Origin of the sequence: Streptomyces sp. NPDC127197, assembly GCF_042672405.1 — a bacterium.
GTDB classification, from domain to species: Bacteria; Actinomycetota; Actinomycetes; order Streptomycetales; family Streptomycetaceae; genus Streptomyces; species Streptomyces flavusporus.
The window spans coordinates 171,766-229,436 of sequence record NZ_JBHXVG010000013.1 but is presented as its reverse complement, the minus strand read 5'-3'; the positions used below and the strand labels follow the sequence as shown (position 1 = coordinate 229,436).

The window sequence follows — 57,671 nt, the reverse complement described above, 5'->3', positions numbered from 1 at the left end:
CTGGACGAGCTGGCGGCGCGGGCCGGGCTGCCGACGGGACGGCCACCGACACCGGGCTGGTGGCCGGTGGCCGTACTGGCGCAGGCGTCCATGACGCTCCTGCAAGTCGTCGGCGGGCTGTGGCTGGTGGGGCAGATCGTCGGGGTCATGTCGCCGAATCTCGGGGTGCCGGTGCTGCTGATGGTGGCCGGGATCATCGGCGGCCCGCTCGTCGAGTGGAGCTGCAAGATGGCGGCCCGGGGACCGGCCCGGCGGTACGGACTGGAGGCGGAACGGCGGCTGCGGGAGGCCGCGGCCGGGTGCGGTCGGGCCCGGGTACTCGATCCGGTGGCGTCGGAGCTGCTGCGGTACCAGGAGATTCGTGACCAGTACGGGCGGGTCATCGGGGCGAGGGCCGGGGTGAGGTAGCCGCTCGGAAGGCCGGCCACACCGGTGGGGCGTGCGGGAGGGGATCCCTCGAACGAGTGGTGGAGTTATCCACAGGCTGGGGATGATCCACAGCCCTCTGCGGGCTCGGCTCGGCGGAGGCAGTCTGGCTTCGCGGCGATCGCGACGGACGCGGTCGCCACGACAGCGGCGGTGTGCGCAGGGATGGCGGCCGCCGCGGCAGACGCAGCCGTACGGGACGGGCCCGTACGCATGCCTGCCCGGCGCGAGCGGCTGGGCGGGGGAGGGGAGCCAGAAGATGAACGAGACGATGGTCTGCGCGGTGGGCAACGTGGCGACGCAGCCGGTCTACCGGGAGCTGGCGGCGGGACCGTCGGCGCGGTTCCGGCTGGCGGTGACCGCCCGGTACTGGGACCGCGAGAAGAGCACATGGACGGACGGGCACACCAACTTCTTCACGGTGTGGGCCAATCGGCAGCTGGCCACCAACGCGGCGGCGTCCCTGTCGGTGGGCGATCCCGTCATCGTGCAGGGCAGGCTGAAGGTACGGACGGACGTGCGCGAAGGGCAGAGCTGGACCTCGGCCGACATCGACGCCGTGGCGATCGGCCATGATCTGGCGCGCGGCACCTCGGCCTTCCGGCGCGCGAACCCCAAGAGCGAGACGGAGACGACCGGTTCGCCGGCACAGCCCGAGCCCGCCTGGGAGACGCCCGTCGCCGACAGCGCAGGCACGGAGCTCCAACAGCGGCCGGAACCCGCGGCGGTGACGTGACGTCGGCTACGGGCCGGTTCCGCCCCGGAGCCGTACGAGAGTGACCGAACTGCGGCTTATCGGCGAATGCACCCCGGACGGCCATGGTGGATTTGTCGATAAGCCCTGTTCGTGGGCCTCCTGGCGATAACGATTCCGAGTCGGATTGTCGGCCCGGCGGGATCACTGGGAAAGGTGGTGCGCCCGCATCCCTAGGATGCCGGGCATGGCTCTCGGGGTCTGAGATTCTGCTGGTGGGACCGTACCCCCCACGTCAACGGGTCCTGCTCGAAGGGGAATTCTGTGTTTTCTTCGTTCTCCGCACTGTCCGTGTGCGGGCGACGGGCGGCCCGTCTCGCCGCCGTGACGCTGGTGTCGGGACTGACCGTCGCCGCCGGGCCGGCCATGGCGGCGCCTGCCGCGGCCGACTCAGGGGCGGCGCAGACCCATGGCGGGGCGGCGGCCACCATGAGCGGCCTGAAGACCTACGGCGCGGCGGTGGTCCACGCCGCTGAGGGCGACCTGGAGATATCCGCGGGCCTGTTTGAGATGTCCGTCGAGGGCGGCGGCACGCTGCAGACGTACTGCGTCGACCTGCACAACCCCACCCAGAAGGACGCCAAGTACCACGAGACGCCGTGGAGCGGCACCTCGCTGGGCGCCAACGACGACGCGGGCCGGATCCGCTGGATTCTGCAGAACTCCTACCCGCAGGTGAACGACCTCGCGGCGCTCGCGAAGAAGGCAGGCATCCGCGGCGGCCTCACCGAGCAGGACGCCGCGGCCGGCACCCAGGTGGCCATCTGGCGCTACTCGGACGGGGTGGACGTCGACGCCGTCGACCCGGAGGCCGAGAAGCTCGCGGACCACCTGGAGAAGAGCGCCCGTGACGCGGCGGAACCCGAGGCGTCACTGACCCTCGACCCGCCCGCGCTCTCCGGCCACCCCGGTGAGCTGCTCGGCCCGGTGACGGTGCGCACCGACGCGGACAGTGTGACGGTGACCCCGCCGCCGGACGCCGCCGCCGACGGAGTGCGGATCGTCGGCAAGGACGGCAAGGACGTCACCACCGCGACGGACGGCAGCCAGCTGTTCTTCGAGGTGCCGGCGGACGCGGCGGCCGGTTCGGCCGAGCTGACCGTCCAGGCCTCGACGACCGTGCCCGTGGGCCGGGCCTTCGCCTCCGAGAGCAGAAGCCAGACGCAGATCCTGGCCGGCTCCAGCGAGTCCACGGTCTCGGCGACGGTGAGCGCGACGTGGGCGGAGAAGGGCCCGATACCCGCGCTGTCCGCGCAGGAGAACTGCGCCGAGGGCGGCGTGGACATCACGGCCGTCAACCAGGGCGACGAGGCCTTCACCTTCGAGCTGATGGGCGCCGAGCACACCATCGGCGCCGGTGAGTCGCGCACCGTGACCATCCCGCTCCAGGAGGACCAGGCCTACGACTTCACGATCACCGGACCCGGCGGCTACGAGAAGCGCTTCGCCGGCGTGCTCGACTGCCGCACCCAGGCCGGCGAGGCTGATGACGCCGGTGAGTCGACGCAGATCCTCAGCGAGCCGAGCCCGGCCACGGCAGGCGGCACCGCCTCCGACGTGAACCTCGCCGCCACCGGCAGTTCCGACGCGACCCCGTTGATCGCGGGCGTGGCCATCGGGTTGGTCGTGATCGGCGGCGCGGCCCTGGTCGTGGTCCGCAGGAAGAAGTCGTAACCGTCGGCGAACCCGCAGTCAGGAGCCTCGGACTTTCTCTGTGATCGCGCTGCGGCGCGCCTCGTGACACGTCTGTGACAGTCGGCGGACACCGTCGTGAAGTCGCCCGGGCAGGCTTTTCAAAAGAGGGCAAATAGCACTATTCGGGCATACATCTCCTGCTTCCGCGGGTGTGAGCAGTGATGACCGAGCCGATCCGTCGGAGGAAATCCCATGAGCCTCACAGTCACCATGCCGCACGTCGAAGCCCCCGCACCTGCGCTGGCTCCGCGTGAGCGGGAGACACTGCGGCATATCGCCGAAGGGCGCACCTACCTGCAAACGGCCCGCCACATGGGACTCTCCAAGCACACGGTCGACGCCTACCTCCGCCGTATCCGGGCCAAGCTCAACATCAACAGCACGGCCGAACTCACCCGACTGGCCATCTCCCTGGGGCTGTGACGCCGGCCGTCCGAGCCCGACGGGGGCACCAGCCAAAAGGCCCCGGACCGATCATGGTCCGGGGCCTTTGACGGCACCAACCGTCCACTCGCTGCACCCGCCCCGCAGCCCGTCAGTGGGCTTCGTGACGGAAGTCGCATCAGTCGCGGCTGCGGCGTTGTCACAGAACAGAGCATCTCCTTGTCAATCACCCGGAAATGAGCAAATCGACTCCTACACTCCACACTGCCCATCTCCCGGCGATCGGAGGACGACAGCTCGATGACCATGACCAGCACTGACAGGGTGGCATTCGGTAAGCAGACAAACACGTCCGAGGTGTCCGACATGGCGTTCGCGCTGCTCGACGAGCAGGGGACGGTGGTCGCCTGGACGCAGGCCGCCGAGCGGCTTGTCGGATACTCCGCCGGGGACATGGCGGGCCGGTCCGCCGCACTCGTAGTGCCGTCCTTCGGTGAAGCGCCGACGATGTCGGTGTTCGTCGAGCAGTGCCGTACCCGGAACGGCTGGTCGGGCGCTTCGGCGGTGCGCCACCGTGACGGCCGCGTGCTCGACATCAACCTGCGGATCTCCATGGTGCAGGGGCGGGACGGAGCAGTGCGGTGGCTTGCGTCCGTGACCGACATCGGCGTGCCGTCGGGGGAAGCGGGGAGCGGATCGGTGCGGGGGTCGCTGCTCGACTGCGCGCCGATCGGCGTCGTCGTTCGTGATCTGGAGTTGCGTTGCACCTGGGTGAACGACGCGATGGAGGGCCACGACGGCATTTCCCCTGGCCGGCGGCTCGGAAGCCGACTCACCGATGCGTGGTCCGGGGTCGAGGCCGAAACGGTCGAGGCGGTGATGCGGCAGGTGCTCCGGAGCGGTAGCACCAAGGTCCACGAGTACCGGACGTGGCTGCCGACGAGTCTGGGCCAGGAGCACCCGTTCGCGGCTTCGTTCTCCCGTCTCCAAGGCGCCGACGGCCAGGCGCTGGCGGTGTGCACCATCAGCGTCGACGTCACCGAGAGCCGGCGGGCGCGCGAGCGGCTCGCCATCCTCAGCGAGGTCGGCACGCGCCTTGGCAGGACCCTGGATGTGATGCAGACCGGTCAGGAGCTGGCCGATCTTGCCGTGCCCCTGTTCGCCGACTTCGTCGCCGTGGACCTGGAGCAGTCGGTCCCGTTCTGCGAGGGCCCCCCGGTCCGCATCGGCTCGATGACCGAGCGCCTCCCCGTGTTCCGACGCGCCGGCCTGGCCTCGATCCGCCAAGGGGTCCCGGAATCCCCGTGGGTGCGCGGTGAGCCGGTCCCCATGGGACCCGCCTCACCCGTCGCCGACATCCTGCGCACCGGCAGGTCCCGCCTGGAGCCGTTCCTGGACACCGCTCCGGGCGCATGGATCGACCAGGATCCGGTACGGGCGCAGAAGATCCGTGAGAGCGGCGTGCACTCCCTGATGGTCGTGCCCATCTGCGCGCGGCGCGCCCTGCTGGGCGTGGCCGTGTTCATGCGCACCGAGGATCCGGTGCCGTTCCAGGAGGTCGATCTGCTCCTGGCCGAAGAGTTCGTCAGCCGCGCTGCGGTGTCGTTGGAAAACGCACGCCAGTACACGCGCGAGCAGACCACAGCACTCGCGCTGCAACGCAATCTGCTCCCGCACCGTTTGAGGGGCGGTACGGCGGTCGAGGTGGCCTCGCGCTACCTGCCCGCCGACATCGACCGCGGCGTCGGAGGCGACTGGTTCGATGTGATTCCGCTGTCCGGCGCCCGGGTGGCGCTCGTCGTCGGCGATGTGGTCGGACACGGCCTCAACGCCGCCGCGACCATGGGCAGGCTCCGCACCGCCGTCCGCACGCTCGCCGACATGGAGCTGCCCCCCTACGAACTGCTGGCCCGCCTCGATGACACGGTTCAGCGACTGGCGGAACCGGACGCCGACGCCCCGGACCAGGCTCCCGCGGCGGTGGGCGCCACCTGTCTGTATGCCGTCTACGACCCGGTCACCCGGAAGTGCACCATGGCAGCCGCCGGGCACCCCCCGCCCGCGATCATCGACCCGAAGGGCCAGGTCACCTTCCCCGACCTTCCCACCGGAGCCCCGCTCGGCATCGGGCTGGTGATCCCTTTCGAGGCCGTGGAGCTGGAACTGCCCGAGGGAAGCCTCCTCGCCCTCTACACCGACGGACTGATCGAGTCCCGCGACCACGACATCGAGGAGGGAATGCACCGCCTGGGCACCGCCCTCGCGCAACCGGGTCGCTCCCTGGAAGACCTCTGCACCCGCGCGATAGAGCCCTTTCAGGGTCAGGCGGAGTGCGACGACGTCACCCTGCTCCTGGTCCGCACCCGCTCGCTCAGCCCGACCCAGGTCGCCTCCTGGACGCTGCCCAGTGACCGGACCACTGTCCGCCGCGCCCGGAACCTGGCAGCCCGTCAGCTGGCCGAATGGGACCTGGAAGGTCTCGAGGACGCCACGAAGCTGATCGTCAGCGAACTGGTCACCAACGCCGTCCGCCACAGCACCGGCCCGATCGGTCTGCGTCTGATCCAGCACCAGGTCCTGACCGTCGAAGTGTCCGACACCGACGTCTGCTCCCCGCGTATGCGTAGCGCACGCACCATGGACGAGAACGGCCGCGGCCTCTACCTGGTCGCCCAGCTGTCCCGCAGATGGGGCTGCCGCCCGGTGCCGGGCGGCAAGGTTGTCTGGGCCGAAGCGGACCTCGCCCACACATCCGGCCCCCGATCGTCCGTGCTGCCCGTCCACGCGCCAACGTCAAGCACGTGAGGGAGGTGAGCGACCCCCCGGGGAACCACGGGGAACCACGGCGACACGCGGGCGCCACGCAGCGCGACGGCCCTTGACCGTTTCGCCAGGTCAGGGGCCGTTTTCGCTGCTCCCAGCGCCGAGGCGGTGGGATGTGAACCCACGGTGACATCGCTGCCGCGCGTCACATGCGGGCGAGGATCTCCGCCTTCTTGGCCGCGAACTCTTCCTCCGAGAGGATGCCCGCATCTCGCAGTTCCGCGAGCTGCCGCAACTGCTCGACAGGCGTACTCGCCTGCGCCGCGGGAGCCGCGTCCTGAACAGGGTGAGCAGCGGCGGGAGGGGTCTGCCCAGGGTCAGGGATCTTTCCGAGCACCAAGTCGGTGAGCAGAGCCTTGATGCCGGGGGCCGAGGCGTGTGGCACTCGGAACTCGATCGTGTTACCCGAGGCGATCACCACCACCTTGGTGTACATCAGGCCGTCCCGCTTGGTCACCACACTGGAGATGTTCTTGACCGGGATCATCTCGGTACCCGCATTGGAGCTACGGACCCCCGTGGCCAGGAGCGACGCGCCGCCAGTCAGGAAGCCCGCCGTAAGCTTGCCGGCGCTCACACCACGGGCTCGGGCCCACTCGACCCGATCGTGATAGATGGCCACGTCCGCGTTCTTGCCATCGATGTGGCTCTTGAAGGTCATCAGCGCATTGCTGGACATGAGGTGCTCCTGACTCCAATGCGGCGTTTATACGTGCCGCCCGCAATGAGACACACACCGGGAGGCAAAGGTTGTGTGAACGCAGCGGCACGATCCACGGCCGCCCGACGGCGATGACGGCAACGCTGACGGCAACGAGCGCGGACGACGACGGCACCCGGCAGCTTGCCGCGGAAGCGGCGCGGACCCGATGGGTCAGGCCGCCGGGGTGTGCCCGCATCTTCTAAGCACTTGGCCACGGCTTCGAGTCAGCAGCCGGGCCAGGACGGGCGTGCCAGGTGCGTGCCAGAGCGGCTGCGCGGCCTCATCCGGGTGCAGGCACTCGTCCTCGATCTGCCGCGCCGTCCGGATCCGTGTGGTGCTCCCTTTCAGCGCTCGGAACGGACAAATGCCGTCCCGAACGCGTAGCGGGCAGGGCTCAGGGGTGGGTGAGCGCCCAGTCAAGGGCGTAGTCGGCGACCTCCTGCCAGCCGTCCTGGACGGGCATCAGGTGGGAGCGGCCGGGAAACACCTTGACCTCGGTGGTGGTGCCCTCCGCCTTGTAGTGCTTGGCGTTGGACATCTGGACCTTCGGGGGCATGAGGTGGTCGTACTCGCCGGAGAGGAACAGCAGGGGTGCCCGGTCGGCGTTGTGGAAGTCCACGTACGTATCGGTGTGGCCGGGGCGGAGGTTGGCCAGCGAACTGCTCCAAACGATGCTGCCTGGCGAGGGGATGTGGTAGCGCTCATACGTGGTGCGGGCCTGGTCCTCGGGAAACGTGTTCGCAAAGGCGTAGCACCATTGGTCGAAGTCCAGTCCGACGGCGCGGTGCCGGTTGGCGGGGTTCTTCAGGACGGGGAAGAGGGACCGGATCTGGGACAGCGGTACGACGGGCACGCCCTCGGCGGGTGCGGAGTTGATCACCACTCCGGCGGCGCCGAGGCCGCGGTCCAGGAGGATCTGGGTGAAAGCGCCGCCGGCGGAGTGACCCATCACTATGGGCGGCCGGTCCAGCCCCGTGATCAGCCTCTCGAGGCTGGAGATGATTGCCGGAACGGTCACAGTCTCGATCGGGGTCGGGTCGGCGTTGAGGGCCTCGACCTCCACCTCGAATCCCGGGTACGGCGGCGCGATGACACGGAAGCCCTTGTTCTCGTAGTGGGCGATCCAGCTCTCCCAGGCCCGCGGCGTCACCCAGAAGCCGTGGACGAGGACGATGGTGTCGGGTTGCATCAGTGTGCTCCTGGGCGGATGGGCCGATGGCCGGTCATGATCTGTCGAAGGACGACGCGAGGCGCTTCACTACCGGATGCGACGGGGTGCGACGGCCGGGATGTCGCTGTCCACGGTCGCCAATGACGCACCAGGACGGCGGCTCTTACGCACTGCCCCACCGCTGAGGCCGGTCACCCCGTCGACTCTGTCGAGGCGTTGGGCGGCGGTCATCGGCCGAAGCCCAGAAGTAGGGAAGGCCGACGACGGACACATTGCTGGCTTTTGCGGGACAGATGCATTCGTCGGTTCCCGTGCGGCCGAGACCTGTCCGACTCGCCTGTAGCCGGCGCAAAAGGGGTCCAGGTCTGATTTCGTTGCCGCGTTCGCCACGAGTCTCCGCCACCTCTCTGTCCTGGTGGTCAATCTCGAATCTCGAATCTCTAAGACCGAAAGGCTCCGGCAACTGTGACGGCAGGGCCCCAAATTTGCCTTTGGGGCAAGTAAGTTGATCCCCGGTTTCGTGGGAGATCCTCAAGACCGCCGGCGTGTTTGTCGTCCAGGAGTAGCGACTGTCCCCGAACGAGGTCGATCAGGTGATCGACCAGCTGCGCGAGAAGGCCTCCGGGATCGATACCGTCTGCCGGTAGTCGAGCCGCCTACGGGGGCCGCTGGATCACCTGCGCCCTACGGCGCAAGGGCGGGGTCCGCCCAGACTGCCTTGGCGGTCCGCGCATGCCGTCCACTTGCTCCGCCTGCCTCACAGCCCGACAGTGGCCTCATGGCCGGACTGGAACCGTCACGGTTGCGACGTTGTCACAGATCAGACCCTCATCCGGTCAATCGACCGAAAGGGAAATCACGGCGGCCCAGCCAGGCAGTAATCGCACGATCGGCATGACTGTGCGTGCACGGGTTCAAGCCCTCCAGCATCTCTCGCCCCTCGGGCGCGCCGTGCTGCTGGGTGTCTCGTCCGAGGCGGATAGTTACCGTTGGGCCGGCTGATGGTCCATTACCGCGTGCGAGGAATGAGGAACGGAGTTCTTCGATGGTCGACGAGCCGATCTTGGTGCTTGCGGCAACCGGCGGACAGGGCAGGGCTGTGACCGACGCGCTGCTGGACCGCCGGGCCCGGGTCCGGGCACTGGTTCGTGACCCGGACCGGAGAGCCGCGCGGGAACTGGCCGAGCAGGGCGCCGAAGTGGTGGCGGGATCGCTGAGCGATCGTGGGTCGCTCGCCGCGGCGATGAGTGGGGTGGCGGGTGTCTTCGCGTTCACCACACCCTTCGAGGCCGGCGTGGAGGCGGAGGTGGGCCAGGGGCGGGCCATCCTCTCCGCAGCGACGCAGGAGCGCGTCCCGCATCTCGTGTTCAGTTCTGTGGCCGGGGCCGACCAGGAGAGCGGGGTACCGCATTTCGACAGCAAGGCGCGCATCGAAGCGGAGCTGGCCTCCGGTGATGTGCCGTACACGATTCTGGGGCCGACGTACTTCTTCGACAACGCCCTGGGGGGAGCGGAGCGTATCCTCGGCGGCGTTCTTGATCTGCCGTTGCCGCCCGATCGGCCGTTGCAGCAGCTTGCCCGTCCCGACCTGGGCGCGTTCGCGGCGGAAGTGCTGCTCAACCCCGCTCCCTACGCCGGGCGGCGTATTGAGCTGGCCGGCGATGCACCCACTCCCAGGCAGATGGCGGCCGCGCTCAGCGCGGCGATCGGACGGGAAGTCCGGCATGAACAGGTACCGCTGGCGGCAGTCGGCGATCCGGACATGCATGCGATGTGGACGTTTCTGAACGGTCCCGGCTATCGCGTCGACATCCCCGCACTCCACGATGCTCACCCGGAGATTCGCTGGACCCTCTTCGCGGACTGGGCGCACGACACGTGGGCGACCGCCCGCTGAACCGTCCGTCGCCTGGAGGACGCCCCGCAGAACCCCCCGTCTCGCGCCGGCCCCGCACCGCTGATCTTACGGATTCACGCGATGCGGCGCGTCGGCGTTGCCGACGAGTGCGGACAGGGCGGGCCGGAGTGGCGGGTCACGGAATCGGCAAACCGGAATGCCGCCCGACGCGGGGGCGGGCAGGTACGGCTCGGGCGAGGCCAGCCACACTCCGAACGGCAGCGGCACCGGGTATGCCGAGGCGGCCGGGCCGGCCGGGGTCCAGGTCTTTCCCGTCTGCGGATGGGCCGGCACGAGGCCGCGTCTGCGTCGGGGGCGGGCCGTCCCGGTCCCGCCAGGACGGCGTGCCGTGCCGGCGGACCCGCGCAGCAGGGCGTCGAGGATGCGTTGGAACACCTCCGGGATCAGACCGTCTGGGACGGTCACCGGCCGGCCCTCCGAGGCCGCCGGCAGGTGGGCGAGCGCCCGGCCGGCCGCCGCCTCCCACTGCGGGCTCCAGGAGCAACGACGACCGACAGTGACAGTCGACCTACCGCCCCCAGCCGCAAACCCCAGGTCACAGCCCCCCGACCATACGCGTTTCCCCCCAGGCCTGGCCGTCAGGCAAGATGGGGTGTATCTGCCCACTGCCAGTTTCAAGCTGCCGGACGGTTTCTCTTGGCTGAGTTCATTTACACCATGCGCAAGGCGCGCAAGGCGCACGGCGACAAGGTGATCCTCGACGACGTCACCCTGAACTTCCTTCCGGGTGCCAAGATCGGCGTCGTCGGCCCGAACGGTGCCGGTAAGTCGACCGTGCTGAAGATCATGGCGGGGCTGGAGCAGCCCTCCAACGGTGACGCGTTCCTGACGCCCGGCTACAGCGTCGGCATCCTGCTCCAGGAGCCCCCGCTGAACGAGGAGAAGACCGTCCTGGAGAACGTCCAGGAGGGTGTCGCCGAGATCAAGGGCAAGCTCGACCGGTTCAACGAGATCGCCGAGCTGATGGCGACCGACTACTCGGACGCGCTCCTCGAGGAGATGGGCAAGCTCCAGGAGGAGCTCGACCACGCGGAGGCCTGGGACCTCGACGCCCAGCTCGAGCAGGCGATGGACGCCCTGGGCTGCCCGCCCGGCGACTGGCCCGTCACCAACCTCTCCGGTGGTGAGAAGCGTCGCGTCGCGCTGTGCAAGCTGCTGCTGGAGCAGCCCGACCTGCTGCTCCTCGACGAGCCCACCAACCACCTCGACGCCGAGTCCGTGAACTGGCTGGAGCAGCACCTGGCCAAGTACCCGGGCACCGTCGTGGCCGTCACCCACGACCGGTACTTCCTCGACAATGTCGCCGGGTGGATCTGCGAGGTCGACCGTGGCCGTCTGCACGGCTACGAGGGCAACTACTCCAAGTACCTGGAGACCAAGGCCGCCCGCCTCAAGGTCGAGGGCCAGAAGGACGCCAAGCGGCAGAAGCGTCTGAAGGAAGAGCTCGAGTGGGTGCGGTCCAACGCCAAGGGGCGGCAGGCCAAGTCCAAGGCGCGACTGGCCCGCTACGAGGAGATGGCCGCCGAGGCCGAGAAGATGCGGAAGCTGGACTTCGAGGAGATCCAGATCCCGCCGGGGCCGCGGCTCGGCAACGTGGTCGTCGAGATCAACAACCTCAGCAAGGCTTTCGGCGAGAAGGTCCTGATCGACGACCTCTCGTTCACGCTGCCGCGGAACGGGATCGTGGGTGTCATCGGTCCGAACGGTGCCGGCAAGACGACCCTGTTCAAGATGATCCAGGGTCTGGAGGAGCCCGACGCCGGTTCGATCAAGGTCGGCGACACCGTCAAGATCTCCTACGTCGACCAGAGCCGCGAGCACATCGACCCGAAGAAGACGCTGTGGGCCGTTGTCTCGGACGAGCTGGACTACATCAACGTCGGGCAGGTGGAGATGCCCTCGCGGGCGTACGTCTCCGCCTTCGGCTTCAAGGGGCCGGACCAGCAGAAGCCGGCCGGTGTTCTGTCCGGCGGTGAGCGCAACCGGCTGAACCTCGCGCTCACCCTCAAGCAGGGCGGCAACCTGCTGCTCCTCGACGAGCCGACCAACGACCTCGACGTCGAGACGCTGTCGTCGCTGGAGAACGCGCTGCTGGAGTTCCCGGGCTGCGCCGTGGTCGTCTCCCACGACCGGTGGTTCCTCGACCGTGTGGCCACGCACATCCTCGCCTACGAGGGTGACTCCAAGTGGTTCTGGTTCGAGGGCAACTTCGAGTCGTACGAGAAGAACAAGATCGAGCGCCTCGGTCCGGACGCCGCGCGTCCGCACCGCGCCACCTACAAGAAGCTGACCCGGGGCTGATCTTGCGGCACATCTACCGCTGCCCGCTGCGCTGGGCGGACATGGATGCGTACGGCCATGTCAACAACGTGGTCTTCCTGCGCTACCTGGAGGAAGCCCGTATCGACTTCCTGTTCCGCCCGGACAAGGAGTTCAAGCAGGGGTCCGTGGTGGCGCGCCATGAGATCGACTACAAGCGGCAGCTCGTCCACCGGCATGCGCCCGTGGACATCGAGCTGTGGGTCACGGAGATCAGGGCGGCGTCCTTCACCCTCTCCTACGAGGTCAAGGACGGCGAAGAGGTCTACGTCCGGGCCTCGACGGTGATAGTGCCGTTCGACTTCGAGGCGCAGCGGCCGCGCCGGATCACCGCGGAGGAGCGGGAGTTCCTCCAGGAGTACATGGACGACGTGGACGCGGACGAGGACGAGCCCGAGGGGGAGGCCGTCGCCGCATGACGGTGCTCCACCTCGCCGACGAGGGGGAGGCGGCGGACCTCGCGGCCTTCCTCTCCCGGCTGCTCCACTACGACCGTGGAGCAGCGGTGCGTCTGCAGGCGGCGGGCACCGCACTCGCCGTCTTCGGACGGCCGCCGTCCTTCGAGGTGCTGGCGATCCGGGCGGTGCGGCTGGCCAAGCCGTACGAGAACGGGCTGGACGTCACGCTGGACGTGACCGTGTCCGCCGGTGAACTGCTGGAGTCGGTGGACGAGGCGGCGGCCACGGCTGCCGTCCCGGCCGCGGTGACCGGGCCGCCGTGGGCCGGCGTCATGCCGCCGCGCGGTGGCTGGCGGCCGGAGCCGGGGCTGCCGGACGCGGATGCGCTGCGGGCGATGGTCGCCGCAGCGGTGGCCGAATTCCGCTCCCGTACGCAGGAGTTGACGCCCGAGGGGCGTACGCGGGCCGAACTCGACCGGATCGGGCGGGAGATCTGGTCCCGGACGGTCGGGAAGACGGCGCTTCCGGTACGTGCCGTGCACGCGGCGCAGTCCCTGGGGTTCCTGCGGGGCAAGGGGGACCCGGGGTTGTTCTCGTCGGGTGCGTGGCTGCGGCTGCGGACCCCGTACGGCTCGATCGCCGTCCGACGGGCAGGACTCGGACCGCTGGACGTCAGCGTCCGCTGACTCGGTCGCCGCCCCGTCAGTCGCGTTCGCTGTCGTCCGGCCAGACGCCGATGTGGTCCGGCTCCAGTTCCAGGGCTACGCGGTCGCGCATGTCCAGGGTGCGGAGGTACTCGGCGGGGAGTTGCAGACGGCCCGCGCGGTCGAGCATGGCGTACTCGCGGGCCACCACCGTCTCGTGGCCGGTCGTCGCGTCGCGTTCGCTGCGGCGCAGGACCTCGGTGGAGGTGCGGCCGTCGCGGATGGCGACCGTGCGGCGGACCTCGCCGGCGACCGCCTGGTCGTGGGTGACGATGACGATGGTGGTGCCCAGGTGTTCGTTCGCCGTGCGGAAAGCGGCGAAGACCTGTTCCGCGGTGTGGGAGTCGAGTTCGCCGGTGGGTTCGTCGGCGAGCAGGACCGCAGGGTTGTTGGCGAGGGCCACCGCGATGGCGACGCGTTGCTGCTGGCCGCCGGACATCTGGTGCGGGCGGCGGTCGCGGCAGTCGGCGACCTCCAGCAACTCCAGGAGTTCCAGGGCGCGTTCGGACTGGGCGCGGCGGCGGGCCCGGCGGGAGCCGGCGAGCTGCATGGGCAGGGCGACGTTCTGGGCGGCGGTGAGGTAGGGCAGGAGGTTGCGGGAGGTCTGCTGCCAGACGAAGCCGACGACCTCGCGACGGTAGGCGAGGCGGTCCCCAGCAGTCATCGACAGCAGGTCGCGGCCGGCGACCCGGGCGGCGCCGGCGGTGGGGGTGTCGAGACCGGCGAGGATGTTCATCAGCGTCGACTTGCCGCTGCCGGAGGCGCCCACCAGGGCCATGAGTTCGCCCTCGCGGACGAGGAGGTCGAGGCCCTGGAGCGCCTGGACCTCCACGCCGTCCGTGCTGAAGATGCGGACCAGACGGTCGCAGGTGATCAGGGCGTCGTGGCCGTAGGCGGGGCGTTCGCGGTGGGCGTTCGCGCGGTGGGCCAGGTCGGCGAGGGTGGGGTTCGTCGTCATCGCAGGGCTCCTTCGCCGGAGGTCGAGTTCGCCGGATTCGAGTGCGCCGGATTCGAGTGGCTGCTCATGGCTCATCGGGTGTCGCCCGCCCTCAGCTCTCTCACCGACCCCCGCCGTCCCGTCCACCACGCCTGCCCCACCGCCACGCCCACGGTCAGCAGCAGGACCGCCGCCGCCGGTACGGCCAGCGACAGCGGGTCCGTGCTCAGCTGCGCCGGGCCCGCCTGGGGCTGGGGCGAGGGCAGGGCGATGGTCGTGAGGTCGATGCCGGGGGAGAGGAGACGGATGGTGGCCCAGGCGGCGAGAGTGCCGCCGAGGGCGGCCAGGGCGGAGTGGGGGAGCGACTCCAGGACGAGGAGCCGGCGGCCCTGGGCGCGAGTGAGGCCCATGGTGCGCAGCCGGGCGAGGAGGGCGGTGCGTTCGGGGGCGGCGCGCAGGAGGGACAGCAGCAGGGCCAGGACGGCGTACCCGGCACCGGCCGCCACCGCCGCCGTGTAGAGGCGTTCGGCGCCGGACTGCAGTGGCGAGTCGACGAACCGGCCCCGCTGCTCGGCCCGCAGCTGTACGTGCGCCGAGTCGCCCGCCGCCCGGCGCAGCGCGCCCCCGTCCAGGTGCTCGCCGGTCACCAGCAGCGAGTTCGGGCGGGCGGCCTCCGCGCCCAGCCCGGCGCGGTCCACGACCAGGAACTCGGTGCCGGTCACGGCCGGGGTGCGGTCCCGGACGAGGGCGATCCGGACGGTGATGGTGCTGCCGTCCTCCAGGCGGACCGGGAAGGGTCGGGTGCCGTAGGTCTCGGCGACGGCCGGGGAGGCAAGGGCGGGCAGGGGCGCCCGCGCGTGCCCCGAGCGCCTCAACTCACCCTCGTCGAAGGCCCCGAGGGACGTCCGCCGGGTCAGCGCCGCGTAGTCGTCGGGGTCGACGCCCGCGAGCGGTACCGACTGCGGGCCGCCGTGCGGTTTCGCCTGGTACGCGATGCTCGTCTCGGCCAGTCCGCGCACGCCGGGCGCCTGGCGGATCCGGTCGGGCAGGGCGGACGGCAGCGGGGCGGTCGCCTCGACGCGGGCGTCGGCGCCGATGGCGAGGACCGCCGCGCGGTCGCGGGTCTCGTGCACGCCGGCCAGGACCGAGCCGCCGAAGGCGGCCGTGGTGAGGGCGGTGGACAGGGCCAGCAGCGGCAGCACCGCGGAGACGGACGTACGGGCCGCGCGGGCCAGTGACAGCGGGCCCACCGCGCCGCGCAGCCGGGCGGCCGGGCGGGCGAGGCCGCGCAGCGGGAGCGGGTAGAGCCGGATCAGGACCAGGGCCGCGATCACCGCCACCAGCACCGGTGCCGCCGACGCCAGTTGATCGCCCGTCGTGCCCCGTCTGCGCAGCGTCTCGACCGCGCCGGCCGCCAGCACGACCAGCGTGAGTTCCGCGACCGTACGGCGCCGGGACGGACGTACGGACGCCACGTCCTCGCGGTCGCCGTGGACGCGGACGGCCCGGTGCGTGAGCGCGGCGCGCAGGGGGAGCGCCAGGCAGGCCACCGCGGTGACCGCGAGGGCGGCGACGAGCGCGGGTGTGCGGCGGCCCTCGGGGACCGCGAGCAGCGCGGCGGTGAGGCCGAGGGCGGCCGCGGGCACGGCCACGACCGCGGTCTCGCCGAGCAGGCGGGCCGCAAGGCCGGGCAGGGAGGCGCCGCGGGCGCGCAGCAGGGCGAGTTCGCTGCGGCGGCGGTCGGCGGCCAGACCGCCCGCCATCACCAGGACGACGACGGCCACCGTTCCGGTCCCGAACGCGGCCACGGCGACCAGCGGGCCGATGCCGGCGCGCTGCTCGTCGTAGGAGGTGAGCACCTCGTCGAGGTCGGTCGCCGCCTCCGCGCGCGGGTCGGTGGCCGTGCGGACCTCGCGCAGCCCCGGCCCCGATTCGAGCGCGGCGACCGCGGACTTCAGGGCGCCCAGGTCGTGGCCGTGCAGGGCGTCGACGTCGGGGGCCACCTGCCAGTAGGGCCCGGGGGCTCCGGCGGTGCCCAGCAGGGCGGGGGCCGCTTCGGGGTCGAGCAGCAGGGCGCCGAGCCAGTACCGGCTGCCGCTCGGGTCGTTCGGCACGCGGACCAGGGCGGGGGTGCGCAGCAGCGGCTGGGTCGACCAGTACGCGCCGGCCGGGTCGCGGGGGGTGACGATGCCGGTGACGCGCACGGCGAGCGGGGCGCGTTCCACACCGGGTACGTGGATGACCCGACCGACCCTGATGTGCAGGCTCCTGGCGGTCTCGGCGGTGACCGCGGCCTCCACCTCGGCGGTCGCGGCGGTCACCGGCGGGGAGGACACGCGCGGCAGCCGGCCCTCGGTCAGCCGGGAGTGGCCGGCGAGTCCGGGCTGGGCGGCGAGCGACACCTGCGCGGGCAGTCCGCTCGGCCGGGCCAGCCAGCGTTCGGGGACCTCCTGGTTGACGGTGGTGCGCACGCCGTACGTCGACTGGTCGGGGTCGGCGACCAGCGGTGGACGGGCGGCTCGCAGGACGTGCCTGTACTGCTCGGCCAGGGTGTCCGGGCGCAGCGCCCGCTCCCGTTGGCTCTGCTCCAGGCCGAAGTCGGGCTGTGGGGCGTACAGCTGGACGGTGGTCCGGTCGGGGAGGGCCTGTTCGACGGCCCGGCGCAGTCCGGCGTCCGCGTACCGGTCGACCGCGCGCGGGAACGCGGCGGCCAGGCAGGCGGTCACCGCCACCAGCAGCGCCAGCGCCCAGGCGGCACCCGGGGCGGCGCGCAGCCGGGTACGGATCCAGGGCGCGGCAGGGCGGGCCGGCTTCGGCATCTCATTCGCCCCCTGTTTCCCTGAGCGCCCGCGCCGGGTCCGTGCGGCGCAGCGCGAGTGCCGCGGTGACGAGCAGCGGGACGAGCGCAACCGCCGTCAGCAGGGCGGCCACGCGGGGAACCGGAAGCTCCACCAGCACCTCCGGCACCGGTCGGGTGGCCTGCGCGGTCAGGACGATCAACGGGATCACCGCCCGGGTCAGTACGGTCCCCAGCGCGGCGCCCACCAACAGCGCCAGCCCCACGAGGACGCCCTGCTCGACGGCGACCATCCGGGCCAGCCGGCGACGCGGGGTGCCCAGGGCGCGCAGCACGGCGAACTCGGCGTCCCGCTCCCGCAGCGACCCCGCCGCGCTCACCGCGAAACCGACCGCGGCCAGCGCCGCCGCCACCCCGGCCGCGGCGGCGAACGCGGCCTCGGGGCCGGCGCCGAACGGATCGTCGCGCAGCTCCTCGGCGATCTCGTCCCGGACGATCACCTGCTCGGGTTCCAGATCGGGCCGGGCCCGCAGTGCGGCGGCCACCTCGGCGGCCTCGCCCGGCACGGTCCCCAGCCACCACTCGGTGGGCGTGACGCTGGTGCCGTACCGGGCCTGCAACACCCGGTTCACGGACCGCAGATCGACGAGCAGAGCCCCTCCGTCGTGGTCGTCGGGCGTGGTCGGCAGCGCCCGTAGGGCCCGGACGATCCGCACCGGCAGGGTGTGGCCGCCGAACGCGACGTCCACGCGCTGCCCGGGGCGAGCGCCCGCCGACTCGAGGAAGCGGTCGGTCGCGACGGCCGTGATCTGCGGCGGCGCGGGCCGGCCGGCCTGCAGTCGGATGGTCAACGACGAGATGATCCAGGTGTATTCGCGGGGGATATAGCCGGTGCCGTAGGTGACCGTGAGCGGCTCGGAGGAGCTGACGCGAGGGCGGGTGGGCCTGGTGTCGGCGTTGGGAGACGCGGCCGTGCCGTCGCTCTCGGAGACGGCCTTCCAGCCGGTGGGCAGCGGCAGCCGCCGAACCGTCCCGTCGGTGGCGGTGGCCGTCAACGCGTCGACGCTGAACCGGTGTTGCTGGGCGCGGCCGGACGGCTGGCCCATGGTCAGGTGCAGGCCGGTCAGGGTGGCCGGGCCGAGCGGGCCGCCGAGGTCGGGGGTGAGGGTGTGGCGGCGGCCGTCGGCGGGGAGTTCGCCGGCCGGGATGCGGTACGGCGTGCCGTAGCGGTCCTCCAGGACGAGGGTCACGTCCGCCGTCATGCCGGGGGCGGAGGCGCGCAGGCCTGCCGTCAGCTGGAGCCGGGCGGTGTGCGCGGGTATGCGGGCGCCGGCCGCCGATCCTTCGGGGCCCAGGCCGGTCAGCAGCGGCCGCACCGGCTGGGCCGTCAGGTCCGGACGCATCAGCACGGCGTCCGCTGCGTGTGCGGTGTCCAGGGCGAGCACGGTCGCCGTCCGGTTGCCGGACAGCGGCAGTTCCGTACGGACGGCGGGGGCCGCCTCGGCGACGTGCGGGACGGACGCGTACTCCTCGGTGCGGCCGGGGCCGGCCTCCCCGGCGGCGAGTACGCGCACGGGGGCACCGGCGCGGAAGTCCGCCTGGTCGTCCTGCGAGCGGTTCCAGGAGGCGCCCTGACCGATCGCCAGCATGCCCAGCGCGACCGCGAGCACCAGCAGCAACACCGGGCCCGCACCGCGCATCGGGCGGCGGCTGAGCTGCCAGCCCGCGAGCGCGGCGGTCAGCCCGCGCCCGCCGGCCGCCCGGCGTTCGGCGAGCCGCGCCACCGGCGGCAGCAGCCGCAGCGTCAGCACCGTCCCGGCGAGCAGGGCGAGAGCGGGCGCCGACACCAGCAAGGGGTCGATGCCGAGGGTGCCGGCGGTGGTGTCGCTGACGGCGCCGGAAGTGTGCCGGTCGAGCTGCCAGTACGCGACGCCGGCCACGGCCAGGAGGCCGATGTCGGCGCCGGCGCGGACGGGGGTGGGGAGGGGGGCGTGGGAGCGGACGGGGGCGGCGCGCCCGCGTTGTGCTCCCCTGCGCTGGCGGGGTGCCGCTGTGCCCACCCTCCCCCACTCTCGGCTTCTCCCCCACGCTCGGCTTCGCTCGCGCGGGGGGACCCCCATGAGCGGGGGGACCCCCATCGCCCCAGCGGCACGACTGCCCGCAGCTACGCGGCCACCGCCCCCAACCCCCGCGCCACCGCGCAGCGTCCCGGCCCCCGCCGCCCAAAGCGCCGGCCCCGTCACCGCCAGCGCACATCCCAGGGCCACGCCCACCGCCACCAGCCACACCCCACCGCGGCCCCCGGCCGGCACGTCCAGTTGCAGGCCGATCCGGGCCAGCGGCCCCTGTCCGGCCAGGAGTCGGGTCAGCGGACCGGACAGCAGCGGCGCGCAGATCACCGCGGGCGCGGCGAGCAGCAGCGCCTCCAGCGCGGCATGGCCCGCGATGCGCGGGCCGGAGGCGCCCCGCGCCCGCAGCAGCCGGGTCTCGCCCGCGCGTTCGGCGCTCAGCAGCCGGGCCACCAGCAGCAGCGCACAGCCCGCGAGCAGCACCAGCTGCAGGGCGACGATCAGCAGGGTGGAGCGGGAGACGAGCAGGGAACGGTCGAGCCGGTCGAGGACGGCGGGCAGCTGGGTGGACGCGGCGGTCGTGCCGCTGAGCACCGGCTGCTCGCGCAGTGCCGCGCTCCCGGCGCGGGCCGCCTCACGCAGCGCGTCGACCCGGCCGGTGGACAGCGTGGAGAAGTCCGCCGACGCCAGCCAGCCGGACTGCCCGGTGCTCACTGCCTTGCCGGTCAGGATCTCGGGGGCGGCGAGCAGCGGGCCGTAGGTGGTGAAGCCGCCCTTGGTGATGCCGCGGCCGTGGAGGTCGTCCAGCTGCCAGTACGGCGCGGTCGGCTCGGCGGGACGGTAGACGCCGGTGATCAGGACGCGGGCGTCCGGGCCGCCGAGGCGGTCGACGACGGTGAGGCGGGCGCCGGGCTCCAGGCCGAGGCGCCGGGCGACGGTGCTGGGTACGGCTGCCTCGACGGCGTCGGCGGACGCGCGGGGGAGGCGGCCGTCGGTGATCCGCACCTGGGTGCTGTCCAGGGCGGCGAAGTACGTCAGGTCCGGGTCCGAGTCCTGCGCCGACCGCTCGTCGCTGGGCCGCAGGGCGCGGGGGAGGGCGTACGGCCCCGACCGCAGATAGCTCCGCACCGTCACCGGCAGCCCGTCGAAGGTCCGCCGCGCCCCTTCCCGTACGGCCTTGTCGGCGTCCGCGCGACCATCGGCCGGGACGTCGGCCTTGACGATCAGCGCGGTGTCGGCGGCGTTACGGGGGTCGTGCAGGGAGTGGCGCAGCGCCGCGTCGCCGATCGCGCCCGAGTAGGCGGTGAGCGTGGCCAGGACGGCCGTGGTGAGCAGGACGGTGAGCAGGGCCGCGGTCAGGAGCAGGCGGTGCGCCCGCGCCCGTAACACCACGAATCCCGCGAACCCCGTCACATGACCCCCCGCTGTTGTCCGGACCTCCGGGCGATGTTGGCAGAGGGGCCGCGCTCGGGTAAGCGCTTGTGGATCGGGCTTGACCGGATTGTGACCGGAATTCGGCGTCGTACGACCGGAATCCGGGACTCACCCCTCGGGCGTCAGTCCGGGGTGTTCACCATCGAGGCCGCCGCGTAGGTCAGGTAGTTCCACAGCGTGCGCTCGTGCTCCTCGGACAGGCCCAGCTCGTCGACGGCCACCCGCATGTGCTTCAGCCAGGCGTCGTGCGCGGCCCGGTCGACGGTGAAGGGGGCGTGGCGCATCCGCAGGCGCGGGTGGCCACGGTTCTCGCTGTACGTCGTCGGGCCGCCCCAGTACTGGATCAGGAAGAGGGTGAGGCGCTCTTCTGCGGGGCCCAGGTCCTCCTCGGGGTACATCGCCCGCAGGACCGGGTCCTCGGCCACTCCCTCGTAGAAACGGTGGACCAGGCGGCGGAAGGTCTCCTCCCCGCCGACCTGCTCGTAGAAGGTCTGCTCCTGAAGCGTGCCGCGCTGAATCTCTTTCACGCCCTCCATGCTCTCAGACCGGGTGACCCAGGACTCAAGACCTAGGACCACCTCCGCCACCACGCCCCGAGGTACTCGCCTGGCGCCGTGAACCGCAGCACAGTGGACATATGGGCGCGCATGCACTCGACAAGGACCTGGAGGCCGTCGCCGCCTCGGCGCGGGCGGCGCTGGTGCAGGAGATCGACGCGAGCGGGGCCTGGGCCGCGGACCCGGTGTGGCGGGAGGTGTTCGCGGCGGTCCCGCGCCATGTCTTCGTGCCCTACTACTACATCGGGACCGTGGACGGCTACGAACGGCTCTGGGGCGAGGACCCCGACCCGCGCGCCCGCGAGCGCTGGGCGCGCGGCGCCTACGCCGACACCCCGTTGGCCACCCGGCTGCGCGACGGTGAGCTGGTCTCCTCCAGCAGCCAGCCGTCCCTCATGGCGCTGATGCTGGCCGAGCTGCAGGTGGCGGACGGCCACCGGGTCCTGGAGATCGGCGCGGGCAGCGGTTACAACGCGGCGCTGCTCGCGCACCGCCTCGGCGACGACGACCTCGTCACCACCGTCGACCTGGAGCCGGAGATCACGGAGTCGGCCCGCCGGCACCTGGCCGCCGCCGGGTACCATCCGGTCGTCGTCACCGGGGACGGGGCGCGCGGGGTGCCCGAACGCGCCCCCTTCGACCGGATCATCGCGACCTGCACCATGTCGTCCATCCCGCACGCCTGGCTCGCCCAGTGCCGCCCCGGCGGCCGGATCCTGACCCCGCTGGCGACCGGCCTGGTCGCGCTGACGGTGCAGGACGCCGCGCATGCCGAGGGGCGCTTCCTGCACACGCCCGCCTATTTCGTGCCGCTGCGCGGCGGCGTCCGGCCCGAGCCGGAGCGGGCGTCCCTGGGCGCGGTGCCGCTCCGGGGCCGACAGCACGAGCTGTTCCGGTTCCTGCTCGCCCTGACCCGGGGCAGCCTGGACCCGCTGGAGGCGTACGCGCTGTGGGAGGGCGAGGGGCACCCCCGTCGCGAGCGGTACGGCGTCACCGTCGCCGGCGAACACCAGTGGGCGTGGCTGGACGAGCCGGAGGGACCGTACACCTGGTCCCTCCGCTGAACCGGAGCGTCAGCCCCGGCGGATGGTGATCGTCGTCCAGGCGCCCACGTGCACCCGGTCGCCGTCCTGGAGCGGTACCGGCACGAAGGGCTGGATCGGGTCCTCCGAGCCGTTGACCGTGGTGCCGTTCGTCGAGTTCTGGTCGACGACCGCCCAGGTGCCGTCCGGCTGCTGCACCAGCACCGCGTGCTGGTGCGAGACGCCCGGGTCCTCCGGCGGCACCGACAGGTCGATGTCGGGGGTGTCACCGGTGGAGTGCCGGCGGCGGCCGATCGTGACCTGGTTGCCGGAGAGCGTGCGCTGCTGCTCCGGGGAGTACGCGGGCAGGTTCAGGCCCGCGGCCTCGGGGCCGGAGCGCTGCATCATCGCCATGAAGTACTCGCGGTCCGGGCCGATGGTCGCCGTCCAGGTCGCCGGCCGCTGCGGGGCGCCGGGGCCGGGCGGCGGGGGCGCGGTCTGCGAGCCGGGCTGGGGATAGCCGTAGCCGCCGGGCTGACCGGGGCCCGCGGAGGACGGCGGGGAGATCACCCAGTCGTCACCGCCGCCGAAGGACGGGCCGCCCGGCTGCGGACGGTTCCCCTCCTGCGGGAACGCGGGCGGGGCGGGCGGGCCGGGCTGCTGGAACGCCTGCGGAGCACCCGGGTGCGTACCGGGGCCTCCCGGGCCTCCCGCGGGACCGGGACCGGGCGGCGGCGGAACCGGCCGCGACGGGTCCGCGCCGAAGCCGGGCTGACCGCCGGGACCGGGCGGGCCGGGAGGACCGCTCGGGTCGCCGCCGAAGGGCGGGCCCGGCGGGATCGGCTCGGCGGGCCGGTTCATCTGCGAGGGCCGCGAGCCCTGGTACTCGTACGACTCACCGCCCCCGAAGGACGGCGGGGCGGGCGGCCGCTGGAAGCGCGGGTCCCCCGGGCCGGACGCCGACGGGCGCGGGGCGGCCGGGGTGTACGAGGTCGCGGTGTTCGTCAGGAAGTTCCACCGGCACTCCTCGCAGAACGGCGCGCCGCCCTCACGGGGCGTACGGCACTGCGGGCAGAGCTCCGGAGCGGCGTCCGGTACGGCGGACGGGTGCGGGCGTCCGCCGGGCTGGCCGGCGTTCGGCCCACCGGGCTGGCCGTTCGGGCCGGGCGGCGGCGGGAAGCCGTAGCCGCCGCCTGCGGGGGGCGGTGGCGGAGGGGGTGGTGGTACGGCACCGGCCATGCGGTGACCGCAGACCTCGCACCAGTCGTCGGAACCCGACTGGTGTCCGTTCGGGCAGGTCGGCATGTCGGCGCTTCCCCCTCTCCTTTCCGGCCGTCCGGCCGGATTTTCTCCAACCCCAAGGGGTCAGGCTCGCTGTTTCTCAGGGTCCTGCTACGTCACTTCTTCACACGAACAGTCTTTGTCGACCGGGTCTCGAGAGTCATCTCGTCGGCCTCCTCGACCTTCGCCTTCAGTCGCACAGTACCTGTCGCGGCATCGACCACGTCCACCACCTTCGCAAGGAGTTTCGCAGTATCCGCATTCCCGGAGGCGCTGGCGAGCTGAACGGCACGGCCCAGTTTGGCCGTTGCTCCATCGATGTCTCCCGATTTGCGCAGATCGAGCCCCTGTTGGATGACTTGTGCCAGTTCGGCCTGGCCGGTGTAGTGGGCCACCTGCGGGTTGATCGACGTCGAGGCGACCATGTCGTCGGTCCACACGGCCCGGACCAGGCCCTGCGCGCCCAAGTTCTGCGCCGTCCCTCCCCCACTCTCGGCTTCGCTCGAGCGGGAGGTGCCCCCAGGTTGCGGGATCACGAGAGAGACGCGGGCGGCCAGCATCTCCTGGCCGATGTTGGCGGGCGGGACCTCGACGCACACGTGGTAGTCACGGGACTCGTCTCCCCAGGAACCGGTGGGGTAGTCCCCGGCGCGCGGGCCCGCCTCGGTGCGCCGGTCGGTCAACTCCTCCACGGTGGGCGCGACTTGCTTGACGAACTTGATGGTGGTGCCGACCGGCGTCCACAGCCTGAGGGCGACGTCCGCGACCTCCTTGCCCATGGCCGTCTCCATCATCTGCGTGAAGTCGGCGGCGAGTCCGGCCGGGTCGGCGACGATGTCGGCGGTGCCGAGCAGGGCAGAGGCGATTCCTGTGACTTCTTTCACTTCCCAGTCGGTGCCCACGCCCCGGGCGTCACAAGTGAAGCGTCCGGCACAGGAGTCCAGCGACGCCTTGAGGTCCTCCGCGGACTCGTGCTCGTTGCGGCCGTCGGTGAGCAGGATGCCGTGCCGGATGGCGACGTCCGCCGAGGACAGCAGCCGGTCGGCAAGACGCAGCCAGGTCCCGATGGCCGTACCACCGCCGGCGCTGAGCTTGCGCAGGGCCTGCTTGGCCTGCTCGCGGGTGGTGGCGTCGGCGACGGCGAGCCGGCCGCCGCCCGGATAGACCTCCTTGGCGACGTGCGTGCCGCCGATCACCGCGAAGTGCACGCCGTCGCGCAGGGTGTCGATGGCGGCGGACGTCGCGTCCCGGGCGTTGCGCATCTTGGTCGGCGGGTAGTCCATCGACCCCGAACAGTCGACCATGATCGCCACGGCCGCGGACGGGCCCTCGCCCGGCGCGTAGAGGTGGGGTGCCGCCACCGCGCTTCCGATCGTGCCGCCGCCGGTCGCGGTCACCGTCACGATCGCGTTGACCTCCCGGCCGCCCTCCGGCAGGTACTCGTTCTGGTACACGTCCATCGAGAACTGCGGCACGTTCGACTTCGAGAAATTGGCCATGCCCTATCGGCTCCCCCTTGAACGCCCCGCAGGATGCGGGGCGATGACGGAATACGGACCGGTCCCCTCCGGTCCGTCGAGGCGTCCCCGTACGCGGCCTCAGGCCGATCCTGCCCCCTGCGGCGGGGCCGGGAACGGCACAAGGGCCACTGTTACGTTGTCGTGGCCCCCACCGTCCAGTGCGTGACCGACCAGAACCCGGGCTCCGTGCAGCGGACGGACGGCGGCGTCGGCCGGGAGGACGTCGGCCATCTCCTCGGCCGCCTCCGCGTAGTTCCACAGGCCGTCCGTGCACACCACCACTACACCCGGCCGGTCCGGCTTGAAGGAAGCGGTGTGTGGCTCCAGTTCGTACGCGTCCGCACCCAGCCAGCCCGTGATCGCGTGGGCGCGCTCGTCGGCGTACGCCTCCGCCTCGTTCATCAGGCCCGCGGCGACCATCTGCGCGGCCCAGGAGTCGTCCTCGGTGAGCCGGGCCGGGGGTGAGGTGCGGTCCACCGGCACCCAGTAGGCGCGGCTGTCACCGACCCAGCCGACCACCAGCAGGCCCGCGGTGACCACCGCGCCGACCAGCGTGCAGGCCGGGGCGTTCTGGTGCGGGGCGTGCTCGCGGGCCGTCGCGGGTTCCTGCGCGAGTGCGTTGACCGCGTGGGCGGCGGCGACGATCGCGTCGTGCATGGCCTGCTGCGGGTGCGTGCCGAGCGGCAGGGCGGCCAGCAGCGACTCGCTCGCGGCGCGGGAGGCGGCGAGCGAGGCGTCGTCGGGACGGGTCGCCGACGACACGCCGTCGCAGACGATCGCCACCAGGGCGCCCGAGCCGTCGGGCAGCGCGGTGCGGCCGATGCCGAACGCGTCCTCGTTGCGGTGGTGGCGCAGACCGCGGTCGCTGACGGCCGCGATCGGGCCGTACTCCTGCTCCATGTGATCGCGTTCGCGCGGCTGGGCGTGCCCGCAGTTCTCGCAGTAGCCGTCGTCGTCGACGCGGCCCGCACGGCACGCCACGCACAGCTTGGCCGGGTCGGCGGGCGCCGCGACATCGGCGGCGACGCGCGGGTCCGGGGCCTGGAGGGGGTACTCCTCGGGTTCCCCGGGACGGTCGAACCGCACGCCGGCGGCGACCTGGGGCGGCGACTGCGGTGCGGTGGGCAGGGGGGAACCGCCCGAGTCCGTGCCCGGCACGTCCGTCGGCAGATGCACCGCGGGGGGCGTGTCGGAGCTGCCCGGAACGGCGGCGACGGGCCAGCCGGCCGGCGGCGCGGCGCCCGGGCTTCCCGAGCCGTTCAGGGTGAGCGTCGGGCCGTCGTCCGGCCGCGGCGGTACGGCGGACAGGTCGTATCCGCACGCACCGCAGAAACGGTCACCCGACTCGAGCGGCTCCTCGCAGCTCGGACACCTCGACAAGGCGGCCTGCTGGGGCATCTGCGACATCAACTACACCCATGTCCGGGGGCGGTAACGGTTGGCACGTTCCACCAGGTCGATCCTCTCCTCGCCGCCCCGCGCCAGCCGGGCCAGCGTGCGGTACGAACGCTCCAGGCCGAAGCGCAGGCCTCGTTCGTCCAGGCCGCTGCCGAGCAGCGTCCGTCCCCCGGCGGCATGGGGGTCCCCCCGTCCGGCCGGGGCCGGGTGCGGGGGAGGGACGGATCCCTGGCCACCGGAGAGTATCCAGTCCAGGGCACAGCCGAGCACCTCCGTGGCCAACTGCTCGCGCCGCGTCGGATCCAGGCCGTACGCATCCAGCGCCTCCACCTGCCCGGCGGCGGCGCTCAGATCCTCCAGGAAGGGTACGTCGGAGCCCACCGCCGTGCGTTGCCGGAGCCGGGCGCGGACGGCCGCCACCCGGGCCGCCGTGTAGTGGATGGAGGACTCCGGTACCGACTCCAGCGTCGTCACGGCGCTGCGCCGGTCGCCGGTCGCGAGCTGGACGCGGGCCAGGCCGAAGGCGGCGCTCACATAGCTCGGGTCGGTCGACCACACCAGGCGGTAGTACTCGGCGGCGTTGTCGAGCTGGCCGAGCACCTCCGCGCACAGGCCGAGCGCGAGCTTGGGTGCCGTCTCACCGGGGAAGGCGTCGTAGATCGCGTCGAAGGCGAGGGCGGCGCCTTCGTGGTCGCCGGTGACCAGTGCGGTCACGCCCCGGTACCAGACCACCCGCCAGTCGTCGGGCCGCTCCGCCTCCAGGGTGCGCAGGGCGGCCGGCGCGGCGGCGGAGTCGTCGTTCTCCAGCCACGCCCGGATCTGCCGCAGCCGCGTCTCGATCGACGGGGCCGGCGCCGCGGCCAGCGCACTGAGCAGCTCGGCCGGCGCGGTCGCCATCAGGCCCGCGAGGAAACCGGCGTTGGGGTCGCCCGGGTCGACGCGGGGGACGGGCAGCGCGAGGGCGGCGGCAGCGGTACCGACGGGTTTGACGAGGCCGGCCGTGGTGCTCGGGGCGGCGCCGGTGAGCTGAGGCTGCTGCTTCCGCGCCCGTACGACCCGCGCCCCGAGCCGCGACACCTCACCCTCCAGCGGCGGGAACAACTCCGTGTCCGTCACCCGCAGTTCCGGCCCGAACAGCGTCGACAGCGAGGGCCGGGCCCGGCCCGTCTGCAGCGACACGACCTCGCGCAGCACTCCCGTCAGCTGCTCCGACATCTCCTGCGCGGAGGCGAACCGGCGGGCCGGGTCGGGGTCGGTGGCGCGGACCAGGAGCCGGTAGAAGGACTCGTACTGGCGGAAGACCTCGATGTTGTCGGGGTCGGGCAGGGAGTCGACGTAGACGTTGGTGTAGCCCTGGAAGTCGAAGGTGAGGACGGCCAGGGTGCGGGCCACCGTGTACAGGTCGGACGCCACCGAAGGGCCGGCCTCCGCGACTTCCGGCGCCTGGTAGCCGACCGTGCCGTAGATCGCCGACTCGTCGTCGTCCATGCGGCGCACCGCGCCCATGTCGATGAGCTTGAGCTGGTCCTCGGTCTGGATGGCGTTGTCGACCTTGAAGTCGCAGTACAGCAGGTTGCGGCTGTGCAGGTGGTCGAGGGCCTCCAGCGCCTCGATGCCGTACGCGCAGGCCTGCTCCACCGGCAGCGGGTCGCGTCGGCCCTCCGGGGTGCGGCGGGCGTTCGCGATCTCCTTGAGGGACTTGCCGCCGACGTACTCCATGACGATGTAGCCGTCGAGGGAGCCGGTGCGCTGGTCGAGGTGCTCGACGAAGTTGTAGATCCGCACGATGTTGGCGTGCTCGATCTCGGCGAGGAAGCGCCGCTCGGAGATCGCGGCGGCCATGGCGTCCTGGTCGCCGGTGTCGAGCAGGCCCTTCAGCACGACCCAACGGTCCGACACCGCACGGTCGACGGCGAGGTAGATCCAGCCCAGGCCGCCGTGCGCGAGGCAGCCCACGACCTCGTACTGGCCGTGCACGACGTCGCCGGCCTTCAGCTTCGGGACGAACGAGTACGGGTGGCCGCACTTGGTGCAGAAGCCCTCGGTGCGCCCGGGACGGTCCCCGCGGGCGCGGCCCACCGGCGCCCCGCAGTCCGAGCGCGAGCAGAACCGCTTGCGCTCCGGCACTTCCGGGTTCTCCAGGACCATCGCGCGCGGGTCGGGGCGTGGGACCTGCGGCACCTGCACCAGTCCGGCACCCAGGCGGCCACGGCCGGAGGAACCGGTGGTGGAGCCGGAGCTGCGCACCGACACCGAGCGGCCCGTCGAACGGCCCGACAGCGAGCGCGACAGCCGCCCCGACACCGAGCGGCGGGACTTCGACGACTGCGACGACGTACGCGAACTGCGCGCACTGGAGCGTGAGCTGCCGCTGCCCGCCGAACCGCGCGAGCCCCGGCCGCCGCCCGTGATCCCGGTGGGCGGCGAACCGACCATGCCGCTGGCGGACACCACCGGCGCCAGGCCGCAGGTGTCGCAGTAGAGTTCGCCGCCGCCGACGTCCTCGTACGACCCCTCGCAGCCGGGCCGCTGGCAGGACTGCTGTGCCTGACTCATCTCGCTGCATCCCCCTTGTCGCTCACCGCGCCCGGCCCCCTGCGGTCCTGCGGTCCCGCCTGCCCCGGCACCCGCGGGGCGGTGCCGAGCAGATCGGCCGCCGTCTGCTGGTAGCGCTGCACGGCCTGTTCGGCGACCCGCAGGTCGCAGGGTGCGCTCCACAGCATGCGGCGCGCCGCGTCGTACCGCTCGATGAGCAGCGGGTCCTCGGCCAGTCCGTGCCGGGCGACCTTCGCCTTGTACGCGTCCAGACGGCCGCGCAGCTCCGCGCGGACCGCCAGGGGCGCGGTGACGGCGGTCAACGACTCGCGGGCGCGCAGCAGTTCGTCCTCGGCCTTCTGCTCCAGGGACTCCAGGAGCGGGGACAGCCGGTGCCACTGGGCCTGTCTGCGGTACTCGGCGGCCGCCGCCAGCTGCTCCTGGAGTGCGGTCGGCGGTCCGCTGACGACCGGCACCTCCGTGGCGGCGATCTTCGCGAGGACCTCGCCGCGCGCGGTGCGTGCCTCGGCGAGCGTGCGGTCGGCCCGGGACAGCACGTCCCGCAGCCTGATCAGCCGCTGCTCGGCATCCTGGCGGACCGTCAGTACGGCGTCGATCTCCCGGCGCACCTCCTCCAGGGCGCGCGCCTCACGGTCGTACACCGTGGTGTCCGGTCGGCCGCCGCCCGGTGCCGAACTGCCCTCGGCGGGCAGCCAGAACGCCAGCGGGTCGGAGACCACTTCTTCGCGCAGCTTCGTCAGCGTGCGCGTGATGCGCTCCAGGTCGTCGCCCGCCGGGTGCTCACCGGGGCGCACGCCGACGGAGTGCGCGAGCCTGCGGGTGCGCTGGAGCTCGGCGGCCAGTAAATCGATCCGTGCAGGCAGCGCGGACCACACCGAGTCGGCGGCGACGACCATGTCCAGCGACATCGCGTACAGCTCGTTCATCCGGTCCACCAGCCCGGCCAGCGAGAACTGCTGGCTGAGCTTGCCCGTGCCGTGCAGTGTGGGCGCGTTCGCCGTCGCCGCGGCGCTGCCGGCGACCGTGACGGAGTCGCCGCGCAGCAGCTCGGTCAGCTCCAGCAGGTCCTCGCGGCTGGACCAGCGGCGGCGGGCGCGGATCTCGCGGGCGGAGCGCAACGCGCTCGTGTACGCGTCGAAGTACGCCCACAGCAGCGTGATCGACGCCTCCGCGGCCGCCCAGCGCTCCTTGGTCGTGCCGGTGAGCTCGGCGCCCTCGAGGAGTCGGCGGCCCGCGTGGTCCTGCAGGGCGAGGAGCGAGGTCTCGATCGCCTCGTGTTCCGCGCCGAGCCGCGCCAGCGCACGGTCCACCTCGTCCCGGTCCATTACCGGACCGGAGGCTCCCGCGACGCCCATCGATCACCTCTCGTTGCTGGTGTGTTCCGTGCCGGTGTGTGTCGTCGGCCGTCCTTCATCCGGCCGTCTGCCGACGGCCGGTCATGCGTATGTGGGCCGGGGCGGAGTCGCCGACTCCGAGTCACTGCCCAGCGTGGCCGACAGCCATGTGCCGTACGACCGCTTCCAGCCGCCGTCCTCGCGGTAGTCCTCCAGTATTCGGTTGACCCGGCGTACCAGATCGTCGGCGTCCTTCTTCATCGCCACGCCGTAGTACTCCGTGGTGAAGCGGTCGCCCTTCAGTTCCACCGTGGGATCCTGCGCGGCCTGGCTCGCGGCGAGCGCGCCGTCCGTCACCACCGCGTCGACCTGGCCGAGCTGGAGCCGGACCAGGCAGTCGAGCTGGTTGGGAACGGTGATGGAGATGTCGGTGGAGGCGGGCAGCCGGCCGGCCTTCCTGTCCGCGTCCAGTTTGTCGTACGCCGTGGAGCCCTTCGCCGAGCAGATCTTCTTGTCGGCGAGGGTCTCGTCGTAGCCCTCGATCGTCGAGGAGGTGGGCGCGAGGACCTGCTGGCCGGTCAGGAAGTACGGGGCGGAGAAGGCCACTTGTTCCAGCCGGTCGCAGTTGATGGTCATCGTGCGCACCACCATGTCGACCTGACCGCTCTGGATCGCGGGGATGCGCTGGTTGGTGGGGATGGCCTTGAACCGGATCTTGTCCGCATCGCCCAGCAGGTCCTCGGCGATCCGGCGGGCGAGGTCGATGTCGAAGCCCTCCAGCTCGACGTCCTTCGCCGTGCTGTTCGGGTTGCGGTAGCCCCAGCGGTAACTGTTCTGGTCGACGCCCACCGAGACATAGCCGCGTTTCTTGATCGTCGCGGTCGACGCGCCCTCGGCCGTCGACGGGGACAGGCTCTGGTCCTCGGGGTTCTTGCACTCCTCGGCCTTCGCGTGCGACCCGTCGGCCACGCCCTGGCCACCGACGCCCGTGCTGCCGTCGCCGGCCGGCCGGGTGTGCGGCAGCAGCAGCGCGAAGGCCACGGCGAGGGCGCAGACGACGGCCATCGCGCCCACGCCGCCCCAGCCCTTCAGGCTGGCCCGCAAACGTCGTGCATGCATCGTCACGCCCCCTTTCACCGGTACTCCGAAAGCCTGCGGCCGATGCCGAGCACCGCGCCGGCCGCGCCCAGCACCGCAAGGACGGCCGCGCCGGCCGACAGGCCGGTCATCGCGTCCAGGCCGTCGCCCGCGGCCTGCTGGAACTCACGCTGTTCGTGCTTCAGGGCGGTGTCGAGGTTCTTGTCGACGTTGTCGAAGCACTCGCCCGTGGGTTTGTCGCTCTTCGCGCCGATGACCTTGTTCAGCGCCGCCTGGTAGTCGCCCGCGTCGTCGGCGGCACGGGCCTGCTGGTGGCGGTCCTGCCATTCGTCCATGTTGCCGACGGCGGACCGCACAGGCTGCTCGCCGGCCCCGTCGTCGGCGAGGGACTGCGCCGCGGTGAGGCCGTCGGCCAGGTCCTGCATCGACTCCTTGTAGGCGACGTCGAACTTGTCCTGGAACTCGCCCGGCTTGACCTCGACCGTCTCCGCACCCCGGCTGACCAGGGTGAGGTTCTCGTTGCCACGCGCCTTGAGGGAGGCGATGCGGGCGTCGTGCAGGACGTTCAGCGAGCGGACGCCGTGGTCGTAGGAGTCGTTGAGGCCGGCGCGGGCGACGCTGTGGCCGACGACGAGCCAGAGCAGGACCACGGTGGTGGCGGCGCCGGCGGCGACCAGGCCGTGGTTCAGGACCCGGTTCGTGCGCCGGTAGTTGCGGTGCTGCGCCCAGGCGAGGGCCGCCAGGGCGACGACGCCGAGGGCGATGGCCGCCCACGGGTAGGGCGTGGCGTCCGCGTAGTCGCCGCGCAGCCGCTGGTTCTCCGACTTGTAGAGGTCCTCGGCCGCCGGGAGCATCTCGTTCTGCATCGTGTCGTTCGCGTAGCGCAGGTAGGCGCCGCCGAGCGGGTAGCCCTGGCGGTTGTTGGCGCGGGCGCGTTCGATGAGGCCCTTGTACTGCGGCAGGAGCCGGTTGAGTTCGGCGATCGTCGCGGCGGACGGGGAGCCGGGGTCGGAGTTGTTGGCGGCCGTGACGAGCTTGGCCGCCGCCGTGCGGATGCCCCTCTCGTAGCGGTCGCGGGAGGTCTTCGTCTCCTGACCGCCCGCCAGGAAGCCGCTGGACGCGGCGGTGTTGGCGTCGGCGAGGGAGCGGTAGATGTCGGCCGCGGCCGAGCTGAGGGGCTGGCTCTTGTGCAGGACGTCGTCGGCGGCGGACGCCCGGGCGGTGGCCTGCCAGGCCGTCACCGCGCCGAAGGAGACGACCAGCAGGGCCAGGACGGCGCCGATGATGCGCAGCCGGCCCGGCTCGGTGGTCGCGGCGGCGCGCACCCGGTCCACGCCCTCGGCGAACGCGGTGCGGCGGGGCGGCTCCCCGGCGGGTGCCGGGGATGCGGGGGACCCCGGGGAGGTGGGCTGCGGCGGGATGCCCGGCATCGTGGGCAGGCCGGAGCCCGACGCCGGGTCCGGCCCCGGTGGTGCCGTGCTGCTTTTCGGCGGTTGTGTCACTCTTGACCTCCCCCATGGTCATCCGTCGCCGCCAGTATCGCTGCCGGGACCGACATCCGCACCGGCCTTGCCCCGATCTTGATCGGATCGCAGTGCGGTGAAACGCATTTCGGCGCACCGCGGAGCGCCCCGCACCACCCCCTGCCCATGAATACGCCGGTGGAATCGGTTCGGTTCCACCGATCCGGCGGTCAGCCCTCGAAGTGCGCCCGCAGCCGCGCCTGCACCTGCGCTCCCGCGCCGATCCGGTCCAGCCCCAGCAGGGCCGCCCCCAGCACCGGGCTCGCCGTCACCGTGCGGGGGACGGCCTTCGGCGCCCGGGCACCCAGCAAGTCCCGGATGCGGTCGTCGAGTCGGGCGTGCCGGGCGGCGAGGACGCTGCCGCCGAGCAGCACCGGGGTTTCCTCGGTCAGCAGGTCCAGCCGGGTCAGCGCCACCGTCGCCATGGTCACGACCTCGTCGGCGAGCCGGTCGACGATCGCACGGGCGACCGGGTCGCCGTCGGCAGCCGTGGCGAACAGAACCGGCGTCAGTTCGTGGCGCCGCGCGGGCTCCAGTCGCTCCAGGTGCAGTGCCTCGATCAGTGCGTACATGGAGTCCAGCCCGAAGTGCGCGGGCAGGGTCCGGGCCAGCTCGGTGGGGCCGCCGCGCTCGTCCTCCGCGCGGGCCGCGTGGAAGAGCGCCTCCTCGGCAAGTCCCCAACCCCCGCCCCAGTCACCGGAAATACGCCCGACAGCCGGGAAACGGGCGGTGCGGCCGTCGGGGCGCATGCCCACGCAGTTGATGCCCGCGCCGCACACGACGGCCACCCCGCGCGGCTCGGTGACACCGGCCCGCAGGATCGCGAACGTGTCGTTGCGCACCTCGACGGTCGTACCCCACGCGCGCGTGTGCAGCGCGGCCGTCAGCCGCTCCTCCTCGACGGGGAAGTCGGCATTGGCGAGACAGGCGGAGACGTGCGTGACGGAGGTGACTCCGGCCATGGCCCAGGCACGTTCCACCGCCTCGGCGAGGACGTCCGTCGCCGCCTCGACACCCACGGCCGGCGGCCGGAAACCGCCGCCGCGGGCCTCGGCGAGCACGGTTCCGTCGGCCGCCACGACCGCGACGTCCGTCTTGCTGTTGCCCGCGTCCACGGCGAGGACGGCTGCGGTCAGGCCCACGCGAGGTGCTCCCGGTTGTGTGCGATCAGCTGGTCGGTGAGGGTGTCGGCGTACTCGTACTGGCCGATGAGGGGATGCGCGAGCAGCGCCCGGAAGACCCGGTCGCGGCCGCCGCGCAGGGCCGCCTCCAGCGCCAGGTCCTCGTACGTCGTCACGCCGGCCATCAGGCCCGCGTACAGGGGGTCCACGGTGGCGACGGGCAGCGGAGCCGGCCCGCCCTCGGCCCCCACCGCCGCCTGCACCTCGATCACCGCGTCGTCCGGCAGGAAGGGCAGGGTGCCCCGGTTGAGGGTGTTCACCACCTGGTACGGGCTTCCCGCGCCGCTCAGCAGCGCCGCCGCCAGGTCCACCGCCGCCTCGGAGTAGTGGGCGCCGCCCCGCCTGGCCAGCAGCGCCGGCTTCTCCTCGAGCGTGGGATCGCCGTACATCGTCAGCAACTCCCGTTCCATCGCGGCCACTTCGGCGGCACGCGACGGCTTGGTGCGCAGCTCCCGTACGACCTCATCGTGCGCGTAGTAGTAGCGCAGGTAGTACGAGGGGACCACGCCCAGGCGGTCCAGCAGGGCGCGCGGCAGCCGGAGGTCCGCGGCGATCGCGTCGCCGTGCTCGCGGAGCAGCTCGGGCAGGACGTTCTCGCCGTCCACGCGTACGCCCGTTTCCCAGGTGAGGTGGTTGAGGCCCACGTGGTCGAGGTGGACGTCGGCCGGGGCGACGCCCAGCAGTGCGGCGAACTTCCGCTGGAGGCCGATCGCCACATTGCACAGCCCCACCGCCTTGTGACCGGCCTGGAGCAGGGCACGGGTGACGATGCCGACGGGGTTGGTGAAGTCGATGATCCAGGCCTCGGGGTTGGTACGACGCACCCGTTCGGCGATGTCGAGAACGACCGGAACCGTGCGCAGGGCCTTGGCCAGGCCGCCCGCGCCGGTCGTCTCCTGGCCGACGCAGCCGCACTGAAGAGGCCAGGTCTCGTCCTGCTCGCGGGCCGCCTGGCCGCCGACGCGGAGCTGGAGCAGGACCGCGTCGGCGCCTTCGACTCCGGCGTCCAGGTCGGAGGTGGTGACAACCTGCCCGTCGTGCCCCTGGCGGGCGAAGATGCGGCGGGCCAGGCCGCCCACCAGGTCCAGGCGGTCCGTCGCCGGGTCGACGAGGACCAGTTCCTCGACGGGCAGGGTGTCCCTGAGCCGGGCGAAGCCGTCGACGAGTTCGGGGGTGTAGGTGGAGCCGCCGCCTATGACGGTGAGTTTCATACGGTGTGAACCCTTCACTCGGAACGGGGCGTCAAGAGCGAACGCCCCCGCGGCAACAGAGTCGTTGCCTGCGAGGGCGGGAGGGAGGCGCCGGTCAGTTGTCGACGAAGGGTGTGGTGTCCAGCGCCGGGTAGGGGGCAGGAAGGGGCAGCGGGTGCCCCAGAACGGTCTTCGTCTGGACCCTGTAGCGAGCCTGGGCGGGGTCGGCGTTCGTGGTCAACGGGTCGGAGTAGCAGTAGGCCTTCTTCTCCCGGCGATGGATCAGGACGTAGACGGGGATTCCCGCGCTCGCGTAGAGGCGCAGTTTGGGGCCGCTGTCCGTTTCGTGGTTGGTGGAGGTCACCTCGCCGACCACGGCAAGCATGTCGATGGGGTACCAGCCCTTGTGAGTCTTGCAGTAGGCCTCGTCGAGTTCGGTCGCCTTGCGGCGGCGGACATAGAAGTCGGGTACCACCAGAGCCCGCGTCCGTCCGTCCAGGTGGGCGGCCCGGAATCCCATGCCGAAGCCTGCCAGGTGGAAGCCGGCGTTGTTGAACTGGAGAAACAGCTGCGCGACGCCGTCGCTGTGCTCTTCGTCCGGCTGAGGCGGCACGATGCCCGTCTCCTCGATGTACTCGGCTCGAATCGGCAGGGGTGCCGCCTCTTCGAACGCGATCAACAGGTCGATGGGGTCCTGCTGCGTCATGACCGGCTCCGTGATGGGTTCGGCGATCATCGCTGGTTCTCCTCGTCACGCTGATGCCAGGCTAAGCCCGCGTCGGGTGCCCCGACAGAACGATCGGGCACCCGACGCCCACCCGGCGCCGGATGCCCGACCGTTCACTCGAACGAGTGTGCTGAACCGTTCCGTTACTTCGTCACGCTCGGCGGCGTCAGCGGCGTGGCCGCCTGGGCCTGCGGGGACGTCGTGTTGGCGTAGGCCGACGGAGCGGCCATGCCCGCCGTCGGGTCGCTGTCCGCCTCCGCCTCCTGCTGCAGCGGCAGACCGCCGACGATGCGGATGCCCTCGCGGTCGAAGCGGCGCTTGATGCGCCAGCGCAGCTCGCGTTCGACGGTGAGGGACTTGCCAGGCATGGTCCTGGCGGAGACACGGACGACCATCGAGTCGAGCAGGACGCTGTCCAGACCCAGGATCTCGACCGGGCCCCACAGCATCTCGTTCCAGGGGTCCTCCTTGCTCATCGCCTCGCCGACCTCGGTGAGCACGGCCTTGACGTGGTCGAGGTCCTCCGAGGGGCGGACCGTGACGTCGACGCCGGCCGTGGCCCAGCCCTGGGAGAGGTTGCCGACGCGCTTGACCTCGCCGTTGCGGACGTACCAGATCTCCCCGTTGTCGCCGCGCAGCTTGGTCACGCGCAGGCCGACCTCGATGACCTCGCCCGAGGCGACGCCCACGTCGATGGAGTCGCCGACGCCGTACTGGTCCTCCAGGATCATGAACACGCCGGACAGGAAGTCCGTGACGAGGTTGCGCGCGCCGAAACCGATCGCCACGCCCGCGACACCCGCGGACGCCAGCAGCGGCGCCAGGTTGATCTCGAAGGTGGACAGGATCATCAGGCCCGCGGTGCCGAGGATCAGGAAGCTCGCCACCGAGCGCAGCACCGAGCCGATCGCCTGGGAGCGCTGGCGGCGGCGCTCGACGTTCACCAGCAGACCGCCGATCGCCGTGCCGTCCACCGCCTGCGCGGTGCGGTTCATGCGGTCTATCAGCTTGGTGATCGCCCGCCGCACCGCCACCCGCAGCACCGTCGCGATCACCACGATCAGCAGCACCCTGAGGCCGATCGCGAGCCAGGTCGACCAGTTCTCCTCCACCCAGCCGGCGGCGTTCGTGGCGCTCTCCTGGGCGTCCTGGAGGGAGGGGACCGACGGGGCCGTCTCCGACGGGGACGGCGACGGCGACGAACCGGCGGCCAGTAGGACCGAGAAGGGCGACACGGCAGGTACCTCCAGGTGCAGCGGTCCGCCCCCGGTACGGCGGTCACAAGGTCGTCAAGGTGTTCAAGGTCACGGAAAGGTCACCGGGCAGGCGGATTCACCACACTATCGGGGCATCGTGTGGGGATTGTTGCGGTGTTCGAGGGAGAGGCGGCGTCCCCGTGGGGATGAACAGATCAGACGAACACCAGGTGGGACGAGCAGTGACACCAAGGGGGGAATGAAGTGGTGGTGATCCGGGGGAGGAATCGGATGTGGTCGAAAACACTCTCAGCCCGTTACCGGGACATGGTGGCGCTTTCACCAGGCATGAGGGGAGACTGACTGCAGATCGTCCCGGCGCGAGCCACGCGCCGCCGGCGTACAAGGAGGCATCCGTGCCGCACGTCCTGGTCCTCAACGCGTCGTACGAGCCGCTCGGCGTCGTACCGCTCCGCCGCGCGCTCGTCCTCGTCCTCGAGAACAAGGCCGTATGCCTCGAGGAGTCCGGCGCCTTTATGCACAGCGCAACCGTCACAGTCCCCGCACCCAGCGTGGTCCGGCTCAAGCGATTCGTCCGGGTCCCCTATCGGGGACCCGTTCCGTTGACCCGTCGAGCGCTGTTCGCGCGCGACGGGGGCCGGTGCATGTACTGCGGTGGCGTCGCAACCAGCGTCGACCACGTCATCCCGCGCTCGCGCGGGGGCAAGCACGTCTGGGACAACGTGGTTGCGTCCTGCCGTCGCTGCAACCACGTGAAGGCCGACCGCCATCTCGGCGAGATCGGCTGGCGACTGCGGCACAAACCCGCCCCGCCCACCGGCCTGGCCTGGCGCATCATCGGGACCGGCCATAGGGATCCGCGCTGGCTGCCGTACTTGCAGCCGTACGGCGCGGACGACGCCTTGGCCCGGATCGACGGCATCTCTGCCTGACGATCCGGGCTTTTGCATGTCCCGGCAGCGGGCCTGCCTACGGGACCGGGGAGCCCCCTGTGCACCCCGGTCCCGTAGGCGTGGCCTGTCCTACGCGTACCGAAGCTCCCCCGGCTGCACCGACCGCCGTAGCAGCGGCAGGGAGGTGACCGCCGCCAACAGGCAGGCGGCGTACACGCCCGCCGGCACCAGCAGCGCGGCCCACGGCGTCGACCAGCCGCCCCCGTCGGCGAAGCGGGCGTACCCGGTGCCGATCGCCATGCCTCCGGTGCCCGCGAGGAGCACCGCCGGTGCCAGCGGCAGCGCGGTCTCCAGCAGCAGCGCCCGGCCGAGCACCGCCTGCGGCACCCCGGCGGCGGCCTGCGCGGCCAGGCCCCGGCGGCGGGTGGCCAGGGACTCGGCCGTGCCGACGGCGAGCGAGGAGAGCGTGATCGCGAGGGCCACGGCGATGGCGGCGGCCGTCAGGTCGAGGCCGGTGGTGTAGAAGGAGGCGTCCTCGGACAGCCGCTTGTCCGAGTGCAGCACCTCCAGCAGCACCTGCCGGATCCCCACGAAGGCCGTCCCCACCATCGTCACCAGCAGCACCGCCGCATGCGTACGGGCGGCCGCCCACGGGTCGTCGCGCAGCCGTTCCGCCGCGATCAGCACCGCCGGGCGGTCGGTGCGCGACACGAGCAGCCGTCCGGTCAGCCGGGCGGTGGCGCCGACCAGCCACAGTGCGGCCGTCCCCGTCACGATCAGCAGGGCGAAGACCAGCAGGGGCCCGGAGGGGGTGGACCGGTTGCCCGAGTCGGACACGGCGGCGTACGACCCGAGCGCCACTCCCGCGAACAGCAGTACCGCCAGCAGGAACATCAACCCCGGACGGGACTGCGGTCGCACCCGGCGCACCCGGCCCAGCGGCGAGGCCACCACCTGGCGCAGCGCCAGCACGCTCACCAGGGCACCGATCACCGGCACGGCCACCGCCACCACCGCGATCCCGGCCCACGCGTAGCCGCTCGGCACCTCCCACGCCACCAGCAGAAGCAGCACCGAGAACACCGTCCCGACCGCCGAGCCCACCAGGCAGGCCAACCCCGCCTCGGTGGCCGCGATCCGCCGCACCTGCCACGGCGAGGCGCCGGCCAGCCGCAGCCCGGCCAGCCGCCGGTCCCGGTGGACCGCGCCGATCCGGGCGCACTGGCCGAGGAACCCGAACACCGGGATCAGCAGAAGCAGCAGCGCGACGACCACACCCCCACGCTCGCCCTGGTTGTCCAGCAGCCCGTTCGCGAACGGCACCCGATGGTGGCCGCGCAGCGCGGCCAGCGTCACCGCCGCCAGCGCGAACCCGGTCGCAAGCAGCGCGCCGAACGCCGTCAGCGTGATCCGCCACCACTCGCGCCGGTCGGAGCCACGGGTCAGCAGCCCGGCCAGCCGGATCTCGGCCCTCATGCGGCCACCTCCGCGCGAGCCACGGTCCCGTCGCTCAGCGTCACCTCGCGGTCCGCGTACGCAGCCACCTGCGCATCGTGCGTGATCAGCAGCACCGACGTGCCGGACTCGCGGGCCGTGTGCACCAGGGCCGTCATCACCTGCTCGCTCGCCAGCGAGTCCAGCGCGCCCGTCGGCTCGTCCGCGAAGACGACCTTCGGCCCGGTGACCAGTGCGCGGGCCAGCGAGGCCCGCTGCGCCTGCCCGCCGCTCATCTCGCCCGGCCGCAGCGCGCCCTGCCCGCGCACCCCGAACCGCTCCAGCCACTCGCCCGCCCGCTCCTGAGCCTGTCTGCGGCCGGCGCCGCCCAGCATCAGCGGCAGCGCCACGTTGTCCAGGGCCGTCAGCTCGGGGATCAGCTGCCCGAACTGGAACACCACACCGAACTCGGTGCGCCTGAGCTCGCTGAGCCGCCGCTCCGGAAGTCGGTCGATGCGCTCCTCGCCGTAGGACACCGAGCCACCGTCGGGCCGGACGATCCCGGCGAGGCAGTGCAGCAGCGTCGACTTCCCGCTGCCGCTGGCGCCGGTGACGGCGAGTATCTCGCCGGCCTGCAGTTCGACCGAGATACCGCGCAGGGCCTCGGTCCTGCCGTGTGCCTTGGTGAGGTCACGGGCCGCGAGCAGCGGCACTGGGTTGCTCATGCTGAGTCGACCTCCGCGGTCAGGGTGGTGAGCCGGGCCGCCGTGGTGGTCATCCAACGGAGGTCGGCGTCGAGGTGGTTGAGGGCGTAGTCCGCCGAGAGAACGGTCGCGAGGTCGGCGCCCGGGCCGGTCTTGACCGCCGTGAGCTGCCGCATGCGCTCCATGTGGGCGGTGCGCTGGGCGTGCAGATAGGCCGCCGGGTCGCCGCCGGACAGGATCGAGACGACGACCTTGGCGAAGATCTCGTTCGTCACGAACGGCGCGGGCGGGGTGACCTCCCCAGCCCAGTGGGCCAGTTCGCGCTCTCCGTCGGCTGTCGAGCGGTACATGGTGCGCTCGGGGCCGCCGTCCGAGTCGGTGCTGTCGATCTCCGCGAGACCGTCGCGGACCAGACGCTGCAGGGTCGTGTACACCTGCCCGTAGGCCAGTGGACGGGCCTGCGGGAAGCGCTCGTCGTGCCGTCGTTTCAGGTCGTAGCCGTGGCTGGGACCCCTGGCGAGCAGTCCGAGCAGGATGTGGCGGGTGCTCATGGAGATCATTATGTACTGAGTACATGTACTGAGTGAATAGTTGGCGCTGAAAAAATCCGTGGCGGGCTGAGCAGGCTCAGCTCGCCACCGGAACGCACGAATGTGACGAGAAGGGCATTGTCGGTTGTGGGGTGTCTGGCTTCGCGTTCGCTGGGTAGGGCTGCGATGAACCCGTTACCGAACAAGGAGGCCACCGTGGCCGCATCCGCACACCTGCTGCTCTCGGCCCTGTCCGAACGCTCCAAACGCCCGGCGGACCTCTCCGCCCACCCCGAGGACCTCCATCTGTGCATGTTCAGCGCGGAAGGAGCCTGCGCCCAGGCCCCCCTGACCAGCGAGCCCCCGCTGCCCGACGCCGAGCCCCTCACCAGCGAGCCGCCGCTCGCCGCCCTGGACGCCGACTCCACGAGGCCGTAGATGACCGCATCCCGCCCGGCCGAGCCCCCCGGCGAAGACCTGTGCCGGCTCGCTGAGCTGCATGGCGTCGCCACCTCCTACAGTCCCTCCCCGGACCGCACGGTCACCGCCTCGGCCGCCGCGATCGTCCGCACCCTGGCCGCGCTCGGCGTCGACGCCGGCACCCCCGAGGCCGTGCGCACCGCGCTCGCCGCCCGGCGCCGGGAACTGGACGAGCGGCTGCTGCCGCCGACGGTGGTGTGCTGGGGCACCGCCGCGCCGGACGTCCTCGCGACGCTGCCCGCGGGCACCCGGCTGCGGATCGAGACCGAGCAGGGCGAGACCCGCGCCGCCGCCGAGCAACTCCCGCCCGGCGTCCACCGGCTGACCGCCACCGCCCCCGCCGGCCGCACCGCCCACGCCCACCTTGTGGCCGCCCCGACCCGCCTGCCCACGCCCACCGGACGCTCGTACGGACTCCTCGTCCAGCTCTACTCCCTCCTGTCGCACCGCTCGTGGGGGATGGGCGACGCCGGTGATCTCGCGGAACTCGCCGCCTGGGCCGGCCGCGCCCTCGGCGCCGGATTCGTCCAGGTCAACCCGTTACACGCGGCCGTCCCCGGCGCCCCCACCGATCCTTCCCCCTACCGCCCCTCCTCCCGCCGCTTCCCCGACCCCGTGCACCTGCGCGTCGAGGACGTCCCCGAGTTCGCGTACATCGGGGACCGCGAGCGCGTGCGGGCCCTGACCGAGCGGGCCGAACGGCTGCGGGAAACGGTGCTGGAGAAAGGCGCGTTGATCGACCGTGACGCGGTGTGGGAGCTGAAACGGGAGGCGCTGGAGCTCCTTCACGACGTGCCCCTCGGGCCCGGCAGACGCGCCGCCTACTGCGACTACCTCGCCGAGCAGGGCCAGGCCCTGGAGGACCACGCCACCTGGTGCGCCCTGGCCGAGGTGCACGGTCCGGACTGGCACCGGTGGCCCGCCGGCCTGCGCGACCCGCGCTCGACGGAAACCGCCCGCGCCCGCGGCGAGTTGATGGACCGCGTCGACTTCTTCTCGCGCCTCGCCTGGCTCACCGACACCCAGCTGACCGCCGCCCAGCGCACCGCGCGCGAGGCGGGCATGCCGGTCGGGATCGTGCACGACCTCGCGGTCGGCGTGCACCCCGGGGGCGCCGACGCCTGGGCGCAGCAGCAGTACTTCGCCGCCGGGATGTCCGTGGGCGCCCCGCCGGACGCCTTCAACGCCCGCGGCCAGGACTGGGGCCTGCCGCCCTGGCGCCCGGACCGGCTCGCCGCCGCGGGCTACGCACCCTTCCGGGGCCTGCTCCGGGGCCTGTTCCGGTACGCCGGCGCGCTGCGCATCGACCACGTCATGGGCCTGTTCCGGCTGTGGTGGGTGCCGCGCGGACTGCCGCCCACGGAAGGGACGTACGTCCGCTACGACGCCGAGGCCATGCTCGCCGTACTGGTGCTGGAGGCCTCACGGGCCGGGGCGCTGGTCATCGGCGAGGACCTGGGGACCGTCGAGCCCGGCGTACGGGAGACACTGCGCGACCGCGGGGTGCTCGGCACATCGGTGCTCTGGTTCGAACGCGACTGGGACGGCGACGGCCGGCCACTGCCCCCCGAGCGCTGGCGCGCCGACTGCCTCGCCACCGCCACCACCCACGACCTGCCGCCCACCGCGGCCCGTCTCACCGGCGAACACGTCGAACTCCGCGACCGCCTCGGCCTGCTCACCCGCCCCCTCGACATGGAGCGCGCCGAAGCCGCCGCCGACACCGGCGAATGGCTGGCCCTGCTCACCCGGCTCGGCCTGCTGCGGGGTACGGGCGGCGGTCTGGTCACGTCGGAGGAGGAGGCCGAGGTCCAGGCCGTCCACCGCTTCCTGCTGCGCACCCCCGCCCGGATGATCGGCGTATGGCTGCCGGACGGGGTCGGTGACCGGCGTCCGCAGAACCTTCCCGGGACGTGGGACGAGTACCCGAACTGGCGGCTGCCGGTGGCGGACGTGGAGGGGCGGCCGGTGACGCTGGAGGAGCTGGCGGGGTCGGCGAGGCTGCATGCGTTGGTCGAGGTGCTGCGAGCCGGTGACTCCTGAGACGCCGGGCTGAGTCACCGCCCCCGGCACCTCCTACGGCACCCCGGCCGCGCGCCCCCGCCAGGCGTTGGATACTTTGGCACCGTGGACAAGAAGAACGCCCTGCGCGCCGGCGCCCTGGCCGCCGGTACGACGCTGATGATGCTGCTGATGTCGTCCCCCGCGCTCGCCCTCACCCCGGACGACGGTGACGACCCCGGCACGGGACTGAGCGTCATCGAGACGCTGGGTCTGTTCGTCATTGCCCCGATCGTGCTGTTCGCGGTCATCGCCGGGCTGGTGATGGTCCTGGACAAGTCGCACAAGCAGAAGGACACGACCAGCACCAACATCACGACCAAGGCCGGCTCGAAGGCCTGACGCAGGGCTCCACGAGCCCGCCGCGCACCTCCCGAGGGCGCCGTTCCCGTCGTCGTACGCACGCGCACAGCGCTGTACGCCGACGGGGACGGCGCCCTCGGCATGTTTCCGTGGGCGGGACTCAGGGGCTCACGGGCTCGGTGCGGTGAGGTAGCGCTGGAGCGTCGGTGCCAGCCAGGCCACGATCTCCTCGCGAACCAGCGCCACGACCGGCGGAAGCCGCAGGACGTAGCGGGTGAGCGCCAGCCCGAGCACCTGCGTCGCGCAGAGTGCGGCCCGGGTCGGTACTTGTTCCGGGTCGGGGCAGACATGGCGCGCGGCCGGCAGCAACTGGTCCCGGAAGATGCCCTGCATCCGCTCGGCCCCGGCCTGGTTGGTCACCCCGACCCGGAGCAGGGCCGTCAGCACCTCGTTCTCCTCCCACATGTCGAGGAAGTGCGTCACGAGAGCGCGGCCGACGTCGTGGCGGGGGAACGCGCCGAGGTCGGGCATCTGGAGATCGATGGCGACGGCCGCGGCGAAGAGGCCCTCCTTGTTGCCGTAGTAGCGCATCACCATCGACGGGTCGATGTTTGCGTCCCTGGCGATGGCCCGGATGGTGGCCCGCTCGTATCCGTCGGCGGCGAAGCGCTCGCGGGCGGCGTCGAGGATGGCGGTGCGGGTTGCGTCGGAGCGGCGGGAGGCGGGCTTGGAGTCGCTGTCGTTCATGCCAACAAATGTAGGCCAACGTTCGTAGGCCAACAAGCGTTGACATCACCCGGCGCCGCGCCCTACTGTTGCCAACAAGCGTTGACCAACAGACGTTGACCAACAAGCGTTGGCACCCAGGAGGTCAAGATGAACGGCAACCTCGGCACCAGCACCCCCCGCTCCGTCATCGTCGTCGGCGCCGGCCCCACCGGCCTGCTCCTGGCCGGTGACCTCGCCGCCGCCGGCGTCCCCGTCACCCTCCTCGAAAGGCGCCCCCACAAGATCAGCAACCTCTCCCGCGCCTTCGGCGTGCACGCCCGCACCCTGGAGCAGCTCGACGCCCGCGGCCTCGCCGACCCGCTGATCGACACCGGCGCCACCATCACCGAACTGCGACTCTTCCGCCGCCTGGCCCTCGACCTGGGCACGCTGCCGTCCCGCTTCCCGTTCCTGCTCATCACCCCGCAGTACGAGGTCGAGCGGCTGCTGGAGCGGCGGGCCCGCGAGCTCGGGGTCGACTTCGCCCACGAGAGCGAGGTCGTGGGGCTGCGGCAGGACGACACCGGCGTCGACATCGACGTACGCGGCTCGGACGGGACGGTCGTGACCCACCGCGCGGCGTACGTCGTCGGCGCGGACGGCCACCGCAGCGCCGTACGGGAGGCGATCGGCCTGCCGTTCCCCGGCGTCTCCGTCATCAGGTCCCTGATCCTGGCGGACGTCCGGCTCGCCCAGCAGCCCGAGGGCGTGCTCACCGTCAACGGCGCGGGCGACGCCTTCGCGATGATCGCCTCCTTCGGCGACGGCTGGTACCGCGTCATGGGCTGGAACCGTCGCCACGAGGTGTCCGACGACGCCCCGCTCGACCTCGACGAGGTCAAGGAGATCACCCGCCGCGCCCTGGGCACCGACTACGGCATGCACGACGCCCGCTGGCTGTCCCGCTTCCACAGCGACGAGCGCCAGGCGCCGAAGTACCGGGTCGGCCGGGTCTTCCTCGCCGGAGACGCCGCGCACATCCACTCCCCGGCCGGCGGTCAGGGCATGAACACCGGCCTGCAGGACGCGGCCAACCTCGGCTGGAAGCTCGCCGCGGCCGTCCAGGGCTGGGCGCCGGAGGGCCTCCTGGACACGTACGAGGCTGAGCGCCACCCGGTCGGCAAGGCGGTGCTGCGCAGCAGCGGCGGGCTGGTCCGGCTGGCCCGCGCACAGAGCCCCGTACTGCGCGCAGCACGCACTCTCGTCTCAGCCTTCGTCAACCTGGCCCGCCCCGCCCAGCGCAAGGCCCTGGCCCAGATCTCCGGCATCGGCTACAAGTACGCGGCTCCCCGCGGCTCCCACAGCCTGACCGGCACCCGCATCCCGGACGTCGCCCTCAAGAGCGGCCGCCTCTACGAGGCCCTCCGCGGCGGCCGCTTCGTCCTCATCACCCCCGCCGGGTCCTACGAGGAGTCCGGCGACCGCACGAACCGCCTGACCGTGGAGAGCTGGGCAGGCGACCGGCGTACGACCGTCCTGGTCCGCCCCGACGGCTACGTGGCCTGGGCGGCGGACAACGCGGACGTCACAGCCGTGGAGACGGCCCTGACCGCCACACTCGGACGCTGAGCGCTCTGCCATGATCGACCTCGCCGCCGGGTATGCGAAGGGGGCGGGTGACCGGCCCGGTCACCCGCCCCCTCGCATCGGCTACGCGGCCGCCGCGTCCGCCGCCTGGGCCTTCAGCGCACGCTCGATGCCCGCTCGCGACTCCGAGACGAGCCGGCGCAGGGCCGCGTTCGGCTCGGCGGAGGACAGCCAGGCATCCGTCTTGCGCAGGGTCTCCTCCGACACCTGGATCGCCGGGTACAGGCCGACCGCGATCTGCTGGGCGATCTCGTGCGAGCGGGACTCCCACACGCCCTTGACCGACTCGAAGTACTTGTCGGTGTACGGGGCGAGCAGCTCACGCTGGTCGGTCTGGACGAAACCGCTGATGACAGCTTCCTGCACGGCGTTCGGCAGCTTGTCGGAGTCCACGACCGCGGCCCAGGCCTCCGCCTTGGCCTCCGGCGTCGGACGCGCGGCCCGCGCGGTCGCCGCGTGCCGCTCACCCGCTGCCGTCTTGTCCCGCTCGTACTCGCCCGCGATCTCCGCCTCGTCGAAGCGGCCCACCGCGGCCAGCCGCTCGACGAACGCCCAGCGCAGCTCCGTGTCCACGACCAGGCCCTCGATCGTCTGCGAACCGTCCAGCAGCGCCTCCAGCAGGTCCAGCTGCTCCGGCGTCCGCGCGGTCGCCGCGAACGCCCTCGCCCATGCCAGCTGGTGGTCGCTGCCCGGCTGGGCCGCCCGCAGGTGTGCCAGCGTGGCGTCGGTCCACCGGGTGAGCAGCGCCTCGCGGGCGGACGGGTCGGCGTACAGCTCGATCGCCAGCTTCACCTGCCGCTGCAGCGACTGCACGACGCCGATGTCGGACTCCTTGGCGATGCCCGACAGGACCAGGGAGAGATAGTCGCGCGTGGGGAGCTCGGCGTCGCGCGTCATGTCCCACGCCGACGCCCAGCACAGCGCTCGCGGCAGCGACGCCGTGAAGTCGCCCAGGTGCTCGGTCACGAACGCCAGCGACTGCTCGTCCAGGCGGACCTTGGCGTACGACAGGTCGTCGTCGTTGAGCAGGACCACCGCCGGGCGGCGTCGGCCGACCAGCTGCGGTACGGCGGTCAGCTCACCGTCGACGTCCAGCTCGATCCGTCCGCCGTCGTCGTCCCGCACCAGCTTGCCGCTGTCCTCGTCGAGGTCGTACAGGCCGACCGCGATGCGGTGCGGGCGCAGGATGGGCTCGCCCTTGGCGCCGGCGGGCAGGGCGGGGGCCTCCTGGCGGATCGCGAAGGACGTGATGACACCGTCGGCGTCCGTCTCGATCTCCGGGCGCAGGATGTTGATGCCGGCGGTCTCCAGCCACTTCCTCGACCAGGTCTTCAGATCCCGGCCGGAGGTCTCCTCCAGGGCGCCCAGCAGATCGGACAGACGGGTGTTGCCGTACTCGTGCCGCTTGAAGTAGGCCTGCACTCCGCGGAAGAACTCGTCCTCACCGACGTAGGCGACGAGCTGCTTCAGCACGCTCGCGCCCTTGGCGTACGTGATGCCGTCGAAGTTGACGAGCACGTCGTCCAGGTCGCGGATCTCGGCCATGATCGGGTGCGTGGACGGCAGCTGGTCCTGCCGGTACGCCCAGGTCTTCATGGAGTTGGCGAACGTCGTCCACGCGTGCGGCCAGCGCGACTCGGGGGCGGCCGCCTGGCAGGCGATCGAGGTGTACGTGGCGAACGACTCGTTCAGCCACAGGTCGTTCCACCACTCCATGGTGACCAGGTCGCCGAACCACATGTGGGCCAGCTCGTGCAGGATGGTCTCGGCGCGCGTCTCGTACGCCGCGTCCGTCACCTTCGACCGGAAGACGTACTGGTCGCGGATGGTCACCGCGCCCGCGTTCTCCATCGCGCCCGCGTTGAACTCCGGCACGAACAGCTGGTCGTACTTCTTGAACGGGTACGCGTAGTCGAACTTCTCCTGGAACCAGGCGAAGCCCTGCCGGGTGACCTCGAAGATCGCGTCCGAGTCGAGGTACTCGGCGAGGGAGGGCCGGCAGTAGATGCCCAGCGGCACGCTCTGCCCGTCCTTCTCGTACACGCTGTGCACGGAGTGGTACGGGCCGACGATCAGCGCGGTGATGTACGTCGAGATCCGCGGGGTCGGCTCGAAGACCCAGACGCTGTCCTTGGGCTCGGGGGTGGGCGAGTTGGAGATGACGGTCCAGCCCTCCGGCGCGCGCACGGTGAACTGGAAGGTCGCCTTCAGGTCCGGCTGCTCGAAGGACGCGAAGACGCGGCGGGCGTCGGGGACCTCGAACTGGGTGTAGAGGTAGGCCTGGTTGTCGACCGGGTCGATGAACTTGTGCAGGCCCTCGCCGGTGTTCGTGTACGCGCAGTCGGCGACGACCCGGAGGATGTTGCGCCCCTGAAGCAGGCCGGGAAGCGCGATCCGCGAGTCCTTGAAGACCTCGTCCGGGTCGAGCGGATCGCCGTTGAGGGTCACCTCGTGGACGGTCGGGGCCACCAGGTCGATGAAGGACTCCGCGCTGTTCTCCGCGACGTCGAAGCGCACCGTGGTCACGGACCGGTAGGTACCGCTCTCCTGCGCGCCGGAGAGGTCGAGATCGATCTCGTACGAGTCAACGGTGAGCAGCTTCGCCCGCTGCTGCGCCTCTTCGCGAGTCAGGTTTGTGCCAGGCACGCGGTCATCTCCTCGTTATGTGTCGGTTGCGCCATCCTTCCACGGGACCTGCACGGAACGCGATGTCCGTTTCCCGCCGGTGGGCGGAGCGGAACCGCGTGAGTCTGGGCTCATGACGACCTACACCGCACGACCCATCGACCCCTCGGTCCTGAAGGAGCTGCGCTCTGCTGACGACGCGGGACGCCGGATGGTTCCCGTGACGGACGAGGAGGGCGGGGCGCCGCTCCGTTGTTGCCTGCGGCGGAGCGAGCCGGGGGAGCGGATCGCCCTCGTCTCGTACGCTCCGCTGCGGCGCTGGGCGGCGCAGACGGGGGCCGAGCCGGGGGCGTACGACGAACAGGGCCCGGTGTTCATCCATGCGGAGGAGTGCGGGGGGCCGACGCACGAGGGTCTGCCCTTCACGAACGCCCACCGCACGCTCCGGCGGTACTCGGCCGAGGGGCGCATCCTGGGCGGACGCCTGATCGAGGACGGCTTCGGGACGGCGCTCGCTGAAGCGTTCGACGGCCCGGACGTGGCGCTCGTCCACGTCCGGGCCGTCGAGTACGGCTGTTTCCTCTATGAGGTCCGAAGGAACTAGCCGCTGTTCCTGGCGGACAGCTCCGCCGCCACCAGCTCCGCGATCTGCACCGCGTTCAGCGCAGCGCCCTTGCGGAGGTTGTCGTTGGAGACGAACAGGGCGAGGCCGTTGTCCACCGTCTCGTCGCGGCGGATGCGGCCGACGTAGGACGGGTCCTGGCCGGCGGCCTGGAGCGGGGTCGGGACCTCGGTGAGGGCGACGCCGGGAGCGCCGGCCAGCAGCTCCTTGGCCCGCTCGACGCTGATCGGACGGGCGAAACGGGCGTTGACCTGGAGCGAGTGGCCGGTGAAGACCGGGACGCGGACACAGGTGCCGGAGACCTTCAGCTCGGGGATCTCCAGGATCTTGCGGGACTCGTTGCGGAGCTTCTGCTCCTCGTCGGTCTCGTTGAGGCCGTCGTCCACGATCGAGCCGGCGAGCGGGAGGACGTTGTACGCGATCGGCGCCACGTACTTGTCCGGCGCCGGGAACTCGGCCGCCGAGCCGTCGTGGGTGAGCTTGGGTGCGTCCTCGCCGACCTTCTTGACCTGCTCGAACAGCTCGTCGACGCCGGCCAGGCCGGAGCCGGACACCGCCTGGTAGGTGGCGACGACCAGCGCCTCGAGCTCCGCCTCCGCGTGCAGCGGCTTCAGGACCGGCATCGCGGCCATCGTCGTGCAGTTCGGGTTGGCGATGATGCCCTTGGGGCGGCTCGCGATCGCGTGCGGGTTCACCTCGGACACCACGAGCGGCACCTCGGGGTCCCGGCGCCAGGCGGAGGAGTTGTCGATCACGACCGCGCCCTGCGAGGCGACCTTCTCGGCCAGCGCCTTGGAGGTGGCGCCGCCCGCGGAGAACAGCACGATGTTCAGACCGGTGTAGTCGGCCGTCGACGCGTCCTCCACCGTCACACCGTCGAGGACCGTCCCCGCCGAACGGGCCGAGGCGAACAGGCGCAGCTCGGTGACCGGGAAGTTCCGCTCGGCGAGGATCCTGCGCATGACCGTGCCGACCTGACCGGTGGCTCCGACGATTCCGACCCTCACGGCGACTCCTTTACCTGGCTTGTGGGGCGCCCCGTCCCTGACCGGGGGCCTTTCCATCATGCGGGGCACCTGGGCCCCTGTGTCCAATTCTTTGCCCTTGTGCCCGAGGAATGGGACACCCACCCCGTCGGCGCCGGCGTTCCTGCGTGAACCTCCTCTCAGTTTCCGGACAGGTGTGACGTACGCCACAAATGGAGCCGAACGTTCCGGCCCGCACCCGCGTCATAGAGGAAACGCGGCGAGGGGAGGGGTGGCTGTGCTGCGCAGAAAGGCCCGCCGCGGCCGGCGGGACGACGCACAGGACGACCCGCTGGACGCGGCGCAGGAGCGCCGGGTGCGGGCGGTGCTCGCGCTGGGCGGGGTGCCGCAGGCGGACCTGCTGGACGGGGTACAGCAGGTACGCCTGCGGCTGCTGGAGCGGGCGGCGAGCGGCCGGGAGGCGCCGCGGGACGTGTCCGCGTGGGCAGCGGTCGTCGCCTCGAACCTCGCCATGGACTGGCACCGGGCCAAACGCCGCCAGGAGCGGCTCGGCGAGCGGCTGGCCGCCCTGCGCCAGCCGGCGCACCCCTCCGGCGAGGACACCAGCGTGCTCTCGGTCGCCGTCGCCCAGGGCCTGGACGAGCTGCCCGACGCCCAGCGGCAGGTCCTCGTCCTGCGCTTCTTCGCCGATCTGCCGGTGCGCGGGATCGCCGAGGAGCTCGGCATCCCGGAGGGCACGGTCAAGAGCAGGCTGCACACGGCGGTACGGGCTCTGCGCGCCCGCCTGCACGAGGACGAGGTGGTGTGACGTGACCGCCGAGCACAACGGTGCCGACGCGCTGATGGCCGCGATCACCGACGATCCGCTCACGGACGAGGCCCGCGCCGACGCCGCCTTCATGGCCGAGCACCGCTCGGCGACTGCCGACGTGGCGCTGCTGCGGGAACAGCTGGAGGTCATCGGACGGGCACTGACCGAGCCTGCGAAGCCGAAGGTCCCCGAACCCGTGCCCGTACGTCCGCGCCGGCGCCGTCCCTTCGCCCTCGCCCTCAGTGCCGTCGGAGTGGCGGCGGCCGGTGCGATGGTCGTGGGCATGGGCTGGCTGCTCGTGCAGGCCGGGGGCGGCAGTGCGGACGACGCCGGCGCAACGAGCGCCGACAGCGCACAGTCCGAGTCCAAGGACGCCGACCCCCTGGGCTCCCCGGCCTACCTCGCCTGCGCCCGCCTGGTCGCCGAGGGCGACGTGACGGACGTCCAGCCGGTCCCCGGCGAACGTCAGGAACGCATCACCCTGGACGTGACCCGCTCCTACAAGCCCGCGAAGGGCGAGGACGAGGTCACCTTCGTGATCCGGGCGAGCGCGGGTCTCGACGAGGGCGACCATCTCCTGGTCGCCATCCCGCGCGGGTCCGCGTCCCCCGACTTCTGGTTCGTCGGCGAGCGCGACATCGCTCCCCAACGCCAGGCCCTCATCTGGGCCTTGCCCGAGTCGCGGACCACGGCCTGCGAATAGCGGAAGCAAGGAGAAGGGGCGGGCGCCCGCACGGACGCCCGCCCCCGGTTCAGCCGCAGTCGACTACGGCGTGACCTTCTCGATCTTCACGTGGCCCACGCCCGCGACCGTCCCGCGCGCGTTGACCAGCTGGACCTGCCCGAAGAACTCACGTCCCTCGGGCGCGGCCGCTGCGGCGGTGACGCTGCCGGAGACCGTTGTGGAGTCGCCGGTACCGAGCTTCACCGGCGCCGACTCGTCGACGGTGACGGTGCCCAGGGCGGCGGAGAAGAAGACGTCCCGGTAGTCGTAAGCGGTGGAGCCGGACGGGATGGCGTAGCCGTACACCTCGATGGTGTACGTGCCGGCGGCCGGGGAGGCGATGGAGACCTGCTCCTCCGAGTCGCCGTCGGCGTCCTGGCCGACGACGTCACCGTTCTTGTCGTAGACCGTCAGGTCCAGGTCGGCGGCAGCGTCGGAGACGTTGCCGATGACAACGTCCAGCGACGTGGCGCCCGCCGGCACCTCGACCGTGGTGGTCTGGGCCTCGCCCTGCTTGATCGTCGGGCGGGTCGTCTTCGACGAGCCGAGCGGGCCGCCGGCCAGCTTGCCGTCGATCGCGGCGTAGCCGTTGGTCACCTTCCAGGAGGCGGCGGCCGGGGTGCCGACCTTGGCCTCGGGCACGGTCACGGTCTCCGGGTCGAAGGCAGCGCCGAGGACGGTGACGTCCAGCTTGTAGGGGTTGTCGAGCAGCGGCGACGTACGGCGCGACTCGACCTCGATCTCCCAGACACCGGCCTGCGGGTCGGCGTACGAGCGCACGTCCGGGCGGCAGGTGTTGGCCGGGTTGGTGTAGTTCGGGTAGCAGTTGATCGTCGACGTCGGGTCGGACGGGACGCCGTACGGGTGGATGGCGATGAACCGGGTCTGGCTCTTGTCCTTCAGCCCGCCGATCGCCACCTCCAGCGACTTGGCGCCCTCGGGCACGGTCACGAAGTACGACTTCGTGCTGTTGCGCTGCACCGAACCGGACGCCGAGTAGGTGTACTTCAGCGGCGCCGAGACCACGACCGTGTTGAGCACCTGCTTGTCGACACCCTCGGTGCGCGGGTCGTCGACCTCCAGGATCGCGCTCTTGAGGCCGGCGGACTTCGGCGCGGCCTGCACCTTGACGGTCACCGGCTGGTTCAGCGGCAGCCGCACCTCGTCGGAGCCGACGATCCGGAACGTGTCGCCGGCGTTGTTCTCGAAGTCCAGCTCGTGCCGGATGGCACGGTCGGCGCCGGACGTACGGGTGAGGGTGATCTCGTACGTCTTCTTCTGACCGGCCTTCAGACCGCCCTCACGGTCGTAGAGGCCCGTGCCGTAACCCGGCGTCTTCAGCGCCCAGTCGATCGCGGTGTCGACCGGCGCCTTGACCGTGTACGAGTGGGCGGTGGCGCCGTCGCGGATGGCGTCCCAGGCGTCCACGATGTCGATCAGGCCCGCGCCCTCCTCGTAGGCCTGGACACCGCTGATGTGGTCGGCGGTCGAAGTGAGCGCCGTGCGCAGGGTCGCCGGGGTGAGGTCGATGCCCTTCTGCTTGGCGGCGGACAGCAGCAGCGCGCTCGCGCCGGCCGCCTGCGGGGAGGCCATCGAGGTGCCCTGGAGCATCGAGTAGCCGGGCGGCAGCTGGTAGCCCGCCTCGGCGACGGGGCCGCCGGGCGACCAGGTCTGGGTGGTGTTGATCGCGGCGCCGGGTGCGGACAGCGTCGGGGTGAAGCCGCCGTCCTCACGCGGGCCGCGCGAGGAGAACGGCATCATCGCGTACCGCTTCTCCACCTTCGAGCCGTAGTTGGCCGCCCAGGTCTCCTTGGAGATGGTCGCGCCGACCGAGATCACCTTGTCGGCGAGGGACGGGTCGCCGATGGTGTTGGCGCCGGGGCCGGAGTTGCCCGCGGAGATCACCAGCTGGACGCCGTACTCGTCGATCAGGCGGGTGTACAGCTCGGCGCGCGCGTTGTTGCCGTCGTTCAGCGCCGGCAGACCGCCGATCGACATGTTGACGATGTCGACGCCCCGGTTGACCACGAGGTCGATCATGCCCTCGGTGAGCGCGACGTTGGTGCAGCCGCCGGACCAGGTGCAGGCCCGGGAGGAGACCAGCTTCGCGCCGGGCGCGGCGCCGTTCATCTCGCCGCCGAACAGGCCGTTGGCGGCGGTGATGCCGGCGACGTGGGTGCCGTGCGAGCCCTCGATGACGCCGATGCTGACGTAGTCGGCCTTCGCGCCCGCCGCGTTGTAGACGACGTCCTTGCGGATCTCGACGACGAACGGGATGCGCTCGGCGATCTCGGTTGCCGGGTCGTCGGTGCCGAAGTAGCCGATCTGGAAGCCGTCCTTGTACGGCTTCATGGCCTGGTCGTCGGTGAAGTCGAGGTCGTCGTCGAGGTCGACGCGGGCCGTGCCCGAGGCGGCGTCGTACAGCACACCCCAGACGTCCGTCTTGTCCCCGTCGCGGTTGAGGTCGCCCGCCATGTCGCCGCCGATGGTGGCGGACTCGGAGAAGTAGTTGAACTTGTAGGTGCCCTCGGGCGCCTTGAACGTCTCGGTGCCCAGTGACGCGGTGGTGATCGAGAACGTCGGGCCGGAGACCGAGGTGGTCATCCGCCGCCAGGTGTCGTCGCCGTCGGCGACCGGGTCGGTGGCCGTCACCCAGTCGACGATCTTGCGCTCGCCGGTCGTCGTCTTCTGCAGCGCCGGGTGCCCGAGGTCCACGCCCGAGTCGAGGATGCCGATGGTGATGCCGCGGCCGTCCGCCTTCGGGTGGTCCTCGACGAACTCGACGGCGCCCGTCTCGAAGGAGGGGTTGTACGGGTTCTCGGCGGGGGTCTTCTTGCCGGGGGCGGGATACGTCCCCGTGGCGCCGGCCTCTTGTGAGCCGTTCGGCCTCGGGTCGTCCAGCGGGATCTCCTCGCGCAGGTCGATGCCGTGCACGGAGGACAGCTTCACGGCGGCGGCGATGGCCGCGTCCGCCTTGCCGGTCGGGACGGTGGCACGGACGTAGCCGAGTTTGTCGTGGGTACGGCCGACCAGGCCGCCGTCGACCGAGTCGAGCTGCTCGGCGACCTGCTCGGTCCGGCCGGGCGCGGTCGCGACCATCATCGTGACGCTCTTGGCGCCGTCGGCCTTGGCCTCGGCGAGCAGATCGGCGTCGTCGGAACCGAGCTTGTCGTGGGCGGACTTGACGCCCGGGTCGGCTGCCGCCGGGGCCTGGTCCGCGGCGAGGGCCACGGGTATCGGCCCGGCCGCGGAGAGCGCGGCCACCAGACCGGCGGCCACGGCGATACGGGCCACGCGTCTCGCGCCCGATATCGGATCGCTCTGGGAGGAGGGGGTCATCGGCATCCCTTGTTGGTAAAGGAACGAGACAGTCCGGAATTCGGTCCCGGACGACCGCTCAGCCTTACGCAAGAGGCGCATGTTTGGGGAGAGTTGACCGAATCGCAATGGATGCATGGGGAAAACCCGCGATGCGCATGCAGGGATACATGGGGTGAGCGGAACTTTTCGGGTGTCGGTCGGCATTCCTGGTCCGGCGCGTTAACGTCCCTGCGTGCGCAAGAAGCTGAGGGTGGCGGCCTACGCCATATGCGTCCGCGACGGCCAGGTCCTGCTCGCCCGCTCCCCGGCACCCGACGGCACCCCCGAGTGGGTGCTGCCCGGCGGCGGCATGGAACACGGGGAGGACCCGTACGACACCGTCCGCCGTGAGGTGCGCGAGGAGACCGGCTACCGCATCGAGGTCACCGGCATCCTCGGCGTCCACTCCCTCCACCGCACCTTTCCCGGCCGCCGCTTCCGCCCGGCGACCGACCACCACGGCGTACGCCTCGTGTACGAGGGGACGGTCGTCGGCGGCGAACTGCGGCACGAGATCGGGGGTTCCACCGACATGGCCGCCTGGCACGAACTGGACGCCGTGCCCGCCCTGCGCCGCATCGGCCTGGTCGACCTGGGCCTGAAACTGTGGCGCGAACGCCCGGCCGCGGGGCGCATCGACCTGCCCTAGGAACAGGGGTGTTACCCCGTCAGATGAACGCCGAGTGACCGCCCACGGGCCGTTCGACAAGCGGTCGTGGGCGCGCAGGGTAGCTCAAGATCGACGTACGGTGATCGGCGCTGCCCGTTGGCGTCTCATTAACGCGCAGGTCATTCCCGGTGCCAACGATCCAGAGCGAGCGGGGGGTTCGCGACGCGGCCGTCCGCGACCACTGCCGACGCGTTCGCACTCGGGGAGAGAAGCGCCATGTCGCGCACACGCTCTGTCGCCAGCTCCGCCGCCTCCGCACTGGCGGTCAACCGCCGTACGGTCCTCGCCGCCGCCGGAGCGGTGTCCCTGTCCGCCGGCGTCGGCTACGCCCTGCGCCCCACCGACAGCGAGGCCGCGCCCGCCGCCGCAGCCCCGGAGGGCGAGGCGCCGATCGCGTCCTCCCGCAAGGCGCCCGTAGGCCCGCTCGCCCCGTACGCCCGCGGCACCACCCTCGCCACCGTCGCCGCGCCCCGCACCAGCTCCGGTTACCGCCGGCTCGGCGACGGCCCCGGCTGGCGGCGCGTCGTACGCAACGAACTCGCCGCCCCCAAGTCCGGCCGCGGCGAACGCCGTACCGCACTCGCCGCGTTCGTGCAGCTCACCGACCTGCACATCATCGACGCCCAGCACCCGCTGCGCCTGGAGTTCCTGCGCTCCACCGACGTGCACGCCTGGCGGCCGCAGGAGCTGCTGACCGTGCAGGGTGCGGTCTCACTGGTCGAGCGGGTCAACGCGCTGCGGGGCGCCCCCGTCACCGGCGCCCCACTGCACTTCGCCATGACGACCGGCGACAACACCGACAACAACGCCCGCACCGAACTGGAGTGGTTCCTGACCGTCATGAGCGGCGGCCGCATCACCCCCAACTCCGGTGACCTGCGCCGCTACGAGGGCGTCCAGAACAGCGGCCTGAAGCAGTTCTGGCAGCCCGACTCCAGCGTCCGCGACGCCGACAAGGAGCGCGGCTTCCCGCACCTCGACGGCTTCCTCGCCGCCGCCGTCCGCGAACTGCAGAGCCCCGGCCTCAACCTGCCCTGGTACTCCACCGTCGGCAACCACGACTCCCTCCCGCTCGGCTGCTACGGCCACGGCGACCCCTATCTCGCCGACTTCGCCGTCGGTGGCAGGAAGCTGATGAGCCTCGCCCCGGCCGAGGCGAAGAAGCTCCAGGACACCATCAAGCAGGCCACGGACCCGATCGGCACCCAGTTCCGCGACCTGCTCGAGGCCCACACCCGCGACCTGCGCCCCATCACCCCGGACGAGCGCCGCGCCCCCTACACCCCGGCCGAGTACGTCAAGGCCCACCTCGACCCCGCGTACACCGGCCCGGGCCCGGTCGGCCACGGCTACTCCACGGCCAACGTGGAGGCGGGCACCCAGTACTACAGCTTCCGCATCGCCGACGACGTCATCGGCATCAGCCTCGACACCACCGACCCCGGCGGCCACTACGCGGGCTCCATCGGCTCGGCGCAGCTGCGCTGGCTGGACCGCACGCTGCGCGAGAACAGGGACTCGTACGCGATCGTCTTCAGCCATCACACCAGCAAGACGATGGACAACCCGCGCCCCGACCCGGCCCGTCCGAACGAGCGCCGGCACAACGGCGACGACGTCCTCGCCGTGCTCGGTCGCCACCACAGCGTCCTCGCCTGGGTGAACGGCCATATCCACCGCAACGCCATCACCCCGCACACCGGCTCCGCCGGCCACTCCTTCTGGGAGATCTCCACCGCCTCGCACGTCGACTTCCCGCAGCTCGCCCGGGTCATCGAGCTGGTCGACAACAAGGACGGCACCCTGTCGGTCTTCACCACACTGGTGGAGTCGGCGGCCCCGCACCGCACGGACTTCGCCGACCTCTCCCAGACCGGCCTCGCCGCCCTCTACCGCGAACTCTCCTTCAACGCCCCCGGCGCCCGTACCGACCTGGCCGGCACATCGCGCGACCGCAACACCGAGCTGCTGCTGAAG

The 57,671-nt window shown here is 71.8% G+C and carries 44 protein-coding genes and 1 pseudogene (2 of these 45 only partly in view); 20 read left to right on the top strand and 25 right to left on the bottom strand.

Annotated elements, in window-relative coordinates:
* The 5 genes from ACFVJQ_RS22200 to ACFVJQ_RS22180 all read left to right on the top strand — a co-directional run.
* Nucleotides 1-408 carry the final stretch of a GTPase gene (locus ACFVJQ_RS22200; RefSeq protein ID WP_385786079.1) on the top strand. It extends 1,734 nt beyond the left edge of the window, so only the last 408 of its 2,142 coding nucleotides appear in the window; its start codon lies off the left edge, out of view; its stop codon occupies nt 406-408.
* Nucleotides 409-685: 277 nt separating this feature from the next.
* Complete coding sequence (locus ACFVJQ_RS22195) at nt 686-1,162, top strand: single-stranded DNA-binding protein (RefSeq protein ID WP_385510309.1); 477 nt, start codon at nt 686-688, stop codon at nt 1,160-1,162.
* Nucleotides 1,163-1,444: 282 nt separating this feature from the next.
* Entirely contained in the window at nt 1,445-2,854 is a 1,410-nt protein-coding gene (locus tag ACFVJQ_RS22190) for a TQXA domain-containing protein (RefSeq protein WP_385510310.1), read from the top strand.
* A gap of 213 nt (nt 2,855-3,067) precedes the next feature.
* The gene (locus ACFVJQ_RS22185) at nt 3,068-3,298 is read left to right on the top strand and encodes a response regulator transcription factor (protein WP_385510311.1); all 231 of its coding nucleotides are present in this window, start codon (nt 3,068-3,070) and stop codon (nt 3,296-3,298) included.
* 327 nt (nt 3,299-3,625) lie between these two features.
* Nucleotides 3,626-6,064, top strand: coding sequence for a SpoIIE family protein phosphatase (locus tag ACFVJQ_RS22180; RefSeq protein WP_385510312.1), 2,439 nt, complete (start codon nt 3,626-3,628; stop codon nt 6,062-6,064).
* Between the two features lie 163 nt (nt 6,065-6,227).
* On the opposite strand, the gene ACFVJQ_RS22175 is transcribed toward ACFVJQ_RS22180, so the two are convergent.
* Both ACFVJQ_RS22175 and ACFVJQ_RS22170 read right to left on the bottom strand, forming a co-directional pair.
* Nucleotides 6,228-6,761, bottom strand: a complete 534-nt coding sequence (locus tag ACFVJQ_RS22175; RefSeq protein ID WP_385510313.1) for an SHOCT domain-containing protein — start codon at nt 6,759-6,761, stop codon at nt 6,228-6,230.
* A gap of 418 nt (nt 6,762-7,179) precedes the next feature.
* The gene (locus ACFVJQ_RS22170; RefSeq protein WP_385510314.1) at nt 7,180-7,974 is read right to left on the bottom strand and encodes an alpha/beta hydrolase; all 795 of its coding nucleotides are present in this window, start codon (nt 7,972-7,974) and stop codon (nt 7,180-7,182) included.
* A gap of 1,027 nt (nt 7,975-9,001) precedes the next feature.
* Between ACFVJQ_RS22170 and ACFVJQ_RS22165 the strand changes: the two genes are divergently transcribed.
* A complete protein-coding gene (locus ACFVJQ_RS22165; RefSeq protein WP_385510316.1) occupies nt 9,002-9,853 on the top strand; it encodes an NmrA/HSCARG family protein in 852 nt (283 codons plus the stop codon).
* 120 nt (nt 9,854-9,973) lie between these two features.
* On the opposite strand, the pseudogene ACFVJQ_RS22160 reads toward ACFVJQ_RS22165, so the two are convergent.
* Nucleotides 9,974-10,354: pseudogene (locus tag ACFVJQ_RS22160) on the bottom strand (hypothetical protein); the annotation flags it as partial.
* A gap of 156 nt (nt 10,355-10,510) precedes the next feature.
* Between ACFVJQ_RS22160 and ettA the strand changes: the two are divergent.
* From ettA to ACFVJQ_RS22145, 3 genes are read left to right on the top strand one after another with little or no spacing between them, the layout of a single operon-like run.
* Entirely contained in the window at nt 10,511-12,175 is a 1,665-nt protein-coding gene (gene ettA / locus ACFVJQ_RS22155; protein ID WP_224733067.1) for an energy-dependent translational throttle protein EttA, read from the top strand.
* A 2-nt stretch (nt 12,176-12,177) separates the two neighbouring features.
* The gene (locus ACFVJQ_RS22150; RefSeq protein WP_385786071.1) at nt 12,178-12,612 is read left to right on the top strand and encodes an acyl-CoA thioesterase; all 435 of its coding nucleotides are present in this window, start codon (nt 12,178-12,180) and stop codon (nt 12,610-12,612) included.
* Complete coding sequence (locus ACFVJQ_RS22145) at nt 12,609-13,277, top strand: hypothetical protein (RefSeq protein ID WP_385510318.1); 669 nt, start codon at nt 12,609-12,611, stop codon at nt 13,275-13,277. The genes ACFVJQ_RS22150 and ACFVJQ_RS22145 overlap by 4 nt, the downstream gene beginning before the upstream one ends.
* 16 nt (nt 13,278-13,293) lie before the next feature.
* Here the strand turns inward: ACFVJQ_RS22145 and ACFVJQ_RS22140 are convergent, their stop codons facing one another.
* The 4 genes from ACFVJQ_RS22140 to ACFVJQ_RS22125 form a co-directional block, all read right to left on the bottom strand.
* Nucleotides 13,294-14,253: an ABC transporter ATP-binding protein gene (locus tag ACFVJQ_RS22140; RefSeq protein WP_385786068.1), complete on the bottom strand. Its 960-nt coding sequence runs from the start codon at nt 14,251-14,253 to the stop codon at nt 13,294-13,296.
* A gap of 71 nt (nt 14,254-14,324) precedes the next feature.
* Nucleotides 14,325-17,051 (bottom strand): FtsX-like permease family protein, encoded by a 2,727-nt coding sequence (locus ACFVJQ_RS22135; protein ID WP_385786065.1) that lies wholly within the window; start codon nt 17,049-17,051, stop codon nt 14,325-14,327.
* Nucleotide 17,052: 1 nt separating this feature from the next.
* Nucleotides 17,053-20,511: an ABC transporter permease gene (locus ACFVJQ_RS22130; protein WP_385786062.1), complete on the bottom strand. Its 3,459-nt coding sequence runs from the start codon at nt 20,509-20,511 to the stop codon at nt 17,053-17,055.
* A gap of 143 nt (nt 20,512-20,654) precedes the next feature.
* Nucleotides 20,655-21,068 (bottom strand): globin, encoded by a 414-nt coding sequence (locus tag ACFVJQ_RS22125; protein ID WP_385510322.1) that lies wholly within the window; start codon nt 21,066-21,068, stop codon nt 20,655-20,657.
* Nucleotides 21,069-21,169: 101 nt separating this feature from the next.
* Between ACFVJQ_RS22125 and ACFVJQ_RS22120 the strand changes: the two genes are divergently transcribed.
* Entirely contained in the window at nt 21,170-22,153 is a 984-nt protein-coding gene (locus ACFVJQ_RS22120) for a methyltransferase domain-containing protein (protein WP_385510323.1), read from the top strand.
* A gap of 9 nt (nt 22,154-22,162) precedes the next feature.
* On the opposite strand, the gene ACFVJQ_RS22115 is transcribed toward ACFVJQ_RS22120, so the two are convergent.
* The 11 genes from ACFVJQ_RS22115 to ACFVJQ_RS22065 form a co-directional block, all read right to left on the bottom strand.
* Complete coding sequence (locus ACFVJQ_RS22115) at nt 22,163-23,416, bottom strand: FHA domain-containing protein (RefSeq protein WP_385786059.1); 1,254 nt, start codon at nt 23,414-23,416, stop codon at nt 22,163-22,165.
* Nucleotides 23,417-23,508: 92 nt separating this feature from the next.
* Entirely contained in the window at nt 23,509-24,891 is a 1,383-nt protein-coding gene (locus ACFVJQ_RS22110) for a VWA domain-containing protein (protein WP_385786056.1), read from the bottom strand.
* A 99-nt stretch (nt 24,892-24,990) separates the two neighbouring features.
* Nucleotides 24,991-26,322: a PP2C family serine/threonine-protein phosphatase gene (locus tag ACFVJQ_RS22105; RefSeq protein WP_385786053.1), complete on the bottom strand. Its 1,332-nt coding sequence runs from the start codon at nt 26,320-26,322 to the stop codon at nt 24,991-24,993.
* Nucleotides 26,323-28,866, bottom strand: a complete 2,544-nt coding sequence (locus ACFVJQ_RS22100; protein ID WP_385510327.1) for a tetratricopeptide repeat protein — start codon at nt 28,864-28,866, stop codon at nt 26,323-26,325.
* The gene (locus tag ACFVJQ_RS22095) at nt 28,863-30,221 is read right to left on the bottom strand and encodes a hypothetical protein (protein ID WP_385786049.1); all 1,359 of its coding nucleotides are present in this window, start codon (nt 30,219-30,221) and stop codon (nt 28,863-28,865) included. Before ACFVJQ_RS22095 ends, ACFVJQ_RS22100 begins: the two co-directional genes overlap by 4 nt.
* An 81-nt stretch (nt 30,222-30,302) precedes the next feature.
* Nucleotides 30,303-31,319 carry a glutamate ABC transporter substrate-binding protein gene (locus ACFVJQ_RS22090; protein ID WP_385786046.1) on the bottom strand — a complete coding sequence of 339 codons (1,017 nt, stop codon included), beginning with the start codon at nt 31,317-31,319 and terminating at the stop codon, nt 30,303-30,305.
* Nucleotides 31,320-31,333: 14 nt separating this feature from the next.
* On the bottom strand, nt 31,334-32,800 hold the full coding sequence (locus tag ACFVJQ_RS22085; protein WP_385510330.1) for a hypothetical protein: 1,467 nt from the start codon (nt 32,798-32,800) through the stop codon (nt 31,334-31,336).
* Nucleotides 32,801-32,991: 191 nt separating this feature from the next.
* Entirely contained in the window at nt 32,992-33,963 is a 972-nt protein-coding gene (locus tag ACFVJQ_RS22080; RefSeq protein ID WP_385786043.1) for an N-acetylglucosamine kinase, read from the bottom strand.
* Nucleotides 33,954-35,213 carry a 6-phospho-beta-glucosidase gene (locus tag ACFVJQ_RS22075; RefSeq protein WP_385510333.1) on the bottom strand — a complete coding sequence of 420 codons (1,260 nt, stop codon included), beginning with the start codon at nt 35,211-35,213 and terminating at the stop codon, nt 33,954-33,956. Before ACFVJQ_RS22075 ends, ACFVJQ_RS22080 begins: the two co-directional genes overlap by 10 nt.
* 94 nt (nt 35,214-35,307) lie before the next feature.
* The gene (locus ACFVJQ_RS22070; protein ID WP_385510334.1) at nt 35,308-35,928 is read right to left on the bottom strand and encodes a Uma2 family endonuclease; all 621 of its coding nucleotides are present in this window, start codon (nt 35,926-35,928) and stop codon (nt 35,308-35,310) included.
* A 134-nt stretch (nt 35,929-36,062) separates the two neighbouring features.
* Nucleotides 36,063-37,154, bottom strand: a complete 1,092-nt coding sequence (locus tag ACFVJQ_RS22065) for a mechanosensitive ion channel family protein (protein WP_385510335.1) — start codon at nt 37,152-37,154, stop codon at nt 36,063-36,065.
* A gap of 377 nt (nt 37,155-37,531) precedes the next feature.
* Here ACFVJQ_RS22065 and ACFVJQ_RS22060 point away from each other — a divergent pair, with 377 nt between their 5' ends.
* Nucleotides 37,532-38,068, top strand: coding sequence for an HNH endonuclease (locus ACFVJQ_RS22060; protein WP_224738406.1), 537 nt, complete (start codon nt 37,532-37,534; stop codon nt 38,066-38,068).
* Between the two features lie 90 nt (nt 38,069-38,158).
* On the opposite strand, the gene ACFVJQ_RS22055 is transcribed toward ACFVJQ_RS22060, so the two are convergent.
* Genes ACFVJQ_RS22055 through ACFVJQ_RS22045 form a run of 3 tightly spaced genes read right to left on the bottom strand, consistent with a single transcriptional unit; the run spans nt 38,159 to nt 40,718 of the window.
* Nucleotides 38,159-39,505: an FtsX-like permease family protein gene (locus ACFVJQ_RS22055; RefSeq protein WP_385510336.1), complete on the bottom strand. Its 1,347-nt coding sequence runs from the start codon at nt 39,503-39,505 to the stop codon at nt 38,159-38,161.
* Entirely contained in the window at nt 39,502-40,188 is a 687-nt protein-coding gene (locus tag ACFVJQ_RS22050) for an ABC transporter ATP-binding protein (RefSeq protein ID WP_385510337.1), read from the bottom strand. Before ACFVJQ_RS22050 ends, ACFVJQ_RS22055 begins: the two co-directional genes overlap by 4 nt.
* Nucleotides 40,185-40,718, bottom strand: a complete 534-nt coding sequence (locus ACFVJQ_RS22045) for a PadR family transcriptional regulator (RefSeq protein ID WP_385786036.1) — start codon at nt 40,716-40,718, stop codon at nt 40,185-40,187. The genes ACFVJQ_RS22050 and ACFVJQ_RS22045 overlap by 4 nt, the downstream gene beginning before the upstream one ends.
* A gap of 195 nt (nt 40,719-40,913) precedes the next feature.
* Between ACFVJQ_RS22045 and ACFVJQ_RS22040 the strand changes: the two genes are divergently transcribed.
* The 3 genes from ACFVJQ_RS22040 to ACFVJQ_RS22030 all read left to right on the top strand — a co-directional run bounded on the left by ACFVJQ_RS22040 (nt 40,914) and on the right by ACFVJQ_RS22030 (nt 43,580).
* Nucleotides 40,914-41,135: a hypothetical protein gene (locus ACFVJQ_RS22040; protein WP_385510340.1), complete on the top strand. Its 222-nt coding sequence runs from the start codon at nt 40,914-40,916 to the stop codon at nt 41,133-41,135.
* Entirely contained in the window at nt 41,136-43,220 is a 2,085-nt protein-coding gene (malQ, locus tag ACFVJQ_RS22035) for a 4-alpha-glucanotransferase (RefSeq protein WP_385786033.1), read from the top strand.
* 84 nt (nt 43,221-43,304) lie between these two features.
* On the top strand, nt 43,305-43,580 hold the full coding sequence (locus ACFVJQ_RS22030) for a hypothetical protein (protein WP_224739479.1): 276 nt from the start codon (nt 43,305-43,307) through the stop codon (nt 43,578-43,580).
* A gap of 129 nt (nt 43,581-43,709) precedes the next feature.
* Here ACFVJQ_RS22030 and ACFVJQ_RS22025 read toward each other — a convergent pair whose 3' ends face one another.
* Nucleotides 43,710-44,288 (bottom strand): TetR family transcriptional regulator, encoded by a 579-nt coding sequence (locus tag ACFVJQ_RS22025; RefSeq protein ID WP_385510343.1) that lies wholly within the window; start codon nt 44,286-44,288, stop codon nt 43,710-43,712.
* 129 nt (nt 44,289-44,417) lie between these two features.
* On the opposite strand from ACFVJQ_RS22025, the gene ACFVJQ_RS22020 reads away from it, so the two are divergent.
* Nucleotides 44,418-45,878, top strand: a complete 1,461-nt coding sequence (locus tag ACFVJQ_RS22020) for an FAD-dependent monooxygenase (protein ID WP_385786030.1) — start codon at nt 44,418-44,420, stop codon at nt 45,876-45,878.
* Nucleotides 45,879-45,959: 81 nt separating this feature from the next.
* On the opposite strand, the gene pepN is transcribed toward ACFVJQ_RS22020, so the two are convergent.
* On the bottom strand, nt 45,960-48,542 hold the full coding sequence (gene pepN, locus ACFVJQ_RS22015; protein WP_385786027.1) for an aminopeptidase N: 2,583 nt from the start codon (nt 48,540-48,542) through the stop codon (nt 45,960-45,962).
* Nucleotides 48,543-48,654: 112 nt separating this feature from the next.
* On the opposite strand from pepN, the gene ACFVJQ_RS22010 reads away from it, so the two are divergent.
* A complete protein-coding gene (locus ACFVJQ_RS22010) occupies nt 48,655-49,125 on the top strand; it encodes a DUF1203 domain-containing protein (RefSeq protein ID WP_385786024.1) in 471 nt (156 codons plus the stop codon).
* Here ACFVJQ_RS22010 and ACFVJQ_RS22005 read toward each other — a convergent pair.
* Nucleotides 49,122-50,150, bottom strand: a complete 1,029-nt coding sequence (locus ACFVJQ_RS22005; RefSeq protein ID WP_385510348.1) for an aspartate-semialdehyde dehydrogenase — start codon at nt 50,148-50,150, stop codon at nt 49,122-49,124. The genes ACFVJQ_RS22010 and ACFVJQ_RS22005 overlap by 4 nt on opposite strands.
* 250 nt (nt 50,151-50,400) lie before the next feature.
* Between ACFVJQ_RS22005 and ACFVJQ_RS22000 the strand changes: the two genes are divergently transcribed.
* Together ACFVJQ_RS22000 and ACFVJQ_RS21995 are read left to right on the top strand one after the other, a co-directional pair.
* Entirely contained in the window at nt 50,401-50,937 is a 537-nt protein-coding gene (locus ACFVJQ_RS22000) for an RNA polymerase sigma factor (RefSeq protein ID WP_385510349.1), read from the top strand.
* 1 nt (nt 50,938) lies between these two features.
* Entirely contained in the window at nt 50,939-51,643 is a 705-nt protein-coding gene (locus tag ACFVJQ_RS21995) for a hypothetical protein (RefSeq protein ID WP_385786021.1), read from the top strand.
* A 63-nt stretch (nt 51,644-51,706) separates the two neighbouring features.
* Here the strand turns inward: ACFVJQ_RS21995 and ACFVJQ_RS21990 are convergent, their stop codons facing one another.
* Nucleotides 51,707-55,003: a S8 family serine peptidase gene (locus ACFVJQ_RS21990; RefSeq protein ID WP_385786018.1), complete on the bottom strand. Its 3,297-nt coding sequence runs from the start codon at nt 55,001-55,003 to the stop codon at nt 51,707-51,709.
* Between the two features lie 214 nt (nt 55,004-55,217).
* Here ACFVJQ_RS21990 and ACFVJQ_RS21985 point away from each other — a divergent pair, with 214 nt between their 5' ends.
* Entirely contained in the window at nt 55,218-55,673 is a 456-nt protein-coding gene (locus tag ACFVJQ_RS21985; RefSeq protein WP_385510352.1) for an NUDIX hydrolase, read from the top strand.
* Between the two features lie 237 nt (nt 55,674-55,910).
* Nucleotides 55,911-57,671, top strand: the 5' portion of a protein-coding gene (locus ACFVJQ_RS21980; RefSeq protein WP_385786015.1) for a TIGR03767 family metallophosphoesterase. It continues 9 nt past the right edge of the window; the window shows 1,761 of its 1,770 coding nt (coding positions 1-1,761); it begins with the start codon at nt 55,911-55,913; the stop codon falls past the right edge of the window.

What these genes read in the sequence shown, in the direction of transcription:
- ACFVJQ_RS22135 (WP_385786065.1), bottom strand. Translation starts at nt 17,051, where the DNA reads ATGCCGAAGCCGGCCCGCCCTGCCGCGCCCTGGATCCGTACCCGGCTG.
- ACFVJQ_RS22095 (WP_385786049.1), bottom strand. Translation starts at nt 30,221, where the DNA reads ATGGGCGTCGCGGGAGCCTCCGGTCCGGTAATGGACCGGGACGAGGTG.
- ACFVJQ_RS22125 (WP_385510322.1), bottom strand. Translation starts at nt 21,068, where the DNA reads ATGGAGGGCGTGAAAGAGATTCAGCGCGGCACGCTTCAGGAGCAGACC.
- ACFVJQ_RS22045 (WP_385786036.1), bottom strand. Translation starts at nt 40,718, where the DNA reads ATGAGCACCCGCCACATCCTGCTCGGACTGCTCGCCAGGGGTCCCAGC.
- ACFVJQ_RS22055 (WP_385510336.1), bottom strand. Translation starts at nt 39,505, where the DNA reads ATGAGGGCCGAGATCCGGCTGGCCGGGCTGCTGACCCGTGGCTCCGAC.
- ACFVJQ_RS22185 (WP_385510311.1), top strand. Translation starts at nt 3,068, where the DNA reads ATGAGCCTCACAGTCACCATGCCGCACGTCGAAGCCCCCGCACCTGCG.
- malQ (WP_385786033.1), top strand. Translation starts at nt 41,136, where the DNA reads ATGACCGCATCCCGCCCGGCCGAGCCCCCCGGCGAAGACCTGTGCCGG.
- ACFVJQ_RS22110 (WP_385786056.1), bottom strand. Translation starts at nt 24,891, where the DNA reads ATGGCCAATTTCTCGAAGTCGAACGTGCCGCAGTTCTCGATGGACGTG.
- ACFVJQ_RS22165 (WP_385510316.1), top strand. Translation starts at nt 9,002, where the DNA reads ATGGTCGACGAGCCGATCTTGGTGCTTGCGGCAACCGGCGGACAGGGC.
- ACFVJQ_RS22195 (WP_385510309.1), top strand. Translation starts at nt 686, where the DNA reads ATGAACGAGACGATGGTCTGCGCGGTGGGCAACGTGGCGACGCAGCCG.
- ACFVJQ_RS22020 (WP_385786030.1), top strand. Translation starts at nt 44,418, where the DNA reads ATGAACGGCAACCTCGGCACCAGCACCCCCCGCTCCGTCATCGTCGTC.
- ACFVJQ_RS22170 (WP_385510314.1), bottom strand. Translation starts at nt 7,974, where the DNA reads ATGCAACCCGACACCATCGTCCTCGTCCACGGCTTCTGGGTGACGCCG.
- ACFVJQ_RS22180 (WP_385510312.1), top strand. Translation starts at nt 3,626, where the DNA reads ATGGCGTTCGCGCTGCTCGACGAGCAGGGGACGGTGGTCGCCTGGACG.
- ACFVJQ_RS22070 (WP_385510334.1), bottom strand. Translation starts at nt 35,928, where the DNA reads ATGATCGCCGAACCCATCACGGAGCCGGTCATGACGCAGCAGGACCCC.
- ACFVJQ_RS22090 (WP_385786046.1), bottom strand. Translation starts at nt 31,319, where the DNA reads ATGCATGCACGACGTTTGCGGGCCAGCCTGAAGGGCTGGGGCGGCGTG.
- ACFVJQ_RS22100 (WP_385510327.1), bottom strand. Translation starts at nt 28,866, where the DNA reads ATGAGTCAGGCACAGCAGTCCTGCCAGCGGCCCGGCTGCGAGGGGTCG.
- ACFVJQ_RS22115 (WP_385786059.1), bottom strand. Translation starts at nt 23,416, where the DNA reads ATGCCGACCTGCCCGAACGGACACCAGTCGGGTTCCGACGACTGGTGC.
- ACFVJQ_RS22075 (WP_385510333.1), bottom strand. Translation starts at nt 35,213, where the DNA reads ATGAAACTCACCGTCATAGGCGGCGGCTCCACCTACACCCCCGAACTC.
- ACFVJQ_RS22050 (WP_385510337.1), bottom strand. Translation starts at nt 40,188, where the DNA reads ATGAGCAACCCAGTGCCGCTGCTCGCGGCCCGTGACCTCACCAAGGCA.
- ACFVJQ_RS22140 (WP_385786068.1), bottom strand. Translation starts at nt 14,253, where the DNA reads ATGACGACGAACCCCACCCTCGCCGACCTGGCCCACCGCGCGAACGCC.
- ACFVJQ_RS22025 (WP_385510343.1), bottom strand. Translation starts at nt 44,288, where the DNA reads ATGAACGACAGCGACTCCAAGCCCGCCTCCCGCCGCTCCGACGCAACC.
- ACFVJQ_RS22010 (WP_385786024.1), top strand. Translation starts at nt 48,655, where the DNA reads ATGACGACCTACACCGCACGACCCATCGACCCCTCGGTCCTGAAGGAG.
- ACFVJQ_RS21990 (WP_385786018.1), bottom strand. Translation starts at nt 55,003, where the DNA reads ATGACCCCCTCCTCCCAGAGCGATCCGATATCGGGCGCGAGACGCGTG.
- ACFVJQ_RS22145 (WP_385510318.1), top strand. Translation starts at nt 12,609, where the DNA reads ATGACGGTGCTCCACCTCGCCGACGAGGGGGAGGCGGCGGACCTCGCG.
- ACFVJQ_RS22120 (WP_385510323.1), top strand. Translation starts at nt 21,170, where the DNA reads ATGGGCGCGCATGCACTCGACAAGGACCTGGAGGCCGTCGCCGCCTCG.
- ACFVJQ_RS22175 (WP_385510313.1), bottom strand. Translation starts at nt 6,761, where the DNA reads ATGTCCAGCAATGCGCTGATGACCTTCAAGAGCCACATCGATGGCAAG.